Source organism: Streptomyces mirabilis, assembly GCF_018310535.1.
Taxonomy (GTDB): Bacteria; Actinomycetota; Actinomycetes; order Streptomycetales; family Streptomycetaceae; genus Streptomyces.
Genome location: NZ_CP074102.1, coordinates 4,237,407 through 4,294,361, shown reverse-complemented (window position 1 = coordinate 4,294,361; position 56,955 = coordinate 4,237,407). Strand labels below are relative to the sequence as shown.

The 56,955-nt window shown below is 69.0% G+C and carries 52 protein-coding genes, 1 tRNA gene and 1 pseudogene (2 of these 54 running past the window's edge); 26 read left to right on the top strand and 28 right to left on the bottom strand.

The genetic code is table 11. From position 1 onward, the window contains the following. From efeB to SMIR_RS18930, 4 genes are all read left to right on the top strand, one after another. A protein-coding gene (gene efeB, locus SMIR_RS18945) for an iron uptake transporter deferrochelatase/peroxidase subunit (RefSeq protein WP_212727186.1) crosses the window boundary here: on the top strand, nt 1-42 show its 3' portion. It extends 1,257 nt beyond the left edge of the window; the window shows 42 of its 1,299 coding nt (coding positions 1,258-1,299); its start codon lies beyond the left edge, outside the window; the stop codon is at nt 40-42. A 34-nt stretch (nt 43-76) separates the two neighbouring features. Next, nucleotides 77-1,012 carry a prephenate dehydratase gene (gene pheA, locus SMIR_RS18940; protein ID WP_168493471.1) on the top strand — a complete coding sequence of 312 codons (936 nt, stop codon included), beginning with the start codon at nt 77-79 and terminating at the stop codon, nt 1,010-1,012. Nucleotides 1,013-1,695: 683 nt separating this feature from the next. Beyond that, a complete protein-coding gene (gene serS, locus SMIR_RS18935) occupies nt 1,696-2,973 on the top strand; it encodes a serine--tRNA ligase (RefSeq protein WP_168493473.1) in 1,278 nt (425 codons plus the stop codon). Further along, nucleotides 2,970-3,875, top strand: a complete 906-nt coding sequence (locus SMIR_RS18930; RefSeq protein ID WP_168493475.1) for an HAD family hydrolase — start codon at nt 2,970-2,972, stop codon at nt 3,873-3,875. Before serS ends, SMIR_RS18930 begins: the two co-directional genes overlap by 4 nt. 109 nt (nt 3,876-3,984) lie before the next feature. Here the strand turns inward: SMIR_RS18930 and SMIR_RS18925 are convergent. The 6 genes from SMIR_RS18925 to SMIR_RS18900 form a co-directional block, all read right to left on the bottom strand. After that, nucleotides 3,985-4,069, bottom strand: a tRNA-Ser gene (locus tag SMIR_RS18925). A 263-nt stretch (nt 4,070-4,332) separates the two neighbouring features. Then, the gene (locus tag SMIR_RS18920) at nt 4,333-4,566 is read right to left on the bottom strand and encodes an SGM_3592 family protein (protein ID WP_168493477.1); all 234 of its coding nucleotides are present in this window, start codon (nt 4,564-4,566) and stop codon (nt 4,333-4,335) included. A gap of 185 nt (nt 4,567-4,751) precedes the next feature. Next, complete coding sequence (locus SMIR_RS18915) at nt 4,752-5,471, bottom strand: ABC transporter permease (RefSeq protein ID WP_054236936.1); 720 nt, start codon at nt 5,469-5,471, stop codon at nt 4,752-4,754. 9 nt (nt 5,472-5,480) lie between these two features. Next, nucleotides 5,481-6,392, bottom strand: a complete 912-nt coding sequence (locus tag SMIR_RS18910; protein WP_168493479.1) for an ABC transporter ATP-binding protein — start codon at nt 6,390-6,392, stop codon at nt 5,481-5,483. Further along, nucleotides 6,389-7,294: an ABC transporter permease subunit gene (locus SMIR_RS18905; RefSeq protein ID WP_168493481.1), complete on the bottom strand. Its 906-nt coding sequence runs from the start codon at nt 7,292-7,294 to the stop codon at nt 6,389-6,391. The genes SMIR_RS18910 and SMIR_RS18905 overlap by 4 nt, the downstream gene beginning before the upstream one ends. After that, nucleotides 7,284-8,267: an ABC transporter ATP-binding protein gene (locus SMIR_RS18900; protein ID WP_168501161.1), complete on the bottom strand. Its 984-nt coding sequence runs from the start codon at nt 8,265-8,267 to the stop codon at nt 7,284-7,286. The genes SMIR_RS18905 and SMIR_RS18900 overlap by 11 nt, the downstream gene beginning before the upstream one ends. Before the next feature lie 258 nt (nt 8,268-8,525). On the opposite strand from SMIR_RS18900, the gene SMIR_RS18895 reads away from it, so the two are divergent. The 6 genes and pseudogenes from SMIR_RS18895 (at nt 8,526) to SMIR_RS18875 (ending at nt 14,083) form a co-directional block, all read left to right on the top strand. After that, the gene (locus SMIR_RS18895; RefSeq protein ID WP_211118753.1) at nt 8,526-10,286 is read left to right on the top strand and encodes an SDR family oxidoreductase; all 1,761 of its coding nucleotides are present in this window, start codon (nt 8,526-8,528) and stop codon (nt 10,284-10,286) included. Between the two features lie 17 nt (nt 10,287-10,303). Next, nucleotides 10,304-10,426 (top strand): annotated as a pseudogene (locus SMIR_RS43565) (metal-dependent hydrolase); the annotation flags it as partial. A 27-nt stretch (nt 10,427-10,453) separates the two neighbouring features. Further along, nucleotides 10,454-11,398 (top strand): MerR family transcriptional regulator, encoded by a 945-nt coding sequence (locus SMIR_RS18890; protein ID WP_168493485.1) that lies wholly within the window; start codon nt 10,454-10,456, stop codon nt 11,396-11,398. A 134-nt stretch (nt 11,399-11,532) separates the two neighbouring features. Next, nucleotides 11,533-12,081 (top strand): RNA 2'-phosphotransferase, encoded by a 549-nt coding sequence (locus SMIR_RS18885; protein ID WP_168501162.1) that lies wholly within the window; start codon nt 11,533-11,535, stop codon nt 12,079-12,081. 88 nt (nt 12,082-12,169) lie between these two features. Next, nucleotides 12,170-13,081 (top strand): LLM class flavin-dependent oxidoreductase, encoded by a 912-nt coding sequence (locus SMIR_RS18880; protein ID WP_168493487.1) that lies wholly within the window; start codon nt 12,170-12,172, stop codon nt 13,079-13,081. Between the two features lie 114 nt (nt 13,082-13,195). Beyond that, nucleotides 13,196-14,083 (top strand): Cof-type HAD-IIB family hydrolase, encoded by an 888-nt coding sequence (locus tag SMIR_RS18875; RefSeq protein ID WP_211118754.1) that lies wholly within the window; start codon nt 13,196-13,198, stop codon nt 14,081-14,083. A gap of 219 nt (nt 14,084-14,302) precedes the next feature. Here SMIR_RS18875 and SMIR_RS18870 read toward each other — a convergent pair whose 3' ends face one another. The 5 genes from SMIR_RS18870 to hisC all read right to left on the bottom strand — a co-directional run bounded on the left by SMIR_RS18870 (nt 14,303) and on the right by hisC (nt 23,578). Then, nucleotides 14,303-15,985, bottom strand: a complete 1,683-nt coding sequence (locus SMIR_RS18870) for a GAF domain-containing sensor histidine kinase (protein WP_168493491.1) — start codon at nt 15,983-15,985, stop codon at nt 14,303-14,305. Between the two features lie 56 nt (nt 15,986-16,041). Next, entirely contained in the window at nt 16,042-19,548 is a 3,507-nt protein-coding gene (gene cydD / locus SMIR_RS18865; protein WP_212727185.1) for a thiol reductant ABC exporter subunit CydD, read from the bottom strand. Between the two features lie 98 nt (nt 19,549-19,646). Beyond that, a complete protein-coding gene (cydB, locus tag SMIR_RS18860) occupies nt 19,647-20,654 on the bottom strand; it encodes a cytochrome d ubiquinol oxidase subunit II (RefSeq protein ID WP_168493493.1) in 1,008 nt (335 codons plus the stop codon). A gap of 20 nt (nt 20,655-20,674) precedes the next feature. Next, nucleotides 20,675-22,192, bottom strand: a complete 1,518-nt coding sequence (locus SMIR_RS18855; RefSeq protein ID WP_095853723.1) for a cytochrome ubiquinol oxidase subunit I — start codon at nt 22,190-22,192, stop codon at nt 20,675-20,677. A gap of 309 nt (nt 22,193-22,501) precedes the next feature. Beyond that, complete coding sequence (gene hisC, locus SMIR_RS18850) at nt 22,502-23,578, bottom strand: histidinol-phosphate transaminase (protein ID WP_168493495.1); 1,077 nt, start codon at nt 23,576-23,578, stop codon at nt 22,502-22,504. Between the two features lie 488 nt (nt 23,579-24,066). On the opposite strand from hisC, the gene SMIR_RS18845 reads away from it, so the two are divergent. The 3 genes from SMIR_RS18845 to SMIR_RS18835 all read left to right on the top strand — a co-directional run bounded on the left by SMIR_RS18845 (nt 24,067) and on the right by SMIR_RS18835 (nt 27,560). Further along, nucleotides 24,067-25,179 (top strand): LacI family DNA-binding transcriptional regulator, encoded by a 1,113-nt coding sequence (locus tag SMIR_RS18845; RefSeq protein ID WP_101399022.1) that lies wholly within the window; start codon nt 24,067-24,069, stop codon nt 25,177-25,179. A 259-nt stretch (nt 25,180-25,438) separates the two neighbouring features. After that, entirely contained in the window at nt 25,439-26,509 is a 1,071-nt protein-coding gene (locus tag SMIR_RS18840; protein ID WP_168493497.1) for a metallophosphoesterase, read from the top strand. A 181-nt stretch (nt 26,510-26,690) separates the two neighbouring features. Then, nucleotides 26,691-27,560 carry a hypothetical protein gene (locus SMIR_RS18835; protein WP_168493499.1) on the top strand — a complete coding sequence of 290 codons (870 nt, stop codon included), beginning with the start codon at nt 26,691-26,693 and terminating at the stop codon, nt 27,558-27,560. 150 nt (nt 27,561-27,710) lie between these two features. Here SMIR_RS18835 and SMIR_RS18830 read toward each other — a convergent pair whose 3' ends face one another. After that, on the bottom strand, nt 27,711-29,162 hold the full coding sequence (locus SMIR_RS18830; protein ID WP_168493501.1) for a VWA domain-containing protein: 1,452 nt from the start codon (nt 29,160-29,162) through the stop codon (nt 27,711-27,713). A gap of 93 nt (nt 29,163-29,255) precedes the next feature. After that, the gene (gene thiC / locus SMIR_RS18825) at nt 29,256-31,067 is read right to left on the bottom strand and encodes a phosphomethylpyrimidine synthase ThiC (RefSeq protein WP_168493503.1); all 1,812 of its coding nucleotides are present in this window, start codon (nt 31,065-31,067) and stop codon (nt 29,256-29,258) included. 241 nt (nt 31,068-31,308) lie between these two features. Here thiC and SMIR_RS18820 point away from each other — a divergent pair, with 241 nt between their 5' ends. Continuing rightward, on the top strand, nt 31,309-32,871 hold the full coding sequence (locus tag SMIR_RS18820) for a YibE/F family protein (protein WP_168493505.1): 1,563 nt from the start codon (nt 31,309-31,311) through the stop codon (nt 32,869-32,871). Between the two features lie 60 nt (nt 32,872-32,931). On the opposite strand, the gene SMIR_RS18815 is transcribed toward SMIR_RS18820, so the two are convergent. The 4 genes from SMIR_RS18815 to SMIR_RS18800 all read right to left on the bottom strand — a co-directional run bounded on the left by SMIR_RS18815 (nt 32,932) and on the right by SMIR_RS18800 (nt 35,303). Then, nucleotides 32,932-33,369, bottom strand: coding sequence for an SsgA family sporulation/cell division regulator (locus SMIR_RS18815; RefSeq protein WP_067376783.1), 438 nt, complete (start codon nt 33,367-33,369; stop codon nt 32,932-32,934). Between the two features lie 100 nt (nt 33,370-33,469). Then, nucleotides 33,470-34,267, bottom strand: coding sequence for an IclR family transcriptional regulator (locus tag SMIR_RS18810; protein ID WP_282190392.1), 798 nt, complete (start codon nt 34,265-34,267; stop codon nt 33,470-33,472). 340 nt (nt 34,268-34,607) lie between these two features. After that, nucleotides 34,608-34,820 (bottom strand): DUF5326 family protein, encoded by a 213-nt coding sequence (locus tag SMIR_RS18805; RefSeq protein ID WP_101399033.1) that lies wholly within the window; start codon nt 34,818-34,820, stop codon nt 34,608-34,610. 165 nt (nt 34,821-34,985) lie between these two features. Beyond that, nucleotides 34,986-35,303: a cupin domain-containing protein gene (locus tag SMIR_RS18800; protein ID WP_054236468.1), complete on the bottom strand. Its 318-nt coding sequence runs from the start codon at nt 35,301-35,303 to the stop codon at nt 34,986-34,988. Between the two features lie 99 nt (nt 35,304-35,402). Here SMIR_RS18800 and SMIR_RS18795 point away from each other — a divergent pair, with 99 nt between their 5' ends. The 5 genes from SMIR_RS18795 (at nt 35,403) to SMIR_RS18775 (ending at nt 39,180) form a co-directional block, all read left to right on the top strand. Further along, a complete protein-coding gene (locus SMIR_RS18795) occupies nt 35,403-35,783 on the top strand; it encodes a phage holin family protein (RefSeq protein ID WP_054236467.1) in 381 nt (126 codons plus the stop codon). Between the two features lie 9 nt (nt 35,784-35,792). Then, nucleotides 35,793-36,284 (top strand): low molecular weight protein-tyrosine-phosphatase, encoded by a 492-nt coding sequence (locus SMIR_RS18790; RefSeq protein WP_168493509.1) that lies wholly within the window; start codon nt 35,793-35,795, stop codon nt 36,282-36,284. Further along, nucleotides 36,281-37,426, top strand: a complete 1,146-nt coding sequence (locus SMIR_RS18785) for a cystathionine gamma-lyase (RefSeq protein WP_168493511.1) — start codon at nt 36,281-36,283, stop codon at nt 37,424-37,426. Before SMIR_RS18790 ends, SMIR_RS18785 begins: the two co-directional genes overlap by 4 nt. A gap of 249 nt (nt 37,427-37,675) precedes the next feature. Further along, the gene (locus tag SMIR_RS18780) at nt 37,676-38,581 is read left to right on the top strand and encodes a LysR family transcriptional regulator (RefSeq protein ID WP_168493513.1); all 906 of its coding nucleotides are present in this window, start codon (nt 37,676-37,678) and stop codon (nt 38,579-38,581) included. 116 nt (nt 38,582-38,697) lie between these two features. Beyond that, the gene (locus SMIR_RS18775; protein ID WP_054236463.1) at nt 38,698-39,180 is read left to right on the top strand and encodes an NUDIX domain-containing protein; all 483 of its coding nucleotides are present in this window, start codon (nt 38,698-38,700) and stop codon (nt 39,178-39,180) included. Between the two features lie 46 nt (nt 39,181-39,226). Here SMIR_RS18775 and SMIR_RS18770 read toward each other — a convergent pair whose 3' ends face one another. Both SMIR_RS18770 and SMIR_RS18765 read right to left on the bottom strand, forming a co-directional pair. Further along, nucleotides 39,227-41,050 (bottom strand): globin domain-containing protein, encoded by a 1,824-nt coding sequence (locus SMIR_RS18770; RefSeq protein WP_422664446.1) that lies wholly within the window; start codon nt 41,048-41,050, stop codon nt 39,227-39,229. A gap of 397 nt (nt 41,051-41,447) precedes the next feature. Further along, nucleotides 41,448-42,080: an HAD family hydrolase gene (locus SMIR_RS18765; protein ID WP_168493517.1), complete on the bottom strand. Its 633-nt coding sequence runs from the start codon at nt 42,078-42,080 to the stop codon at nt 41,448-41,450. A 178-nt stretch (nt 42,081-42,258) separates the two neighbouring features. On the opposite strand from SMIR_RS18765, the gene SMIR_RS18760 reads away from it, so the two are divergent. Next, a complete protein-coding gene (locus tag SMIR_RS18760) occupies nt 42,259-43,125 on the top strand; it encodes a GNAT family N-acetyltransferase (RefSeq protein WP_168493519.1) in 867 nt (288 codons plus the stop codon). A 109-nt stretch (nt 43,126-43,234) separates the two neighbouring features. On the opposite strand, the gene SMIR_RS18755 is transcribed toward SMIR_RS18760, so the two are convergent. After that, complete coding sequence (locus SMIR_RS18755) at nt 43,235-43,657, bottom strand: GlcG/HbpS family heme-binding protein (RefSeq protein ID WP_168493521.1); 423 nt, start codon at nt 43,655-43,657, stop codon at nt 43,235-43,237. A 95-nt stretch (nt 43,658-43,752) separates the two neighbouring features. Continuing rightward, the gene (locus SMIR_RS18750; RefSeq protein ID WP_168493523.1) at nt 43,753-44,961 is read right to left on the bottom strand and encodes an MFS transporter; all 1,209 of its coding nucleotides are present in this window, start codon (nt 44,959-44,961) and stop codon (nt 43,753-43,755) included. Between the two features lie 141 nt (nt 44,962-45,102). Here SMIR_RS18750 and SMIR_RS18745 point away from each other — a divergent pair, with 141 nt between their 5' ends. Then, on the top strand, nt 45,103-45,561 hold the full coding sequence (locus SMIR_RS18745; protein WP_168493525.1) for a MarR family winged helix-turn-helix transcriptional regulator: 459 nt from the start codon (nt 45,103-45,105) through the stop codon (nt 45,559-45,561). Nucleotides 45,562-45,631: 70 nt separating this feature from the next. After that, nucleotides 45,632-46,084: a GNAT family N-acetyltransferase gene (locus tag SMIR_RS18740; protein ID WP_168493527.1), complete on the top strand. Its 453-nt coding sequence runs from the start codon at nt 45,632-45,634 to the stop codon at nt 46,082-46,084. A gap of 61 nt (nt 46,085-46,145) precedes the next feature. Here the strand turns inward: SMIR_RS18740 and SMIR_RS18735 are convergent, their stop codons facing one another. Then, nucleotides 46,146-47,531, bottom strand: a complete 1,386-nt coding sequence (locus tag SMIR_RS18735) for a serine hydrolase domain-containing protein (protein ID WP_168493529.1) — start codon at nt 47,529-47,531, stop codon at nt 46,146-46,148. 91 nt (nt 47,532-47,622) lie between these two features. Beyond that, the gene (gene dnaB / locus SMIR_RS18730; protein WP_054236456.1) at nt 47,623-49,098 is read right to left on the bottom strand and encodes a replicative DNA helicase; all 1,476 of its coding nucleotides are present in this window, start codon (nt 49,096-49,098) and stop codon (nt 47,623-47,625) included. A gap of 459 nt (nt 49,099-49,557) precedes the next feature. Between dnaB and SMIR_RS18725 the strand changes: the two genes are divergently transcribed. Beyond that, nucleotides 49,558-50,895, top strand: a complete 1,338-nt coding sequence (locus tag SMIR_RS18725; RefSeq protein WP_212727184.1) for an MATE family efflux transporter — start codon at nt 49,558-49,560, stop codon at nt 50,893-50,895. 226 nt (nt 50,896-51,121) lie between these two features. Here the strand turns inward: SMIR_RS18725 and rplI are convergent, their stop codons facing one another. The 4 genes from rplI to rpsF all read right to left on the bottom strand — a co-directional run bounded on the left by rplI (nt 51,122) and on the right by rpsF (nt 52,848). After that, nucleotides 51,122-51,568, bottom strand: coding sequence for a 50S ribosomal protein L9 (rplI, locus tag SMIR_RS18720; RefSeq protein ID WP_054236454.1), 447 nt, complete (start codon nt 51,566-51,568; stop codon nt 51,122-51,124). Nucleotides 51,569-51,586: 18 nt separating this feature from the next. Next, nucleotides 51,587-51,823, bottom strand: coding sequence for a 30S ribosomal protein S18 (rpsR, locus tag SMIR_RS18715; RefSeq protein ID WP_003949403.1), 237 nt, complete (start codon nt 51,821-51,823; stop codon nt 51,587-51,589). Nucleotides 51,824-51,880: 57 nt separating this feature from the next. After that, nucleotides 51,881-52,480, bottom strand: a complete 600-nt coding sequence (locus SMIR_RS18710) for a single-stranded DNA-binding protein (protein WP_097225374.1) — start codon at nt 52,478-52,480, stop codon at nt 51,881-51,883. A gap of 77 nt (nt 52,481-52,557) precedes the next feature. After that, entirely contained in the window at nt 52,558-52,848 is a 291-nt protein-coding gene (rpsF, locus tag SMIR_RS18705) for a 30S ribosomal protein S6 (RefSeq protein ID WP_004950685.1), read from the bottom strand. 312 nt (nt 52,849-53,160) lie between these two features. On the opposite strand from rpsF, the gene SMIR_RS18700 reads away from it, so the two are divergent. From SMIR_RS18700 to SMIR_RS18690, 3 genes are all read left to right on the top strand, one after another. Further along, entirely contained in the window at nt 53,161-53,472 is a 312-nt protein-coding gene (locus SMIR_RS18700; RefSeq protein ID WP_054236452.1) for a hypothetical protein, read from the top strand. 236 nt (nt 53,473-53,708) lie between these two features. Then, nucleotides 53,709-54,830: a peptidoglycan bridge formation glycyltransferase FemX gene (gene femX, locus SMIR_RS18695; RefSeq protein ID WP_054236451.1), complete on the top strand. Its 1,122-nt coding sequence runs from the start codon at nt 53,709-53,711 to the stop codon at nt 54,828-54,830. A 169-nt stretch (nt 54,831-54,999) separates the two neighbouring features. Next, entirely contained in the window at nt 55,000-56,031 is a 1,032-nt protein-coding gene (locus SMIR_RS18690) for an alanine racemase (protein ID WP_075031480.1), read from the top strand. A 119-nt stretch (nt 56,032-56,150) separates the two neighbouring features. On the opposite strand, the gene SMIR_RS18685 is transcribed toward SMIR_RS18690, so the two are convergent. Next, nucleotides 56,151-56,955 carry the 3' portion of a glycosyltransferase family 87 protein gene (locus SMIR_RS18685; RefSeq protein ID WP_168493533.1) on the bottom strand. The gene runs 707 nt beyond the window's last position, so only the last 805 of its 1,512 coding nucleotides appear in the window; its start codon lies off the right edge, out of view — the gene reads right to left on this strand; the stop codon is at nt 56,151-56,153.

The window sequence follows — 56,955 nt, the reverse complement described above, 5'->3', positions numbered from 1 at the left end:
GCGGAGGGGGAATACGTGGGTCAGCGGCTGCTGGAAGGGTGATCCGTGCGGGACGGGGCCCATTAGGGTGACGGGTATGTCGGCGACGCGCTACACCTATCTCGGCCCCGAGGGAACGTTCACCGAGGCCGCCCTCCGCACGCTCCCGGAAGCCGCGACACGGGAGCTGGTACCCATGGTGTCCGTGCCGGCCGCGCTCGACGCGGTGCGCGCGAGCGAGGCCGCGGGCGCGCTCGTCCCGATCGAGAACTCGGTCGAGGGCGGTGTCACCGCCACCCTCGACGAGCTCGCCAAGGGCGAGCCGCTGATGATCTACCGCGAGGTCGTCCTGCCGATCGCCTTCGCCCTGCTGGTCAGGCCCGGCACGGCACTGAAGGACATCAAGACGGTCACCGGCCACCCGGTCGCCCAGCCGCAGGTACGCAACTGGCTCGGCACCCACCTGCCGAACACCGTGTGGGAGTCGGCGGCCTCGAACGCGGACGGTGCCCGGCTGGTCCAGGAGGGCCGGTACGACGCGGCCTTCGCGGGCGAGTTCGCGGCGGCGACCTACGGGCTCGAGCCGCTGGTCACCGAGATCCACGACGCGGCGAACGCCGAGACCCGCTTCGTGCTGGTCGGCCGTCCGGCCCGGCCCGCGGCCCCGACCGGCGCCGACAAGACGTCCGTGGTCATCTGGCTCGGCGACGACCACCCGGGTGCGCTGCTCGAACTGCTCCAGGAGTTCGCCGTGCGCGGCGTCAACCTGATGCGGATCGAATCACGGCCGACCGGCCAGGGCATCGGCAACTACTGCTTCTCCGTGGACGCCGAGGGCCACATCACCGACCGCCGTGTGGGCGAGGCACTGATGGGCCTCAAGCGGATCAGCCCCCAGGTGCGCTTCCTCGGGTCCTATCCGCGGGCCGGGGTCGCCCTGGAGGACGTACGGACGCTGCGTCCCGGGACGTCGGACGGTGCGTTCTCGGCGGCGTCGGACTGGCTGGCGCGCTGCCAGGACGGACGGTTCTAGGCCGGATCCAGGCCGGATCCAGGCCGGATCGAGGCCGGATCCAGGCCTGTTCGGGTTCCCGCGCCGACGGCTCGTCGGCGCGGCCTTTTCCACTGTCCTGCTCCGCATTCCACCAGTCCTACCTGCCGATTTTCGTCATCCACAGATGTTATCCACAGGTGCGCTTCTCGACCTGGGGACAAGTCGACAACGAAGCATTACATCGTCGACAAATCGGCCTACAGGGGCCAAGTTCGTCCACAGCCCCGCACGTCACCCCTCGTCCACTCTTTTCCCTTGATCAATCCTTTGGAGCGAAGCATTTCCACTCGAACGTGGGTGTACGGATGGTTTGACCCGGGAATTCTTCGTCCCGCATGCGGCTTTCGGAACGATCACCTCCGAAGTCCACAGATCTTCCGCACAGCCTGTGGATAACTCTGTGAGCCGTGTGGATCCCTGTGGACAACCCCTTCTCAAGTCCCGCTCTCCACAAGGGGATCCAGTCAACCCCATGACTACCGTCTGCCCCGTTTCAGGGAGTACCGTCCCTTTTATTGACGCGAACCGGCGCTCACACGCGCCCACGGGCACTCACTGATGATCAAGGAATTTCGGTCCGGCATTTCACTCATGACGTCACAGAAGTGACGGAGCGGAATATCGAGTCGATGGCCGGAAGCGCGCACCGGTAGCCTTGAGGGGTGATTGACCTTCGCCTGCTCCGTGAGGACCCCGACCGTGTTCGCGCCTCCCAGCGCGCCCGTGGAGAGGACGTCGCCCTCGTCGACTCCCTCCTCTCTGCCGACGAGCGGCGCAGGTCTTCCGGCGTCCGCTTCGACGAGCTCCGATCCGAGCAGAAGGCGCTCGGCAAGCTGATCCCCAAGGCGTCCGGCGACGAGAAGGCCGAGCTGCTGAAGAAGGCCGGGGAGCTCGCCGCCGCCGTCAAGACCGCCGACGCCGAACAGCACGAGGCGGACGAGGAGACCAAGCGTCTGCTCCTCCAGCTCGGCAACCTGGTTCACCCGAACGTCCCGGTCGGCGGCGAGGAGGACTTCGTCGTCCTGGAGACGCACGGCACGATCCGCGACTTCGGCGCCGAGGGCTTCGAGCCCAAGGACCACCTGGAGCTCGGCGAGGCGCTCGGCGCCATCGACGTCGAGCGGGGCGCCAAGGTCTCCGGCTCGCGCTTCTACTACCTGACGGGTGTCGGCGCGCTCCTGGAGCTCGCCCTCGTCAACGCGGCGATCGCGCAGGCCACCGAGGCCGGCTTCACCCCGATGCTGACCCCGGCCCTGGTCCGCCCGCGCGCCATGGAGGGCACCGGCTTCCTCGGCCAGGCCGCGGAGAACGTGTACCACCTGGAGAAGGACGACTACTACCTGGTCGGCACCTCCGAGGTCCCCCTCGCGGCGTACCACATGGACGAGATCCTCGACGCCGACCAGCTGCCGCTGCGCTACGCCGGATTCTCGCCGTGCTTCCGCCGCGAGGCCGGCACGTACGGCAAGGACACCCGTGGCATCTTCCGTGTGCACCAGTTCGACAAGGTCGAGATGTTCTCGTACGTCGACCCCGAGGACGCGGAGAACGAGCACAAGCGGCTCCTGGACTGGGAGAAGCAGTGGCTGACCGGCCTCGAGCTGCCCTTCCAGGTCATCGACGTGGCCTCGGGCGACCTCGGTGCCTCCGCGTCCCGCAAGTTCGACTGCGAGGCGTGGATCCCGACCCAGGGCAAGTACCGCGAGCTGACCTCGGCCTCGAACTGTGACGGCTTCCAGGCGCGCCGCCTGTCCGTGCGCATGCGCGACGGCAAGAAGGTCCAGCCGCTCGCCACGCTGAACGGCACGCTGTGTGCCGTCCCGCGCACGATCGTGGCGATCCTGGAGAACCACCAGCTGGCCGACGGCTCCGTGCGGGTGCCCGAGGTGCTGCGTCCGTACCTGGGCGGACGTGAGGTTCTGGAGCCGATCTCCAAGTGACCGCCGCCGCCGGGTCGACCGGTCCGACCGGAACCACTGGTCCGACCGGAACCACTGGTCCGACCGGAACCACTGGTCCGGTCGGATCCACGGGTCCGACCGGATCGTTCCCCTACAAGCTCGTAGCGACCGATCTCGACGGCACGCTGCTGCGTTCCGACGAGACGATCTCGGAGCGCACGCGTGAGGCACTCGCCGCGGTGACCGCGGCGGGCGCCGCGCACATCGTCGTCACCGGGCGCGCGGTGCCCTGGACCCGGCACATCCTCGACGACCTCGGCTACGAGGGTCTCGCGGTGTGCGGCCAGGGTGCGCAGGTGTACGACGCGGGGGAGCATCGGCTGCTCACCTCGGTGACGCTGGACCGGCAGCTGGCCGGGCTCGCGCTCGCCAAGATCGAGGCGGAGGTCGGCCCGCTGCTGCTGGCCGCGAGCCGCGACGGGCTCGACGGCGAGGTACTGGTCGGCCCCGGCTACCGCAGGCAGGACGGCTCGCTCCCGGTCGTCCCGATCAGGGACGCGACGGACCTCTGGTCGGCCCCTCTGAACAAGGTCTACGTGCAGCACCCCACGCTCTCCGACGACGAACTGGCTGCGGTGGCGGCCAGGGTCGCCGGCGGCCTGGTCGGCGTCACCATGGCGGGCGCGGGGATAGTGGAACTCCTCCCCCTCGGCCTCTCCAAGGCCACGGGGCTGTCCCTCGCCGCCCGTCGCCTCGGTGTGAAGGCCGCGAACACGATCGCCTTCGGTGACATGCCCAACGACATCCCGATGTTCGCCTGGGCGGCCCACAGCGTGGCCATGGCGAATGCCCACGACGAGCTCAAGACCGTCGCGGACGAGGTGACGTCCTCGAACGAGGAGGACGGCATCGCGGTGGTGCTGGAGCGGTTGCTGGACTAGCGGGTGCGGACACAGCCCGCAGCGCCGGATGCCGGCAGTGCCGGATGCCCGCGGCGTCGGATGCCCTGTGAGCACCCCAACCCTGCCAGGTCCCGGTGACAACGTCTCGCGGAGGATGCGCGGATCGAACGCGCGCGGGGTTGACCCCGACCACGGCTTAGCAAGCCGGTGCCTTACCTCTCGGCCAATCCTCCGGGTGGGCGGCCCGCGCGGCGTACGCGCGCTCGAAGCGGCCGCCCCGGGCAGCCCCCCGTGCGGGCGGGCTCCAACGGAGAGGCAACTACTCCGGAGCCTGCCGCGGGCTGCCCTGTAGGGAGCTCGACGGACTGCTACTCATGGGCATCGTCGCGCTCCTCTCCCAGAACGTGGCGCCGGCTCGATGCGGCGGCGTGGACATAACTACTGTGCCCGTACGCCGACTTGGGCGCCACTGAATAAAGCCGCCCCTCAAAGGGGGTTACCGGCGGCGCCACCTGCGCCGACGTGCCTTGCTGAAGAACCACCCCGCGGGCGGCTCGTCGGAGCGCCAGGGCTGCGGGTCGGGTCCCCCCTCGCGCCAGCGGGCGGCGAGCATACGGGCGCGGGCGGACGGTTCGGTCGTCTCAGCCGACCGTATGAAGCTCTCGTCCAGTACGAGGCCGTCCCAGACGTCCTCGCTCTCCCTCTGTTCCTCGCCTTGCGGTTCCGCCATCCCCGTTCCTCCTAGCCGCGCGTCCCCTCCGCCCAGTGTGCCGGGACAGAGGTGAAGCCACTGTCAAGAAAAATGGTGAAGCCACTCTCAAAGAAAGGCCTTCGAAGAAAAGCCTTCAAAGAAAAAAGGGGGCGCCACGCGCGCGTACGTGGCGACAACCGGCACGCGCGCGTGGAACCCCCGGCTCACTCCTCGCCGGCCAGCGTCAGCGACCGCAGTCGCTGCCCGGCGTACCAGGTGGCGAGCACGGTCACCACGACCAGGAGCACCGTCGCGGTGGGCAGGCCCACGTCCGAGGTGACGAGGTCGCCGCCGGTGACCTTGTGGCCCACGGCGAGCGCCCACTGCTGGACGCTGAGCGTGCGCGCGCCGGACACCAGCGACCCGAACAGGGCCTCCCAGACCAGCGCGTAGACGAGCCCGAAGACCACCGCGTGCCGGGTGACCGTCCCCAGCAGCAGGAACAGCGCGGCGTACGCGATCGAGGCGACCAGCGCCGCCACGGTGTAGGCGACGGCGACCTGCTGGCCGTTGCCGTTGAGGATCATGCCGGCGATGAACGTCGGCAGGGCGGAGAACGCCATGGTGACGGCGATCGCGACGATCAGTTTGGTGAAGATGATCGTCGGCCGCTTCAGGGGCTTGGCGAGCAGATACACCACCGAGCCGTCGTCGATCTCGGGGCCGATCGCGCCGGTGCCGGCGATGACGCCGATGATCGGCACCATCGTGGCGAGCGCGAACCCGCCGAGCAGGTCCGATGCCACCTGGTCGTCGGCTCCGGCGAAGCTGCGTACGGCCGCGGAGATCACGATGAGCAGAACGGGCAGCGCACAGAGGATGAGGGCCCGGCGGCGGCCGAGCAGGGCTCGATAGGTGAGCCGGGCGACTGTGGGGTCGTACATCTTGGCCTCCTACGCCGCGACGAGATACGAGAAGACGGACTCGAGGGACTCGTCGGACGGCGAGACCGTGAGCAGCCGGATGCCGTGCTCGCGCGCGACGCGCGGCAGCAGCGCCGTGAATCTGCCGAAGTCGACCGCCTGGATGCGCAAAGCGCCCTCGGCCAGGTCCACTTCGATGCCTGACGTCGACGGGTCGGCGATCAGCGCGGCGGCCAGCGCCCGGTCGTCGCTGGAGCGCACCAGGTAGCGGTGCGGTCGGTCGGTCATCAGGCGGCGGATGCGGCGGAAGTCGCCGCTGGCCGCGTGCCGTCCGGCGACGATCACCTCGATGTGGGCGGCGAGCTGTTCGACCTCTTCGAGGATGTGGGACGAGAACAGCACCGTGCGGCCCTCGTCGCCCATGCGGCGCAGCAGGTCCATGAGCTGCATGCGCTGGCGCGGGTCCATGCCGTTGAAGGGCTCGTCGAGCAGCAACAGGGACGGGTCGTGGACGAGGGCGGAGGCCATCTTCACGCGCTGCCGCATGCCCTTGGAGTAGGTCGAGATCTTGCGGTCCTGCGCGTATTCCATCTCGACCGTGGCGAGCGCCCGCTGGGCGGCCTTCGCTCCGAGGCCGTGCAATTCGGCGTTGGCGACGACGAATTCCTGGCCCGTGAGGAAGTCGTACATCGCCTCGCGCTCCGGGACGATGCCGATGTGCTTGTAGATCTGTTCGTTGCGCCAGACCGGCCTGCCGTCGAGGGTGACGGTGCCGGTGGAGGGGGCGAGGAAGCCGCCCATCATGTTGATGAGGGTGGACTTCCCGGCGCCGTTCGGGCCGAGCAGGCCGGTGACGCCGGGGCCGATCGTCATCGTGATGTCGTTGACCGCCACCACGTTTCCGAACCAGCGCGAGACGTGGTCGATGTTGAGCGTGGTCACAGCCCGACCTTTCGGTAGCGGCGCATCAGGAGGCCGTAGGAGCCCGCGATGAGCCCCAGGACGACGACGAGGTAGACGACTCCCTGCCCGGACGAGGGGCCCTCCCCTCCGGGGAAGGCGGAGGTGGCGCCGAGGAAGGCCGTCTGCACCCCGTCGATGAGCGTGATGGGAGAGAAGAGGCCGATCCAGGGCACGGCCGAGGAGCTGGACTGCTCGAAGGCGATGGCCTGGACGGTCGACACGGCTCCGTAGGAGATGGTCAGCGCCGCGATGACGGCCGCGATGCCGAAGCCGCGGCGCGGGGTGATCGACGAGATGACCAGGCCGATCCCGGCGAAGAGCAGCGACAGCAGTGCCACGGAGACCAGCCCTTGTCCGAAGCCCTTCGTCTGGTCGGCGAAGTCGAGCTTCGCCAGAAGCGCCCCTACGTAGAGCACGATCAGCGGCGCGGTCGTCAGGATGAACAGCGCCGAGGCCAGCGCCGCGTACTTGGCGCGTACGTAGTCGGCGGTCTCGATGGGGCGTGAGAAGTACAGCGGCACGGTCTTGAAGCGCAGGTCGCGCGAGACGGACTGCGGTCCCTGGGAGGCGACGTACAGACCGATGACGGCCTGCATGATGACCGCGTAGCGCGTGTAGTCGACCGGTAGAGCCTTCGCCTTGGTGGCGACCGCGACGGCCACCATGATGAGTGCGGGGACGCACATCACCACGAAGAGCAGCATCGGCAGCACCTTGGACTTGACCGAGCGGCCCAGGCCGTAGGAGCCGCGCAGGGACTGCGAGTACAGCGAGCGACGGGCGTAGGCGCGGCCCAGGCGCGGGCCGTCGTAGTGGCGGTAGCCGATGTCGTGGATCCGGGTCTGCTCACCACGCGGGGTGAGGGACTGCTCAACTGCCATGGCCCACTGCCTCCTTCCGTACGCCCTGCACGTCCGTCCCGTCCGTCTGTTCCTCGCGGAAGACCTCCGCGATGTGGTGCCGGCGCTGTTCCATCCGGATCAGGCCGAGGCCGAGGTCGGCGACGACGTCGCGGACGAGGTCGTAGGTCTCCTCGCCCTCGGCGGTCAGCAGCAGGATGTGGCCGGCGCCCGGCAGCCCGCTGCCGTCGTGGGTCTCGACCCCGCGCGCGTGGAGCGCCTCGCGGACCGCGTTGGTACCGTCCGGGTGCTCATCGGTGTCGGTGACCTCGATGGCGAGGGTCGTGGTGGTCTGGGTGAAGTCCGTGGTGGAGCTGGACCGCAGCAGCTTGCCGCCGTCGACGACCACGACGTGGTCGCAGGTGCGCTCCAGCTCGCCCAGCAGGTGCGAGGTGACCAGGACCGAGATCCCGAAGTCGGTGTGGATACGGCGGATCAGGCCGAGCATCTCGTCGCGGCCGACCGGGTCGAGGCCGTTGGTCGGCTCGTCGAGGAAGACCAGCTGGGGGTCGTGGACGAGGGCCTGCGCGAGCTTGACGCGCTGCTTCATGCCCGTCGAGTAGCCACCGATGGGGCGGTAGCGCTCCTCGTACAGTCCGACGTGGCGCAGGGTGTCCGCGGTGCGCTCGCGGGCCGCGGCCGGCGGGAGCCCGGACATACGCGCCATGTGGACGACGAACTCGGTGGCCGAGACGTCGGGGGGCAGGCAGTCGTGCTCGGGCATGTACCCGACCCGCTCGCGGATGGCGCCACCTTGGGTGGCGACATCGAGTCCGAGCACTTGGGCGCGGCCCTCGGTGGCGGGGGAGAGACCCAGCAGGATCTTGATCAGTGTGGACTTGCCGGCTCCGTTGGCTCCGACGAGTCCGGTCACACCGGGTCCGACGTCCACGGAGAGCCGGTCAAGAGCGGTCACCCGGGGGTACCGCTTGCTCAGGCTTTCGGTCGCGATCACAGTCACGTTGTCGAAGGTAGTGGTGCACGCCACAGCGGTCGTCAACCCACGGAGCTGTATCCGCGTCCGACTCCAGTCGTACGGGCCCGTAGGGGTCCCCCTGAAGTCGAACAACCGGCGGGGGTTTGTCCACATCGGACCGGTTGTCCACAGTGGCCACGCAGGCCTATTGACGCAGCCTCTAACAACTGTCACATTCGCCAGTGTCAAGTTACGGACACGTACCGTGCGGCGCTGGGCGAAGGAGAAGTGACTCTCGTGACTCTCGAAGGCGCGCGCGAGCGCCGGGTGCGGACGGGTGGGATCGAACTGTGCGTCGCCGAGCTGGGCGATCCGGCGGGGCCCACGGTGATCCTCGTGCACGGCTATCCGGACTCGAAGGAGGTGTGGTCCGAGGTCGCGACCCGCCTGGCCGAGCGTTTCCACGTGGTGCTGTACGACGTCCGTGGCCACGGCGGCTCGACCGCCCCGCGGCCACTGCGGGGCGGGTTCACACTGGTGAAGCTGACGGACGACTTCCTGGCCGTCGTCGACGCGGTGAGCCCCGACCGCCCGGTACACCTGGTGGGGCACGACTGGGGTTCGGTGCAGTCCTGGGAGTTCGTCACGGTCGCGCGCACCCAGGGCCGGATCGCCTCCTTCACCTCCATGTCCGGGCCGTCCCTCGACCACTTCGGCCACTGGATCAAGCGGCGCGTGCGGCGGCCCACCCCGCGCAGGGTCGGCCAGCTCCTCGGCCAGGGCGCCAGGTCCTGGTACGTGTACCTGCTGCACACGCCCGTGCTGCCGGAGCTCGCCTGGCGCGGCCCCCTCGGCAGGCAGTGGCCGAAGATCCTGCGGCGGGTCGAGAAGGTGCCCGCGGGCGACTATCCGACCTCCTCGTTGCCGACGGACGCGGCACACGGCGCGTGGCTGTACCGCGACAATGTGCGGGCCCGGCTGAGCAGGCCACGCCCGGACGCCTACGCGCACGCGCCCGTGCAGCTCGTCACGCCCCTGGGGGACGGGTTCCTCTCCGAGCGGCTCTACGACGACCTGGAGGAGTGGGCCCCGCAGCTGGTGCGTCGCACCCTCCCGGACAAGCACTGGATCCCGCGTACACGGCCCGACCAACTGGCGTCCTGGATCACGGACTTCGTGCATGTCAACGAGGACGGTGTGCCGGTGCGGGACACCATCGCCACGGGCAGGTACGCCGACCGGTTCGGCGGGCAGCTCGTGCTGGTCACCGGCGCGGGCAGCGGCATCGGGCGGGCCACCGCCTTGGCGTTCGCCGAGGCCGGCGCGCGTGTGGTGGCCGTCGACCGGGACGCGGAGGGCGCGGCCCGCACGGCGGAGATGTCCCGGCTGATCGGATCCCCCGAAGCGTGGGCCGAGACGGCCGACGTCTCCGACGAGCAGGCCATGGAGAAGCTCGCCGAAAGGGTCGCGGGCGAGTACGGCGTGGTGGACGTGCTGGTGAACAACGCCGGGATCGGACTGTCCGGGTCCTTCTTCGACACGACGCCGGAGGACTGGAAGAAGGTCCTCGACGTCAACCTGTGGGGCGTGATCCACGGCTGCCGGCTCTTCGGCAGGCAGATGGCCGAGCGTGGGCAGGGCGGCCACATCGTCAACACAGCGTCGGCGGCGGCGTACCTGCCCTCGAAGGCGCTGCCCGCCTACAGCACCTCGAAGGCGGCCGTGCTGATGCTCAGCGAGTGCCTGCGCGCGGAACTGGCCGGGCAGGGCATCGGCGTCTCGGCGATCTGCCCGGGTTTCGTCAACACGAACATCACCTCGACCGCGCACTTCGCCGGGGTGGACGCGAGTGAGGAGAAACGCCGCCAGAAGAAGTCGGCGCGGTTGTACGGACTGCGCAACTACCCGCCGGAGAAGGTGGCCGACGCGATCCTGCGCGCGGTCGTCCGCAACCAGGCGGTCGTGCCCGTCACCCCCGAGGCGCGCGGCGCCCGCCTGATGTCCCGGCTGGCACCGAGGGCGCTGCGCGCGATCGCGCGGATGGAGCCACCACTGTGAGGTTCGTGACGGGCCGCAACAGGGCTGTACACAAAGGCCTGTTGCCCACCGGGGAGGAGCTCGGCACGGCCATGTCCCGTTGTCCGCGGCGGTCGTACCATCCCTCGCAGGAGGGCTCGCCGCGCGGGGCCGTCGCGTAGTACCCAGGAGGTCGGGAGGCAGGCAGCGTGAACGACGAGCCGGTCCGGGTCGCGTACCGCATCGAGGATCTGGCGCACCACAGCGGCGCCACGGTCCGGACGATCCGCGCCTACCAGGACCGCGGGCTGCTCCCCCGCCCCGAGCGGCGCGGTCGCGCCAACGTGTACGCGGACGCGCATCTGGCCCGGCTGCGGCAGATCGCCGACCTCCTGGACCGCGGCTACACCCTGGCCTCCATCAAGGAACTCCTGGAGGCCTGGGACGCGGGCCGGGGGCTGGGCGGGATCCTCGGGCTGGTCGCGGAGGTCGACGGACCGTGGACCGACGAGGAGGCCGTGCGCATGTCGCGGGCCGAGCTGGACGAGCGGTTCGGTGGCAGTCCGGACGAGGCGGCGGTGGCGGAGGCGGTGGAGCTCGGAGTGCTGGAGCGCGTCCCCGGAGACGGCGAGGTGTATCTGGTCCCGAGTCCCCAAGAGCTCGCCGTGGCGGTGGAGTTGTACGCAGCCGGCGTACCGCTGTCCGCGATCTCTGGCCATCTAAGGGAGTTGAGGGGCAAGGTCGAGCACATCGCCGCGCGTTTCCTGGAGTTCACGACCGAGCACGTCTTCACGCGCTATCTCGGTGAGCATCCGCCGAGCGACGCGGAAGCGGCCGAGGCGGCCTCCCTCGTACGCCGTCTGCGACCGCTCGCGCAGCAGACGGTGGACGCGGAACTGGCGCGCGCCATGCGGCTGTTCGCGACCCGGCACCTGCGCGAGCGTCTTGGGGCGGGGCGGTCCGAGGAGCCTACGGACGAGACGCGTTCCGTTCAGCTCCCCGTCGCCACAATGCGGGCCATGGAGAACCTGGTTGGTGGCGAGCAGGTGGCGGCCTTCGTCACGGCTGCCGTCGAACGGGAGGTCCAGGCCAGGACCTTGGACCATCTCACCTCAAATTACAACAATCACAGCATTGTTGATGAAATCCCTTGAATCGTCTGCGCGTTGTCCACAGATTCGTCAATTCACCTGTGGATAACCGGACTTGCTTGTGGATCAAACCTCCGAACCAAAATCAAATGCGTGATCCGCCTCTCGCCAGGCACGCTGGCAGGATGAACGAACCGATGGATGAAAGACGCACCGTGAAGGTGTCGAAGTACCTCTCGAAGCATCTGCGGCATCAGCCCGAGCGGATCGGGCTCACGCTCGGCGAGGGAGGCTGGGTCGAGATCGACACGCTGATCGCGGCAGCGGCGGCGCACGGCTTCCGGATCACCCGCGAGGAGCTGGACCATGTGGTGGCCACGAACGACAAGCGGCGCTTCGCCGTGGAGGGCACCCGCATCCGTGCCAGCCAGGGCCACTCGGTCGAGGTCGACCTCGGACTGCCCCCGGCGACTCCGCCGGAGTACCTCTACCACGGGACCGTGGCCCGCAATCTGGACGCGATCCGGGCCGAGGGGCTGCGGCCCATGAACCGGCACGACGTGCATCTCTCGCCCGACCGCGAGACCGCGACCCGCGTCGGCGCCCGCCGCGGCCGGCCCGTCGTGCTCGGCGTGGACGCCGCCGCCATGCACCGCGACGGCCATGTCCTCCGGGTCAGCGCGAACGGGGTGTGGCTCACCGAGGCCGTGCCGCCGAAGTACCTGCGCTTCCCCGGCCCGCACTGATCGTCCGCCGACCGGCCGGTCAAGGGGCCCCGGTGGAGCGATCACGCGGTGGCCACGACCACCCCGCGGCTCCGCTTACGCTCGATGCATGAGTCTGCGTCTGAGCACTGTGATCCTGCCGTACCTCCGCTGGCACGAGGGCGGGCGTGCCGCCTGGCAGCGTGCGGAGCAGCTCGGCTTCCACACCGCGTTCACTTACGACCACCTGTCGTGGCGGACCTTCCGGGACGGCCCCTGGTTCGGTGCCGTGCCCACGCTCACCGCCGCGGCCGCCGCCACCGACCGACTCCGCCTGGGCACGCTCGTGACCTCGCCGAACTTCCGGCACCCGGTGACCCTCGCCAAGGAACTGATCTCCCTCGACGACATCTCGAACGGCCGGATCACCCTGGGCATCGGCGCGGGCGGCAACGGATTCGACGCCACGACGCTTCTGAAGAACGGCCAGGAGCCCTGGACCCCGCGCGAGCGCGCCGACCGCTTCGGCGAGTTCGTACCGCTGCTCGACCGCCTCCTCACCGAGGACACGGTCTCCCACGACGGCGACTTCTACTCGGCACACGAGGCGCGCAACATCCCGGGCTGTGTCCAGCGGCCCCGACTGCCCTTCGCGGTGGCCGCCACCGGCCCGCGCGGCATGAGGCTCGCCGCCCGCCACGGTCAGGCCTGGGTGACGACCGGCGACCCCAAGCTGTACGAAACGGGCACCCCTGAACAGTCGGTTCAGGCCATTCGCGGACAGGTGGAGAAGCTCGCCGCCGCCTGCGCCACGGTCGGCCGTGACGTGTCCGAACTCGACAAGGTCCTGCTCACCGGCTTCACTCCGGACCGTGGCCGTCCGCTGGAGTCCCTCGACGCGTTCGTCGACTTCGCGGGCCGGCACGCGGAGCTGGGCTTCACCGACATCGTGATCCACTGGCCCATCCCCGACTCGGACTTCGCCGCGGACGAGAAGGTCTTCGAGCGCATCGCCATGGAGGCCCCGGCACAGCTGGCCTGACGGCCGGCGCCACGGCGGGTGGCGACAGCGCGGGTGGCGACAGCGGGGTGTAACGGTACTGGTGAGGGCGGTAACCACTCACATGTGCGGGCTCCCGCACGGCCGTGCGGGCATATGCGCGAGAATGGCCCGGTGACCTCAGCGACCCGACAGCCAGAGACCCCGGCAGCCGCCCTTCCGCCGCGCCTGATCGCCACGGACCTCGACGGCACCCTCCTGCGCGACGACAAGTCCGTATCCGAGCGCACGGTCGCCGCCCTCGCCGCCGCCGAGGAGGCCGGCATCGAGGTCTTCTTCGTGACCGGCCGCCCGGCCCGCTGGATGGACGTCGTCAGCGACCACGTCCACGGCCACGGCCTGGCGATCTGCGGCAACGGCGCTGCCGTGGTCGACCTGCACGGCGGCCCCGGCGCCCACCGGTTCGTCAAGGTCCGGGAGCTGGCGCGGGAGAACGCGCTCGACGCCGTACGACTGCTGCGGGATGCCGCGCCGGGCACCGTGTTCGCCATCGAGCAGACGTACGGCTTCTACCAGGAGCCCGCGTACCCCAAGCTGCACATGGAGATCCCCGACACTCTCGCGCCCGCCGAGCAGCTGCTTGCCCCGGACGCCCCCGGCGGCGGCGAACCGGTGCTCAAGATCCTCGCCTTCCACCACGAGCTCGACCCCGACGCCTTCCTCACCGTGGCCCGTCGTGCCGTCGGCGACCGCGCCACCATCACCCGCTCCAGCCCCAGCGCCCTGCTGGAGATCAGCGGCCCCGGCGTCTCCAAGGCCAGCACGCTCGAACTGTGCTGCGCCGAGCGCGGTATCACCCCCGAGGAGGTCGTCGCCTTCGGAGACATGCCGAACGACGTCGAGATGCTGACCTGGGCGGGCACGTCGTACGCGATGGGCAACGCGCACCCCGCCGTGATCGCCGCGGCCTCCGGTCGCACGGTCGCCAACAACGAGGACGGGGTGGCGGTCGTCATCGAGAAGATCCTCGCCGAGCGGCTGTAGGAGCGGCTGGGCAGGACCGGCGGTCCCACAGGGGGCCCAGAGCTCCAAACCGGTCCCGCGCCCGGCGTTCCGAACCGGTTCCTTGCCCAGCGTTCCGAACCGGTTCCTTGCCCGGCGTTCCGAACCGGTTCCTTGCCCGGCGTTCCGAACCGGTTCCTTGCCCAGCGTTCCGAACCGGTTCGTTGCCCGGCGTTCCGAACCGGTCCCGCGCCCGGCGTTCTAAACCGGTTCCGCATGCGGAGCGTGCGGCGCCTGCCACACCACCGTCGTACCGCCGCAGTCGGCTCCGGGCCCCGGTCCGTACCAGCTGTCGCCGCCGAGCGACTCGGCGCGCCGCCCGAGGTTCCGCAGGCCGCTGCGCCGGCCGCCCTCGGGGATACCGACGCCGTTGTCCGTGACGGTCAGCCGGACACCCTGCCGGCCGCCCGGCAGGATGACGGTCGCGTCGACGACGACGTCGATGCGGGAGGCCCCGGCATGCCGGAAGGCGTTGGAGAGGGCCTCGCGCAGGGCCGCGATGAGGTTCTTGCCCGTGAGTTCACCGACCGCCGTGTCGACGGGCCCGACAAGTCGGTGCGTGGGCCTGAAGCCGAGCGGCACGGCGGCCATGTTGATCTCCCGCAGCACCCGCGTGCGCAGCCCGGACGGCACTTCGGCAGGTCCCTGTTGGAGCGCGAAGACGGCGGTGCGGATCTCCTGGATGGTGACGTCGAGTTCGTCGACCGCCTTTTCGATGCCCTCCCGCACCTCGGGCACGACCGAGTTCCGCTGAGCGCTCTCCAACATCATCCCGGTGGCGAACAGCCGCTGGACGACGAGGTCGTGCAGGTCACGGGCGATCCGGTCACGGTCCTCGTAGACCGCGAGCCGCTCCCGGTCGCGCTGTGCCTCGGCCATCATCAGCGCGAGCGCGGCCTGCGAGGCGAAGTGCGTGGCGAGGGTGCGCTCGGTCTCGGTGAAAGGACGCCCGCCCCGTTCCCGGGGAGTGACGAGGGCTCCCAGGAGACGGCCGCCGCACTGCAGGGGAAGCATCATCGTCGGCCCGTACTCGCGGGCGAAGTCGGTGACCATGCGTGGGTCGGTGGCCGCGTCGTCGAGGAACACGGCCTCTCCGTCGAGGAGTTCGGCGACCAATTCGCTCTCCGGCGGGACGACGGCTCCCAGCACCTTGGACGGGCGGTCCTTGGCGACCGCGCTGATCTCCAGACCGCCCTCCGCGGCGGGCAGCAGCACGACCCCGGCCACCGATCCGGAGAGCGTGCGGGCCTGTTCCGCGACGACCTGGAGGGCGTCCTCGGCGTCGTCGGCCGACAGGAGTGCCCGGGTCACGGCCACCGAGCCGTCGATCCACCGTTCGCGCTGCTGGGCGGCCTCGTACAGCCGGGCGTTGCCGATCGCGATACCTGCCTCCGCGGCCAGCACGCGGACCACGTTGAGGTCGTCGTCGGTGAACGGGCCGCCGCCGCGTTTCTCGGCCAGGTAGAGATTCCCGAAGATCTCCCCCTGTACCCGGATCGGAACCCCCAGGAAACTGCGCATCGCCGGATGGTGCTCGGGGAATCCGCACGCGCGCACGTCCTCGTCCAGCCGCGCGAGCCGTACCGGCGCCGGGTCGTGGATGAGCGCCCCGAGCAGCCCCTTGTGTCCGTCGGGCAGCTGCCCGATCCGCCGGGCGGTCTCCTCGCCGACGCCGTGGAAGACGAAGTCCGCGAGTCCCTCACCGTTTTCTGCCACGACCCCGATGGCGGCGTAGCGCGCGTCCGCCAGCTCGGCCGCCTTCTCGCAGATCCGGTCCAGCGTCGAGTGCAGCTCCAGCCCCGACCCGATCGACCGCACCGCCTCCAGCAGCCGCGGCACGTCCGGGCCGCCGTCCGGACGGGGGGAGGCGGGCACCACTGACATGCCTCGAGAGTAATGAGTACCCTTTGGGCCGGAAAGTCGGGATGTTACCCGGGGCGCTAGCGCGCCGCCGCGCCGGCCAGCAGATCCCCCGCCGCCTCCCGCTCCAGCATCTCCCGCAACGGCCCCTCCACCACCGACAGCTCCGCGTACGCACCCCGCTGCGCCACCTGTCCCGCCGCCAGCACGATCACCTCGTCCACCGCCGCGAGACCGGCCAGCCGATGCGTGATCAGCAGCGTCGTACGGCCCACGGTCGCCGCCAGCAGATCCGCGGTGAGCGTGTCCGCCGTCGGCAGGTCGAGGTGTTCCGCGGGCTCGTCGAGAACGAGCACGGGGAAGTCGGCCAGCAGCGCGCGAGCGAGCGCCAGCCGCTGGCGCTGACCACCGGAGAGCCGCGCACCGTACTCGCCGATCAGCGTGTCGAGCCCGTCGGGCAGTCCGTCCGTCCACTCCAGGAGCCGGGCCCGCGCGAGCGCGTCGCGCAGCTCGGCCTCGGTGGCGTTCTTCCGGGCCAGCAGGAGGTTCTCGCGCACAGTGCTGTCGAAGAGGTGCGCGTCCTGGGCGCAGAGCCCGACCAGTCGGCGTACGTCGTCCCCGTCCATCCCGTACGCGTCCGTGCCGCCCAGCGTGTACGTCCCCGCCTCCGCGTCCAGGAACCGCAGCAGCACCTGTGCGAGCGTGGTCTTGCCGGAGCCGGAGGGGCCGACGACGGCAACCCTGCGGCCCTGTTCGAGGGTCAGCTCGAGGCCGGCGAGCGCGTCCCGGTCCCGTCCGGCATGGCGCGCCCGGAGTCCCTGTACGCGCAGTGGGAACGGCGACGCGGGCGCCGGCTGCGGGAGCTCCGGTTCGCGTACGGGATCGGGGGCGTCCAGCACCTCGTACACACGCTCCGCGCTCCTGCGCACCCGCTGTCGGTACTGGACGGCGAGCGGAAGCCCCAGGACGGCCTCGAACGCGGCCAGCGGGGTGAGGACGACCACGGCCATCGCCACGCCGCTCAGTCGCCCGTCGGCGACGGCCTGGGCGCCCACGAGGGCGGTCGCCACGACGGTCAGTCCGGTCGCCAGCGCAGTGAGCCCGTCGCCGAGCGCGGTCGCGGTGGCGGCCCGGGAGGCGATGCGGGTCAGCACGGTGTCGGCCCGTCGCGCCTCGGCCGTACGGGTGGGCAGCGCGCCCGCGACCGTCAGCTCGGCCGTGCCGGTGAGAAGGTCGGTCACCCGGGTCGCCAGGGCGCCGCGGGCGGGGGACAGCCGGTGCTCCGCGCGGCGCGCCACGGTGCCGGTCAGGATCGGGACACCGACCCCGGCCGCCAGCAACCCGGCGGCGAGGGCGGCTCCGGCCTCGGGAAGCAGCCAGGCGGTGAAGCCGACGGAGGCGGCGGACACGAGGAGCGCCGCCCCGGCGGGCAGCAGCCACCTCAGCCAGTAGTCCTGCAGGGCGTCCACGTCGGCCACGAGACGCGACAGCAGATCGCCCCGGCGGGCCGTCCGCAGTCCGGCGGGGGCCAGGCGCTCAAGGCGCCGATAGACGGCGACCCGGGTGTCGGCCAGCATCCGCAGCACCGCGTCGTGCGATACGAGTCGCTCCGCGTACCGGAAGACGGCCCGGCCGATCCCGAACGCCCGCGTGGCGGTCACGGCCAGCATCAGATACATCACCGGCGGCTGCTGCGACGCCCGCGAGATCAGCCACCCGGAGGTGGCCATCAGCCCGACGGCGCTTCCGAGGGCGAGACTCCCGAGGAGAAGGGCGAGAGCGAAACGACCGCTCCAGGGGCCGGCCATCGCGCGGACCCGGGCGAGCATGCCTCCGCGCCGCGTAGGGGCCGCGTGGGCCTCTTCCGTAGCGGCCGCGGGCACGCCGCCCTCAGGCTCGACCGGCCGGAGCTCCTTCGTGCCCTCGTCGTGGACGGAACCGGTCGCGACGACCGACGCCGCGGCCTCGAGCCGCACCACCCGGTCGGCCACCTCCAGCAGCGCGGGCCGGTGCACCACCAGCAGCACCGTCCGGCCGACGGCGAGCCTGCGCACCGCAGCCACGACCTCCGCCTCCGTCGCCCCGTCCAGCGAGGCCGTCGGCTCGTCGAGGAGCAGCACGGGCCGGTCCGCGAGAAACGCCCGGGCCAGCGCGAGACGTTGGCGCTGCCCGGCGGAGAGTCCGCTGCCGTCCTCGCCGAGAACCGTCCCGACGCCTTCGGGCAGGGCGTCCACGAACTCAAGCGCCCCCGCTTCGGCCAGCGCCCGGCGCACCGCCGCGTCGTCGGCATCGGGCCGGGCGAGCCGTACGTTGTCGGCGATCGAGCCGGCGTAGAGATGCGGCCGCTGAGGCACCCACGCCACCCGGGACCGCCATTCCTCCACATCGGCCTCGGCGAGATCGACTCCCCCGATCCGTACCCGCCCCGCGCCGGGCTCCACGAACCCCAGCAGCACGTTCAGCAGCGTCGACTTGCCCACACCGCTCGGTCCGACGAGGGCCACCGTCTCCCCGGGCCCGACCACGAAGGAGACTTCGGAAGCCGCGTCCCCGGAGCGCCCCGGATACCGGACCGTCACTCCCTCGAAGCTGATCTCCCCCTCCGGCGCGACGAGAGAGCCGGTGGCCGGCACCGGGGTCTCCAGCACCGAGAAAATCTCCTCCGCCGCCGCGAGCCCCTCGGCGGCGGCGTGGTACTGCGCCCCCACCTGTCGCAGCGGCAGATATGCCTCGGGAGCGAGGACGAGGATGACGAGCCCGACGTACAGATCCATGTCGCCGTGGACGAGCCGCATCCCGATGGTCACCGCGACCAGGGCGACCGAGATCGTGGCGAGCAGCTCCAGTGCGAAGGACGACAGGAAGGCGATCCGCAGCGTCCGCATGGTCGCCTGGCGATACTCGCCGGTGATCCGCCGGATCGACTCGGCCTGCGCCTTGGCCCGCCCGAAGATCTTGAGCGTGGGCAGACCGGCGACCACATCCAGGAAGTGCCCCGAGAGCCGGGACAGCAGTCGCCACTGACGGTCCATCTGGGACCGGGTCGCCCAGCCGATCAGCGCCATGAAGACAGGGATGAGCGGCAGGGTGACGACAATGATCGCCGCCGACACCCAGTCCTCGGTGACGATCCGCGCGAGCACGGCCACGGGCACCACGATCGCGAGTCCCAACTGGGGGAGGTAGCGCGAGAAGTAGTCGTCGAGCGCGTCCACTCCCCGCGTGGCGAGGGCGACCAGTGACCCGGTCCGCTGCCCGCTCAGCCACCCGGGGCCGAGCGCGGCGGCCCGCTCCAGCAACCGTCCACGCAACTCCGACTTGACCGCCGCGCTCGCCCGGTGTGCGGCGAGTTCGGTGAGCCAGGAGACAACCGCCCGCCCGATGGCAACCGCGACCAGCAGGACCAGGGGCGTCCGGAGTTCGGAAGCCGAGTGACCGTGCTGGAAAGCACCGACGACCACTTCGGCGATGAGCATCGCTTGGGCAATGACCAGCGCCGCCCCGGCCGCACCCAGCCCCACGACCGCCATGAGGAAGAAGCGAGTGGCACGGGCGTACCGCAGCAGGCGCGGATCGATTGGTTTCACGTGAAACACACCCTTGGCTCATCCGGCATGTTTCACGTGAAACATGCCCTTGGGTAGGACTTGATCGATGAGGTCGCATTCAGCCCATAAGGCCGGACTCAGTGCGCAACATCCGCGGCGATGTGATGCGTACCGATCCTCTTGCGGAACACCCAGTACGTCCAAGACTGGTAGAGCAGGACCATCGGTGTGGCGATTCCCGCGCACCAGGTCATGATCCTCAGGGTGTACGGAGACGACGAGGCGTTGGCGACCGTCAGGCTCCAGTCCGCATTGAGCGAGGACGGCATGACGTTCGGGAAGAGCGTCAGGAAGAGCATCGCGACGGCCGCCACGATGGTGAGCCCCGACAGCGCGAACGCCCAGCCCTCGCGCCCCGTCTGGGCCACCGCGATCGCGGCGACGAGGGCGACCACGGCCACGATCAACGCGACCAGGGACTTCGCGTCACCATTGTCGGCCTGAGTCCAGATCAGGAAGACGAGTGCCACCACGGCGGCCACCAGCCCGACCCCGAGCGAGAGCTTGCGCGCCCGCTCCCGGATGTCCCCGACGGTCTTGAGCCCCACGAACACGGTCCCGTGGAAGGTGAACAGCGTCAGCGTGACCAGACCGCCCAGGAGCGCGTACGGGTTGAGCAGGTCACCGAAGTTGCCCACGTACTCGAAGTTCTTGTCGATCTTCACTCCGTGCACGATGTTGCCGAAGGCCACCCCCCACATGAACGCGGGGACGAGCGAGGTCCAGAAGATCGCCGTCTCCCAGTTGCGCTGCCAGTTCTCCTCGGGCCTCTTCACCCGGTACTCGAAGGCGACTCCGCGCACGATCAGGCAGACCAGGATGAGCAGCAGCGGCAGATAGAAGCCGGAGAAGAGCGTGGCGTACCACTCCGGGAAGGCGGCGAAGGTCGCGCCGCCCGCCGAGAGCAGCCACACCTCGTTGCCGTCCCAGACGGGTCCGATGGTGTTGATGAGGACCCGCTTCTCGGTGCGGTCGCGGGCCAGCAGCTTGGTGAGGACGCCGACCCCGAAGTCGAAGCCCTCCAGGAAGAAGTAGCCGGTCCACAGGACCGCGATGATGACGAACCAGACGTCGTGGAGTTCCATGACTCAGCAGCTCCCTGGGCCTAGTAGGAGAAGGCCATCGGCTTGTCGGCGTCATGGGGGTCGCCGCCGATCTTGGTGGGCGGGTTGAGGTCGGCCTCGGTGAGCTCCGGCGGACCCTGCTTCACGTACTTGAGCATCAGCTTCACCTCGATGACGGCGAGGATCGCGTAGATGAGGGTGAACACGATCAGCGAGGTCAGCACCTCCCCCTGGGAGACCCCGGGCGAGACCGCGTCCCTGGTCCTCAACAGGCCGTACACCACCCAGGGCTGACGCCCCGTCTCGGTGAAGATCCAGCCCCAGGAGATGCCGATGAGCGGGAAGATCAACGTCCACTGGGACAGCCGCCACCACCAGATGCCGAGCTTCGGCGTCAGCTCCATGTTCTTGGTGAGCATGAGCTTCGGGACGTCCTCGTCCCCGGTGCGGTGTTCCGGCGCCAGCCAGAACTTCCGCCTGGTCAGCCAGAGGCCGGCGGTGCACAGGGCCATCGAGACCCCGCCGAAGCCGATCATCCAGCGGTACGCCCAGTAGGCGGTGGGGATGTTGGGCCGGTAGTCACCGGGCCCGAACTTCTCCTGTTCGGACTTGTTGATGTCGTTGATGCCAGGAATCTTGGCGTTGAAGTCGTTCTTGGCGAGGAAGGAGAGTATCCCGGGGATCTCGATGGCGACGGTGTTGTGGCCCTTGGCGACATCGCCGTACGCGAAGAGCGAGAAGGGCGCGGGTTGCTGCGAGTCCCACAGGGCTTCGGCGGCCGACATCTTCATCGGCTGCTGCTCGTACATCACCTTGCCCAGGGTGTCGGCGCTGACGACGGTGAGGAGCGTGCCGACCAGAGCGGTGACCAGGCCGAGCCGCAGCGACATCCGCATGGTGCGGACGTGCCGCTTCTTGCGCAGGTGGAAGACGGCGATGCCGGTCATGAAGGCGCCGCCGACCAGGATGGACGCGCTGATCACATGCCAGAAGTTGACGAGCGCCGTCTCCTGGAAGAGCACCTTGGGGAAGTCGGTCAGCTCGGCACGCATCGTGCCGTCCGCCTTCTTCACCAGCCGGTAGCCGACCGGATGCTGCATGAAGGAGTTGGCCGCCATGATGAAGTACGCCGACAGGATCGTGCCGATGGAGACCACCCAGATACAGGCGAGGTGCACCTTCTTCGGCAGCTTGTCCCAGCCGAAGATCCACAGCCCGATGAAGGTGGACTCGAAGAAGAAGGCGATCAGGGCCTCGAAGGCCAGCGGGGCACCGAACACGTCACCGACGAAGCGCGAGTAGTCGGACCAGTTCATGCCGAACTGGAACTCCTGCACGATGCCGGTCACGACACCCATGGCGATGTTGATCAGGAACAGCTTTCCCCAGAACTTGGTCGCCCTGAGGTAGTGCTCCTTGCCCGTCCGCACCCAGGCGGTCTCCAGAATCGCCGTGAGAGCGGCGAGCGAGATCGTCAGAGGGACGAAGAGGAAGTGGTAGACGGTGGTGATGCCGAACTGCCACCGAGCCAGAGTCTCCGGTGCCAAAGCCAGTTCCACGTCGTCAGTCTCCTTACGCCGCCGTGGTTACAGCGGCAGTTTGCCCCTTTTGTTACATGCATCACGGGACAATCGGGACACGCTTGTGAACGCGTTCACATTCACAAGCAATTATGACGCACCGGCTTTCGACCTTCGAAGGGGGGTCCCCCTTTACGTCAACCCTTCGGAAGGTCTCGAACACACCAAGGCGTCCTCCGGACCGACGACGGCCCCGGTGCTCCGGCGCCCTGAGACACCGGAGCACCGGGGCCGTGAGACACCGGAGCACCGGGGACCGTGAGGCAGTGAAGCCCCCGGAGTGTGACGTCAGATCTCCTTGTGGAACCCGTCGGCCGCCTTCAGAAAGATGTCGTTCGCCTCGGTCTCGCCGATCGTCACGCGCACCCCTTCCCCGGCGAAGGGCCGCACGACGACCCCGGCCTGCTCGCAGTGGGCGGCGAAGTCGAGCGTGCGCTCCCCCAGCCTGAGCCACACGAAGTTGGCCTGCGTCTCGGGCACCGTCCAGCCCTGACCGCGCAACGCCTCGACCACGCGGTTGCGCTCGCACACCAGAGCGCCGACCCGGCCGAGCAGCTCGTCCTCGGCACGCAACGAGGCGACCGCCGCGTCCTGCGCGAGCTGGCTCACCCCGAAGGGCACCGCCGTCTTGCGCAGCGCCGCGGCCACCGGCTCGTGCGCGATCGCGAAACCGACCCTCAGGCCCGCGAGCCCGTACGCCTTGGAGAACGTGCGCAGCACACAGACGTTGGGCCGGTCACGGTAGATCGAAACGCCGTCCGGCACCTCGACATCCCGGATGAACTCGCGGTACGCCTCGTCCAGGACCACCAGGACATCTGCGGGGACCCGGTCGAGGAACCGCTCCAGCTCGGCCCGGCGCACCACGGTGCCGGTCGGGTTGTTCGGGTTGCAGACGAAAATCAGCCGCGTCCTGTCGGTGATCGCGTCGGCCATGGCGTCCAGGTCGTGCACCTCGTCCGAGGTCAGCGGCACCCGTACCGAGGTCGCCCCGCTGATCTGCGTGATGATCGGGTACGCCTCGAAGGACCGCCAGGCGTAGATGACCTCGTCGCCGGGTCCGCTGGTCGCCTGCAGCAGCTGCTGGGCCACCCCGACCGAGCCGGTGCCGGTCGCCAGGTGCGAGAGGGGGACCCCGAAGCGGTCCGACAGCTCGCTCATCAGACCCGTGCACGCCATGTCCGGGTAGCGGTTGAACGTACCGCTCGCGGCGATCACGCTCTCCATCACTCCGGGCAGCGGCGGATAGGGGTTCTCGTTGGAGGACAGCTTGTACGCCACCGCGCCGGCCGCGGCAGGCTTGCCCGGCTTGTAGGTGGGGATACCCTCCAGCTCGGCACGCAGCTTGGGGCTCGTCTCGCTCACCGCAGTCCTCCTCGTGACCACCGCTGGCTCATGACCACCATCGGCTACCAATGCTTCTCACCTTATGAGGATTCGGCGCCGCTGCGAATGGGCCGGGGACAACCACGCGACGCCCCTGGCGCAGGTCGACGACCCGTCGCGTACGCCCTGGTGATCATCGTCATACTCCCCGGCGACCGTCGCCGCGCGGACTCTGTGGTCATCCTCGTACGAAGGCGTACGAATGGGGGGCGCGTTGCCTTCAGAGCTGTGCGCTGGTGGCTCACGCCGTAGCGCGCATCACCCGTGCAGGTGAGTTGAGACCTCTTCGAAACATGACCCACTTGGCAGGCCCATGCGCGCCGAGGCGTCACGTGGTGCCATTGGATCGTTTAACTGACTTGGTTTCAAAGGCAGTAGAGCATTTTTGATCATGCAGAAACGTGCCTGTCAACGCGTGCATATGCGTCCGCACTACCCCACCGCATGAGCCCTACTATCGGCTCGCCATGACAGCAGCAGGGAAGCACCAGGTGAGCCGGGCGGAGACTACCCGCCGAGGCGGTCGACCGGGCCGGGCGGGAATCAGAGACGTCGCCGCGGCCGCAGGCGTCTCCATCACAACCGTCTCCGACGCCCTCAACGGCAAGGGCCGGCTCCCGGACGCCACCCGACGCCACGTCCGTGAAGTCGCCGACCGGCTGGGCTATCGCCCGTCGGCCGCCGCCCGCACCCTCCGTACCGGCAAGTCCGGCCTCATCGGCCTGACCGTGACCACCTACGGGGATGAACCTTTCACCTTCACCGAATTCGCCTACTTCGCCGAGATGGCCAGAGCCGCCACCTCCGCCGCACTCGCCCGCGGCTACGCCCTGGTCATCCTCCCCGCCACCTCACGCCACGACGTCTGGTCCAACGTCGCCCTCGACGGAACCGTCGTCATCGACCCCTCCGACCAGGACCCCGTGGTCAGCGAACTCGTCCGGCAGGGCTTACCCGTCGTCTCCGACGGCCGCCCCGCCGGCACCCTGCCCGTCACTGCCTGGGTCGACAACGACCACGAAGCCGCCGTCCTGGGCATCCTCGACCACCTCGCCGACGCCGGTGCCCGCCGCATCGGCCTCCTCACCGGCACCTCCACCGACACCTATACCCACCTCTCCACCACCGCGTATCTGCACTGGTGCGAGCGGGTCGGACAGGATCCGGTGTACGAGGCCTACCCGGCCCACGACCCGTGTGCGGGCGCAGTCGCCGCGGACCGGCTGCTCGCCCGGCCCGACCGCCCGGACGCGGTCTACGGCCTCTTCGACCCCAACGGCACCGATCTGCTGGCCGCGGCCCGGCGCTACGGACTGCGCGTCCCGGACGACCTGCTGCTGGTCTGCTGCAGCGAGTCCACCGTCTATGCCAGCACCGAGCCGCCCATCACCACCCTCTCGCTCAAACCCCGCCGCATCGGGACCGCCGTCGTCCAGCTCCTCATCGACGCCATCGAGGGAGCAGAAACCGACAAACCCGTCGAACAGGTCATACCGACGGAGTTGATCGTGCGGACCTCCTCCGAGCGGCGTCCACCCCGTACGACGGTCAGCCCGCCCCGGTCACCCGAGAAGGGGTAGTCCGGGTCGGCCGGGGAGGAGTGGCCCGGCGTACGCTGAGGTTGACGTCCGGCATGTCTGTGGCGGGGCATCCACCAGGGAAAGCCCCGCCCAATTCGGGCGAAAACCGTGGTGAACAGGGCTCCTGCTCCGATTCACCACCCCTGGGTCATCACATGGCGCGATCCGCATTCCTATGATGGGCCCACGACACCGCGGGCCGCTGCGACCAGGCAGTCCGATCCGGTGCAGATGCGGCGCGATGGTGGTGGAGGGGTCGATGACTCAGGGGGCCGGTCAGGGACCCGAGGCGGTGCGTACGGAGACGTTGCGCGACTTCCGGGTGCCGGCGTACATCCACGAGACCGGTCCGTACCCGCCGAGCGCAGCTCCCGGCGAGGCGGCCGGAGTCGGCGAGGAGCCCGAGGGCTACACGCCCACCCGGCGCGACCTGCCCGTCATCAACCGGGGCGACACGGTGCAGGTCGTCATGGACCCCGCCGCCGTGGCGGCCCCCCAGCCCGCCGACGGGCCGGGTCCGCTGTACGTCGTCGGCGACGTACACGGCTACCTCGACCAGCTGGTCGCCGCGCTCCAGGAGCAGGGCCTCCTCGACGCCGCGGGCAACTGGTCCGCCGGGACCTCGCGCCTGTGGTTCCTCGGCGACTTCACCGACCGGGGCCCCGACGGCATCGGCGTGATCGACCTCGTGATGCGACTGTCCGCCGAGGCGGCCGCGGCCGGTGGCTACTGCAAGGCGCTCATGGGCAACCACGAGCTGCTGCTGCTCGGCGCCAAGCGGTTCGGCGACACCCCCGTCAACTCCGGCGCGGGCACCGCCACCTTCCAGGCCGCCTGGCTGCTCAACGGCGGCCAGAAGACCGACATGGACCGCCTCCAGGACCACCACCTGCAGTGGATGGCCCGCCTGGACGCCATGGAGCAGGTCGACGGGCACCTCCTCGTGCACTCCGACACCACCGCCTACCTCGACTACGGCGACTCGATCGAGGCCGTCAACGACACCATCCGCGAAACCCTCACGCGCAACGACGCGGACGAATGCTGGGACCTCTTCCGGAAGTTCACCAGACGCTTCGCCTTCCGCGACGACGGGGGCGCCGAGGCGGCGCTGTCCCTGCTGGACACCTACGGCGGCACCCGCGTCGTCCATGGCCACAGCCCCATCCCGTACCTCCTGGGCGAGGTCGGCTCGGAGGAGGGCGAGGACGCCGCGGGCCCCGTGGTCGAGGGACCACATCTTTACGCCGACGGACTGGCCATCGCGATGGACGGCGGAGTGACCATGGCCGGAAAACTGCTGGTCCAGCAACTGCCCCTGGATAGCTGAGGGTTCTTCGGGCAGGCGTCCCCCACGGAGGACAGCGCTGGCCAGGGGGCAATTTCTGGAAACCCCCTGTCACGGCGTGCCGTCACCGCTCTACCATCGGCTTATCCGTAGCAGGCTCCCCTCCGTTTCTGCCCGACGGCTCGTCAGCGTGCGAGCCACCAGCCCTACGGAGCATCGGGGGATGCACATGAACAGCGTTCCGCAGCACCTGCTGAGCGAGGACCGCCAGGAATACGAGCGGATCCTCGATGAGGCGCTGCGCTCCGCCCCACACCGCCCGGAACTCGCCGCTGTCGGCCAGCGGCTCAACGCCGAACAACTGCGCACCATGGCCCTCAACGCCACCGCACTCATCACGGCGGCCGCGGCGACCGAGTACGCGCACTACGTGAAGGTCCGCGAGGAACTGCGCCGCCCGGCGCCGTCCACCCCAATCGTGAACGAAGGAGCCGGCTCCGCGGAGCCCGGCGCGACCGCGATGGGGCTCGCCGCCACCATGGGCGAGGTCACCGAGACCGCCGGAGCCGGCGCCATTGCCGTCGTCGCGGTGCTCGCCCCCGTCCTCGCCGGAACAGCCGCGGCGATCTTCCTGCTCGTGGGGTTCATCCTGAAGCTCCTCACCCCCGAGCTGGCGTTCGCCCAGACCCTCCTGACCACCGGGTGGGTCTTCGGCGCGGTCACGGCGGGCGCGATCCTGGTCGCCGCGGTCGGGCTGCTGCTGACCGCTCTGCGCAACAGCTCGTCCTCGCTCCAGGCCGGAGCGCCCGGCGAGCTCGACACGGAGGTGGCCCGGGCCAGGGAAACCTGGCGCGAGGCCCTGCTGGAGCGCGGCATCATGCCGTTCCTCCGGGAGGCCCTCGCCGATCCGGGCACGGCGGCACTGACCCGTCCGTCACCGACGCCGACCACCGGCCGCATGCCGCACCTCGGCTACAACCGGCCGGGGTTCAGCAGCCCCGATGGCGGCCCCGCGGCGGGTCCGCGCCCGAGCTTCACCAGCCCGGACTTCACCAGCCCGGACTTCGGGGGGCCCGAGCACCAGCCGGAGTGACACCCGGCGGGCCGACACCGGGGTGACGGGAACGAGGGCCTGCGCCGATACGGCGCGGGCCCTTTTACCGCTGCCCGCCCCTTCACCTGCGCCCGCCCCGTTCGCCCCTCTCGTCCCTCTCGTCCCTCTCGTACAGTCCCGCGCGCCCCGTCAGATGATGCCGAGCCCCCGGGCCGCCGTCATCCAGGCCGGGAACTGGGAAAGCAGCCGGTCGTACAGCTCCGGGTCCGGTAGGCCGCTGATGTCGTCCACCGCGAAGAACCCCACGTTGTCGACGCGCCGACCGGGCAGCGTGTCGAACCGCTCCAGCACGCCGTAGTTCGACCGCCCCAGGCCCACGAACTGCCAGAAGATCGGCTCCTCCACCGCGCCCCTCAGCTCCTGCTCGATCTCCTTGTTCCGATAGACACCTCCGTCGGAGAAGAACAACACCAGCGTGGGATCGACAGCCGGGTGCTCTCGTACATACGCACGTACCTCGGCGATCGCCTTCTGCTCCTCGTTCTGGATACCGACCGACCGCATATCCACCTGTCCCGGCAGCAGGCCCTTCCGCGGCTTCTTGCTCCGCCGGAACAGGCTCAGCTCACCGACCCGGACATGGAGCTCCAGCCACTCGGGCAGCTCGCCCAGAGTCAGGTCCGGCAGCCGGGCGGCATGGGAGGCGAACGTCCACGCCTGCATCACCCCGTCGTCGTCCAGCTGCGCCGCCACCGCGGCCATCCGCTCCACCACGTCGGCCACGACGCCCTTCGAGTACAGGAACGACATGGAACCGGAGGCGTCGAGGATCAACACGACGCGTGCCGTGACCCCCTCCGCACCGTGCTTCCGCAGGCTGACCGCCACCTGCTCCTTGCGCAACGAGAGCCGCTTGCGCATGTCCACGGGCAATCGTTCCTCGCCCTTGCTGAGACGCGGGGAGGAGGCCGGGGACACCGGGGGCGCCGGCGGACCACCCGCAGCGGTGGAGGCAGCCGTCCGCGAGCCCGTCGGCGGGAGCGCGGGCGACACCGCCGCGGTGCCCCCGGGCGAGACCGCCGACTCCGGCCCGGACGCACCGGCCCCGTCGGACTCCACGCTGATACCGAAGTCGGTGGCGAGACCGGCCAGCCCGGACGCATACCCCTGTCCGACCGCCCGGAACTTCCACTGACCGCCCCGCAGATACAGCTCACCCCCGATGAATGCCGTCTCCGTCGTGGCATCCATCTCGAAGCGCGCGAACTCCTGCCGGGTCCCGGCATCGAGCAGCCGCAGCGTCAGTCCGGACAGCTCGCCGAAGGTGCCGCCGTCGGCCGAGGCACCCAGGACGACCCGCTCGATCTCCGGTTCCAGGGCACGCAGGTCCACCTCGACGGTGTCCGTCGTGGCAGCGCCGTCCCGCTGCTTCCCGAGATGCCGTACGGCGCCCGAGGCGTGCTGCGGCTGGTTGTAGAAGACGAAGTCCCCGTCGTCCCGCACGCGTCCGCCCGCGCCGAGCAGAAGCGCCGAGGCATCCGCGTCCGGTGCACCGGCCCCTCCTCTCCAGCCGAGCACGGCCCGCACCGCCCCGGCGGCGACGGGAAGGTTGGCGCCCTTGCTCATGGATGTCGATGTCATGCGCCCAGTCTGCCGAGAGAACCCGGCTCGGGAACCGTTCGTTGCGCCTGATTACGCCGCGAACGGCTCCCGGCACGACTGCGTGTGTGCGGCTCAGTCCGCGAGCGGCAGATAGACCCGGTTGCCCGCGGCGGCGAACTCCTTGGACTTCTGCGCCATGCCCTCCTCGATCTCGGCCTTCGTGCCTCCGTGCTCACGGCGGATGTCCTGCGAGATCTTCATGCTGCAGAACTTCGGGCCGCACATGGAGCAGAAGTGCGCCGTCTTGGCGGGTTCGGCCGGCAGGGTCTCGTCGTGGAACTCCCGTGCCGTGTCCGGGTCGAGAGCCAGGTTGAACTGGTCCTCCCACCGGAACTCGAAGCGGGCGTCGGACAGCGCGTCGTCCCATTCCTGCGCACCTGGGTGCCCCTTGGCGAGGTCGGCTGCGTGGGCGGCGATCTTGTAGGTGATGACGCCGGTCTTGACGTCGTCACGATTGGGCAGACCCAAGTGCTCCTTGGGCGTGACGTAACAGAGCATGGCCGTGCCCCACCAGGCGATCATCGCGGCACCGATGCCGGAGGTGATGTGGTCGTACGCCGGCGCGACGTCCGTCGTCAGCGGGCCGAGCGTATAGAACGGAGCTTCATCACAGATCTCCTGCTGAAGGTCGATGTTCTCCTTGATCTTGTGCATCGGGACATGTCCCGGGCCCTCGATCATCGTCTGTACATGAAAACGCTTCGCGATCGTGTTGAGTTCCCCGAGCGTCCTCAACTCCGCGAACTGAGCCGCGTCGTTGGCGTCCGCGATCGACCCGGGCCGCAGCCCGTCGCCGAGCGAGTACGTGACGTCGTACGCCGCGAGAATCTCGCAGAGTTCCTCGAAGTTCTCGTAGAGGAACGATTCCTTGTGGTGCGCGAGGCACCAGGCCGCCATGATCGAGCCGCCGCGCGAGACGATGCCGGTCTTGCGGTTCGCGGTGAGCGGCACGTACGGCAGCCGCACGCCCGCGTGGACCGTCATGTAGTCCACGCCCTGCTCGGCCTGCTCGATGACCGTGTCCTTGTAGATCTCCCAGGTCAGCTCCTCGGCGCGGCCGTCCACCTTCTCCAGAGCCTGGTAGAGCGGCACCGTGCCGATGGGGACGGGGGAGTTGCGCAGGACCCATTCCCGCGTGGTGTGGATATTGCGGCCGGTGGACAGGTCCATGACCGTGTCCGCGCCCCAGCGGGTCGCCCAGGTCATCTTCTCGACCTCCTCCTCGATGGAGGACGTGACGGCGGAGTTGCCGATGTTGGCGTTGACCTTCACCAGGAACCGCTTGCCGATGATCATCGGCTCGATCTCCGGGTGGTTGACGTTCGCGGGCAGCACCGCGCGACCGGCGGCGATCTCCTCGCGTACGACCTCGGGGTCGACGTTCTCGCGGACCGCCACGAACTCCATCTCGGGCGTGATCTCGCCACGACGGGCGTATGCGAGCTGCGTGACCGCCTCTCCGGGACGACCTCGACGCGGCTGGCGTGGCCGCCCCGGGAAGACCGCGTCGAGGTTGCGCAGGCCCCCGCGCGGCGAGGTGTGCTTGATTCCGTCGTCCTCGGGACGGACGGGACGGCCCGCATACTCCTCGGTGTCACCGCGGGCGATGATCCAGTTCTCGCGCAGCGGCGCGAGGCCCCTGCGTACGTCGGTGTCGACGATCGGATCGGTGTACGGGCCGGAGGTGTCGTACAGCGTGACGGACTGCCCGTTGGTGAGGTGCACTTGACGGACCGGCACCCGCAGATCGGGGCGCGAACCCCCGACGTATCCCTTGTGCCAGCCGATGGACTTCCCGGCCTCCCGCGACTGTTCGTCCTCGGGCGCGGCAGGCGCCTCGCCGATCTGGCTGGAGGCAGGCGTGCGTACGTCCTTGTTGGTCATGAGACCTACTCCCTACGCCGGCATTATCCGGTAACAGGTTCGGCGGTCGACGCAGCGGATTCCGTCTGCCGACGTCCCTTGTGAAACATCACTCGTTCCACGTGAAACATCGCTAAGACGGAGGTCAGCGCCCTCTCAGCCCGGTGCTCCGAGCTCCCGCGTGTGCAAAGGTGACTCCACGCTAGCGTCATATCTGGCGCGGTGAACAGAGGGCCATCGCCGTTCTTGCGATGATCGGTCGGTGACCACAACGCAGCAGCCCCCGTTCCCGCCGTCCGAGCCGCCGCGCCGACGCGGTCCCGGAGACGGCTATGGACCTGGTTCCGGAGACGGCCGCGTACGCGGGCCGGGCGGTGGCCCCGGTCCGAGGGGCGGGCACGGGCCGGGTGCGGGACACGGGCACGGCCCCGGGGACGGACACGGACATGGGTCTGGGGACGGGCCTGGGAATGGACATGGGCCGGGGAATGGGCACGGCCCTGGGGACGGGCACGGGTCTGGGCACTCGCACAGTCACAGCCATGGGCCCGCCACGCCCGTCTCCAAGCATCTGCGCAAGGTCATCGCGGCCATTCTGATCCCCTTCGCCGCCGCGGTCGTTGTGGGTCTCGCGGTGCTCTGGCCCGGTGGCGCCCCGTCCCACGAGCGCACCGGCGTCGGCTTCGACCGGCAGACCCAGCAGGCCACGGTCACCAAGGTCGACAAGGTCAGCTGCAAGTCCGTGAACGCGTCGGGGGAGACCCCGACCGGCGGCACATCCACCGCCGAGGGCTCCTCCGCGCAGCAACAGGCAACGGGCGACTGCAAAAAGGCGACGATCCGGATCGACACCGGCAAGGACAAAGGCCGTACGTTCACGGAGATCATCCAGCCCGACCAGTCACGGCAGTTGCACGAGGGCGAGAAGGTCGTGGCCGCGTACGAGCCCTCCGCGCCCAGGGACCTGCAGTACTCGGTCACCGATGTGAACCGGAAGTTCCCGATGGCGCTGCTCGCCGGGATCTTCGCGCTGGCCGTCGTGGTGGTGGGCCGGATGCGTGGTGTCATGGCGCTGGTCGCACTGGCCATCAGCTTCGTGATCCTGACCTTCTTCATCCTGCCCGCGGTCCTGCAGGGCTCGAATCCGCTGGTCGTGGCCGTGGTCGGGGCGAGCGCCATCATGCTGATCGCGCTCTACATGTGCCACGGCCTCTCGGCCCGTACATCGGTGGCGGTGCTCGGCACCCTGCTCTCCCTGGTGCTGATCGGCATCCTCGGCTCGGAGTTCATCGGCTGGGCGGCGCTGACCGGCAACACGGACGACAACACCGGTCTGATCCATGGCCTGTATCCGTCCATCGACATGAGCGGTCTGCTGCTCGCGGGCGTCATCATCGGTTCGCTCGGTGTGCTCGACGATGTGACGGTCACGCAGACCTCGGCGGTCTGGGAACTGCACGAGGCCAGCCCGACGATGGGCTGGCGCGATCTGTACCGCGCGGGCATCCGGATCGGCCGTGACCACATCGCATCGGTCGTCAACACACTCGTCCTGGCGTACGCGGGTGCCGCGCTGCCCCTGCTGCTGCTCTTCTCGATCGCGCAGAGCAGTGTGGGCACGGTCGCCAACAGCGAACTGGTCGCCGAAGAGATCGTGCGCACCCTGGTCGGCTCGATCGGCCTGGTCGCCTCGGTGCCGGTGACCACGCTGCTGGCCGCCCTGGTGGTCTCCGCGGACCGCCCGGCGGTCCCGGCCGCCGCCACGGAGCCTGTCGAGAGCAGGGCGCCCGCACGCGGCGGGAAGGGCCATCGCCGCAAGCGCTGAAGCCTCCCCACGCCCGCGTCACCGGTGAGGAAGCGCGGCCCACTTGGGGGGCTGGGGGCTTCAGCCCGCGCTCTGCTCCTCCGCCAGGATGCGGTCCAGCGCCTCGTCGAGATGGGCGTCGAAGTCCGCGAGGGAACGCTCCTGCCCCAGCGGCACCAGCTTGTCCGTGCGGTCGAGGAAGGCCACGAGCGGCGCCGCCCCGGACCGGAACAGCGCGTGGTCGCCACCCACCTGGAGCCGGATCAGCACCTCGCCGAACGCCTCCGGGTCGGCGGGCGCGATGTGCACATCCCCGTCACCGCACGGCCGTCCCACGCCGTCGATCAGCAACTCCCGCCCGAACGCCCAGGTCACGGGCGCGTCGCCGGGCAAGTGGAAGGTCAGCCGCACGGCGTAGGGATCACAGGTCTCGTATCGCAGCTCCACCGGAATGCGGAAAGAGAGCTCCTCCGAAACGAGGAAGCTCATCATGACCTCTGCCTGTACCGACTCGCGCATCGCCTACCCCGTCGTTTTGCCGTCGACCGGCCAGGAATCATCCCCCTGACTCTGCTGAAATATTGCTCAACGTACACAAGAGATCACAAGGAGTGAGTTTTCAGATACTGATAGAGATCGCGAGTGTCCCCAGTAGTCTGCCGATCTCGCCTTGCAATTGTCGCGCCGCGGGCAGCAGTCGATCGGCCTGGTGAAGTGGGAGAGAAAAGGCCATTGCGGCGGCAGTTGTGCCGACCGTGATGGGAAGGGCCGCACAGACCGTGCCCAGCGCGTACTCCTGGCGCTCGATGACGGGCTCCATCCGCCCCGTCCGCTCCAGCCGCCGCAGCAGACTGACGTTGTCACGCACCGTATAGGGAGTGATCGACTGCACGGGGTAGCGGTCGAGATGATCCCGGCGGGCCTTCTCGTCGAGCTGGGACAGCAGACACTGGCCGATCGCGTGGGCGTGTCCGGTCTCCCGGAAGTCCGCCCACTCCTCCACCGCCGGATTCCCTGGGGTGTCGGCGACGCACATGACCTCGATCTCGCCATCACGGTAGATCGCGTAGTACACGGGCGCACCGATCGAATCGCGCCACTGGGCGAGCGTCTCGCTCACCGTGCTGCGACGTTTCTGCTGTGCTCCGCTACTGCCCAATCGCTCGGCGGCCTCACCGAGGAAGAACAGCCCCTTGTCACGGCACAGATAGCCCTCGTGGACCAGGGTCCGCAGCAGGTGGTAGGCCGTCGGCAGCGCGAGCCCGGCCTCCCGGGCGAGCTGCTTCGCGGGTGCCCCGTGCTCGCGGGCGGCAACGGCCTCCAGCAGACGCATCGCTCGCTGCACGGAGCCGATCAGGGTCGTGGGATGCGGCTCCGGCGATACGGCTTCCAGGGGAGGAGTGCGCGCATCCGGCAGGGGGGTACGCGCCTCGGCGGGCGAGGTGCGCGGTTGGGTGGGCGGGAGACGTGTCCCCGCGGAAGCGCTGGACCGCTGGAGGGGTGGGGCGGGTGATTGTGCGGGTGCGGTGTCAACCGTGGCCAAGGGGCACTCCCGAAGCGCGAGGGGAACCGCCCGTGCGGGGGAACACGGGAGGGGGCTGTGCGCTGCCCGCGGGGGGCGGCCCCGCGTCGAATTCCGGACTGTAACCGCCCATCACCGCATGCAGACGGCCTCGCCGGAAAACTTCCCTCGGCCGAGGGAACCTTGAGTTCCCTTTCCCGACCTGCCCGTTACCCCTTGCTCACCCGGTTGTGTCTCACCAGTCGCTGCGCGACGACGAACTCGACATGAACTTCCGTACTACGTAGATCAATCCGCCGACGAGGGCGACGAAGACCAGGATCTTGAAAAGCAGGCCGATCAACACACTGAGCACGCTGACTATCACCGTGCCGAACACGACCAGAGCGATGACCGGCACCGCGATCCACTTCACCCACCACGGCATCCCGCTGAAGATCTCTCGCATCGCCCTTGTCCTTAGCCTCTCTACGCCCGTCGCCCCGAGTCCGGGACTCTGATTCCGGGTTCTGTGATGTCCTGCATTCGATGCTAGGGCCGCGAAGGGGCCGACGGGAGCCTCGCACCCCTTGTCCTCCCCTGACCGTTCCCCTAGGGAACCCTGAGGCCCCCGTCAGCTCTCGGGCGGAGAGAACACCACCAGAACCCGCAGGTCCTCGGTGATGTGGTGGAACTTGTGGGCGACCCCCGCGGGTACGTAGACGACGCTGCCGCGCGCGACCTGGGTGGTCTCCAGACCGACCGTGATCGAGGCGCGGCCGCTCACGACGAAGTACACCTCGTCCTGCTGGTGCGGCTTCTGCGGGTCGGGATCGCCCGCGTCGAGCGCGTACAGGCCGACCGACATGTTCCGTTCGCGCAGGAACTGCAGGTAAGCGCCGTCGTTGGCGGCGCGTTCCGCCTCCAGTTCGTCCAGCCGGAATGCCTTCATCGCCCTCGTCCGCTCCCGTGCTCCGAAAGCTGTGTCCACAGCCTTGCTCGCCAGTCGATCTCTTCTGCCACGTCTATCTCTTCTGCCACGATCAGACACATGAAGAATTTCGTAGTCAAGACGATCGCCAACGCGGGGGCCCTGGCCGTCGCGGTGTGGCTGCTCGACAAGATCACCCTGACAGGGACCAGCACCGGCAAGAAGGTCGGCACGCTGCTGGTGGTCGCCCTGGTCTTCGGTCTGGTGAACTTCCTGGTCAAGCCTGTCGTGAAGGTGCTGACCTTCCCGCTCTTCATTCTGACGCTCGGCCTGATCACCCTCGTGGTCAACGCCCTGATGCTGCTGCTCACCTCGTGGCTGGCCGGCAAGCTCGACCTCAGTTTCCATGTGGAGGGCTTCTGGACCGCCGTGGTGGGTGGCCTGATCATCTCGGTCGTGTCCTGGGCGCTCAATGTCGTGCTGCCCGACGGCGAGGACTGAGAGCGTCCGATGTCCTATCGCGTCTGTTTCGTCTGTACCGGCAACATCTGCCGCTCGCCGATGGCCGAGTCCGTCTTCCGTGCCCGCATAGAAGAGGCCGGACTCGACGGCTCGGTAGAGGTCGACAGCGCGGGCACGGGCGGCTGGCACGAGGGCGACGGTGCGGACTCGCGCACCGTCGCCGTCCTGGAGGCGGCCGGCTACGAGAGCGGCCATGCGGCCCGCCAGTTCCACGCCTCGTGGTTCGCCCGCCTCGACCTCGTGATCGCCCTCGACTCCGGCCACCTCAAGTCCCTGCGCCGGCTCGCGCCCACTCCCGAGGACGCGGCGAAGGTCCGGCTGCTGCGCTCGTACGACCCCGCGGCGGGCGACGACCGTGATGTCCCCGATCCGTATTACGGACCCATGGACGGCTTCGAGGAATGTCTTGAGATGGTGGAGGCGGCGAGCCCCGGACTGCTCGCCGCTGTACAGCAAGAACTGGAGGGACGGGCAGCATGACGTCAGGGGATTTCGTCACGGGAAGCGGCGACGGCACGCGAGCGGTACGGGCGGGGCTGCCCGACCCCGTCAAATACGAGCCGACGCTTCCGGGCCCGGTCTTCGCCGCGCACTTCCATCTGCCGGGCGATCCGACCGGCCCGTACACCTACGGTCGTGACGAGAACCCGACCTGGACGCTCCTGGAGCGCGCCATCGGCGAGTTGGAGGCGCCCGGGCAGGACGGTGTCACGACGCTCGCCTTCCCCTCCGGGATGGCCGCCATCTCGGCGGTGCTCTTCTCCCAGCTGAAGGCCGGAGACGTGGTGGTCCTGCCCGTCGACGGCTACCAGGTGTTGCCGCTGGTGCGCGAGCAGCTCACCGCGTACAGCATCGAGGTACGCACCGCCCCGACCGGCGGCGACGCCCAGCTAGAGGTGCTCGACGGCGCGAAGCTGCTGTGGATCGAGACCCCGTCGAACCCGGGGCTCGACGTCTGCGACGTACGGCGGCTCGTCGCGGCGGCCCACGCGCAGGGCACCCTCGTCGCGGTCGACAACACCCTGGCGACCCCGCTCGGGCAGCGCCCGCTGGAGCTGGGCGCCGACTTCTCGGTCGCCAGCGGCACCAAGATGCTCACCGGGCACGGCGACATCCTCCTCGGATACGTCACCGCGCTCGACACCGACCTGATGGCACCCGTGCGGCGCTGGCGGAAGATCGTCGGAGCGATCCCCGGGCCCATGGAGGCCTGGCTGGCCCATCGCTCCCTCGCCACGCTCCAGCTGCGCGCCGACCGGCAGAACGCCAACGCCCTGGTGATCGCCGAGGCGCTGCGCGGTCGGCCCGAGGTGACCGGGCTGCGATATCCGGGACTGCCCGACGATCCCTCGCACAAGATCGCCTCACAGCAGATGCGGCGCTTCGGATGCGTGGTGTCCTTCACGCTGCCCACCCGCGCGCGTGCCGACCGTTTCCTCGACGCGCTGCGTCTGGTGGACGACGCGACGAGTTTCGGCGGGGTGCGGTCCACCGCCGAGCGGCGCGGCCGGTGGGGCGGCGACGCGGTGCCGGAGGGCTTCATCCGTTTCTCGGCCGGCGCCGAGGACCCCGAGGACCTGGTGGCGGACGTACTGCGTGCGCTCGACGAGTCCGCGGAGTGACCCGTCCCTGAACGACCGGTGAGTATGCTGCGGCATACATCCAGGCTGTCGGCTCAGTACCTCGCTACGTACAACGGACGGTCCGAGCCTCCCCCCTCGTGGCTCGGACCGTCCCGGTTCCGTACGCGAAGAACCGCGCGAACAAGGCTAGTTGACTCTGTGTCAGTGTCCAATCACAGTAGCGACAGAGACCTATCGACTTATTTATAGTTGGGACTCGGTCGGGGGTGCTGGGAGGGGAGGGGCACCATGGATTTGGCCCTGCTGCGCACATTTCTGACCGTGCACCGGGCCGGTTCCTTCACTCGCGCCGCCGCGCTGCTCGGTCTCTCGCAACCTGCCGTCACCTCACAGATCCGCACGTTGGAGCGGCAGTTGGGGCGACCGCTCTTTCTTCGCCAGGCCCGCGGGGTGACCCCCACGACGATCGGTGACGAGCTCGCCCACAAGGCCGCGCCTCATCTCGACGCCCTGGTGGAGATCGCCGAGACCGGACTCGACGAGGACTCGTCACTGCGCACCCTGCATCTGGCCGGGCCACCCGAGTTCACAGCCGAGCGGGCGCTGCCCGCGCTCACGAAGCTGACGGGCGAGGACGGCCAGGGTTTCGCGCTGCGTGCCTCCTTCGGCAACGCCGAGGAGACACTGGAAGGGCTCGCCGCCGGACATCATGATCTGGCCATCACCACGGCCCGTCCCCGCGGCACCCTGCTCACCGCGACTCCGCTCTGCGACGAAGAGCACGTGCTGGTCGCCGCCCCGCGCTGGGCCGCCCGCATAGGTGCCGGAAAGCTCCGCCGAAAGGGCTCGCCGGCACTGGAGAACTTCCCCGTGGTCGAAGTGCACGAGTCGCTACCGCTCGTCGCCCGCTACTGGGCGTCCGTCTTCGACTCCCACCCGGCCGCTTCGGGCACCGTCGTCGTCCCCGATCTGCGCGCCGTGCTCGCCTGCGCCGCCACGGGCGCGGGCCTCGCGGTGCTGCCCCGGTACCTGTGCGCCCAAGCCCTGGAACGGGGTGACGTGGTCGCGCTTCTCGACCCGGCGGTGCCTCCGCTGCGTACGTACTTCCTGGTGGTCCGCACCGGCACGCTGGCCATGCCGCACATCGCACGAGCGCACGACTGGCTGCTCCACGCCGCTGCCGACTGGTCCTGATGTCCCCTGAGCCTTCCCGGGCTCCCTGAGCCTCCCAGGGGGCTTTCTGAGCCCTTCCTGAGTCCTTCGGGGCTCCGCGATGTTTCACGTGGAACCAGCCGGGCCACATTTCTCCCATGACCGTCCGACCCGTGGTCAAGCGCACCGCCCGCGCCATCCTGCTCGATGGCAACGACCTGATCTTGATCAAGCGCACCAAACCCGGCGTCGATCCCTACTGGCTCACACCGGGTGGAGGGGTCGAACCGGAAGACACGACTGTCGTCGACGCACTCCATCGTGAGGTGCACGAGGAACTCGGCGCCAAGATCACCGATGTGGTGCCCTGCTTCGTCGACACCGTCGAGCACATCGGTGATGACGGCGGCGCGACCGGCGTGAAAGTGCAGCACTTCTTCGTCTGCCGTCTGGAGTCCATGGATCCGTCGCAGCGGCACGGTCCCGAGGTGGACGAGCCCTGCGGCGAGTACGAGATCGTGCGGGTGCCGTTCACCCGGGTCGGCATCGCTTCCGTCCACCTCGTACCGCTGTCCCTGCGGCACTATCTCGACGGGAACATCGAGGGCGTACGGGCGATGCACGCACCGGACCTGGGCTGAGGCTCTTCGGGCCGGGGTCCTGGCCCCCTCTGTTGGGTGAGCCCGGTCAGTCCCCAGCCGCGACGAGTTCCTCGACCGAGTCGTGGCGTATGCGGTCCGACGGGATGCCCGCTTCCCTCAGAGCGTCCACCCCGCTGCGGATCATGCCGGGTGGCCCCGAGAGATAGGCGTCGTACTCGTTCCACGGCCCGTACTCGCGTACGGCGTCGGGCAGATGGAGATGCGCCTGCTGGTCGACGACCGGGCGCACGGCAAGCCATGGGTGACTCTGCTGCAGCCGCAGCATCGTGTCGATGTCGTACAGGTCGTGATCGGTTCGGGCACCGTAGAAGACCTCGACCGGCCGCCGCTCCCCATGCTCGGCGACGTCCTCGACCAGCGCCTTGATGGGCGCGATGCCGGTGCCGCCGCCGAGGCAGAGCAGTCCGTTGTCGGTGGTGTGGTCGACGGTCATCGATCCGGCCGGCGGGCCGAGCCGGATGATGTCGCCGGGACGGGCACGGTGCACCAGCGCGTTGGAAACCCAGCCCGCCGGAACCGCCTTCACATGGAACGACAGCAGTCCGTCCGACCGCGGCGCCGAAGCGAAGGAGTAGTGCCGCCATATGCGCGGCCACCACGGCGTCTCCAGGCTCGTGTACTGCCCGGCGAGGAAGGGGTACGGCTGGTCGGGGCGGACCGTGATGACAGCGATGTCCGGCGTCCTGAGGTCGTGCGCGACGACCTCCGCGTACCACCAGGCCGGGGCGCGCAGCTCGTCCGCGGCCGCCGCGTCGATCATCACCTGGGAGATCGTCGTGTACGCGCGCACCCAGGCCGCCTCGGTCTCGGAGTCCCAGATCGCCGAGGCAAACCGGCTGAGCGAGCCGATGAGGCACTCACCGACGGCCGGGTAGTGCTCGGGCCGGGTGCCGTACTTGCGGTGGCCACGGCCGAGGTTCTGCAGGTAGTCGACGAGAACCGGGGTGTTGTCGATGTGTTCGGCGGCGGTCAGCAGCGCCTTGAGCAGTCGGTCTCGCTGGGTGTCCATCGCCGCGGGGAACAGCGGCCGCAGTTCCGGGTGGCGCACGAAGAGCAGTGCGTAGAAGTAAGAAGTGACCTTGTCGGCGACGGGGCCGACCTCGGCCATGGTCCGGCGGATGAGCACGGCGTCCGGAGACGGCTGCGGAGTGGAAGCGGACCTCTGGGCGGGCATCCGCGGCTCAGGGCCGGACGGTCCCGACGCGGGCAGCGGGGGCGTCTGACGGAACGCGGGAGGCTCGGGCGACAGCGGCTTCTGAAAGGGCTCGGGAGGCTCGGGCAACCGCGGCCTGTCAAAGGGAGCGGGAGGTTCAGGCAACCGCGGCCTGTCGAAGGGCTCGGGAGGCTCGCGGAACCGCTGCTCCTGGACCGGGACCCGAGGCTCGGCAAGGCGCTGCTCCTGGGCAGGTACACGCGGCTGCGGGCCGGGGCCGGACTGCTCACGCCCGGGATCCGTCCACTCCCGTCCGAACACGGACTGCTCCGGGCCGGCATCGGACTGCGCAGCGCCGTGGTCGGGCCCGGCCGGACCTGACAACGGCCGAGCGGATGCGTGGGCGGGCTCCGGCTCGGGGCGTGGGGCCTCAGTGGGCGCGGCCTGCTGGGAAGTCGCCTCCCCCTCCACGGCGGAGGATATTCGTTCCTGCTCTGTCGTTCCCCGACCCGCGGCGGGTCGGCCGACCGGGCGCATCGCTGCCAGACGGCGGCCGTCGGCGGGCTCTCTCTCCCCACCGGACGGCAGTGGTTCCTTGCGCGGTGTGAACCAGCCGCCCCCGCCATTGCCTCCGGAAGTGCCGTTGTCGGCCGACGTGGTGGTCGGAGCGTCCATGGTGTGCCTCGCCTCGAACATCTTTCGGTCGGTCTGCGCACTTCCGCGGTCGGAAGATGCCTACTTTCCCCCGTAGACGACTTGCTTTCCTGCCCCGTTCAGTCCCCACCGGCCAATGCGGCCACATTCAACCCGGATTGCCGCTCTGTACGGACAAGTAGGGCGAGAATGTGACATTGACCGCACCGCTCTCACCGCAGCATCCCACTCCGAGTCAACGCCCGGCCGCATAACGGAAAATACGGGTCTTCGATCTCTCCGTCCCGTTACGCTGCATTGGCCTGCGTTCGTGCCCCACGAGACGTGCGTACATCACGACGGACGCGAACCGGAGTCGACCATACCGGCAGCTGCCCCGCACACAAGTACCCCCTTCCTTCCGCCCGAAGGAGCGACGGCCCACTCTCAACTTCCGTAATTACAAGGCGCGTCGGACCAATTCATAGGCATCCCACAGGTCCCGACCCATGTAGGAGTGCGTGGCAAGGCCCGTCAGATGCCGATCCGCATTGACCGCGACGGATACCGGCACCGTCTCGAACAGGTCCTTGTCGGACAGCGAGTCGCCATAGGCGACGCAATCGGCCCGCATCACCCCGAACTCTTCACAGAGCCGGTCCGCGATCTGCACCTTCGCCGCGGCACTGAGAATGCCCGCGAGATCAACGGGCTCGCTGAACGGCAGAGCGGGAAACCGCGAACCGTATGCCGCATGCGCACCCCACGCCGTCAGTCGCTCGACGAAGAACGAGGGCGAGAGGGAGACGACGGCGCAGTAGTCGCCGTTGTCCCTGATCTCCGCCCAGACTTCCTCGATGCCGGACAGCCACGGCGCGCCCTCGAAGGCCGCCGCCACATGTTCCTCCCTGAGATCCACCCACAAGGCGTGCACCTGTGTGGCGTACTCCGGCGGACCGATCCGTCCTGCCGAGATCGCTTGGTCAAGCGCAACGGTCTCGGCCTCCAGACCGATCTGCCGTGAGATCTCCTGGGGCGCGGAACTCCCGTACAGCAGCGTTCCATCAAGGTCGAAGAGATGAAGGCGTGGCATGGAAGCCGAGGTTAGCGGTCCGGGCACTCTTCGCCGTTTCACGTGAAACATCTGTCCGCGTGCTGTGGGAAACGCCGCTGTCCCCATGCCACACCTGGGGCATGACATGGCCAAAAGCGCATAGGTCCCTGGGCAAACAGGTGGACGTCAGGGGTGTATGTCAGACAGCCTGACCTGCGTGTCGACACCTTCCCACGCCGTTCTGCCCATCCGCCGACTGACGCTTCGCGATCTCACCGCCTGCGCCGACTTGTCAGAGAACCGGGGGTGGCCCCGTGAGGAACACAAGTGGGGTCTGCTCCTCACCGCCGGGACGGGCTACGGCATCGACGACCCCGACGGCGGTCTTGTCACCGCCTGCGTCGTGACCGAGTACGGAACGCCGGCGAAGCTCGAACTGGGAGCGATCGGAATGGTGCTGGTCGCCGAGCGGCATGCCCGCCAGGGTGTCGGCCGACACCTGATGCGGCACGTCGTGGCAGAGATGGGCACCACCCCGCTGACCCTGCACGCGACTCCTTACGGCAGACCGCTCTACGAGGAGCTGGGCTTCAAGGTCACGGGTTGCGCCGAGATGGTCCGTGGACACTTCGTCGCTGGCGGGCCGGACCCGAAGGTGGCCACGCGCCCGGCCACCGCCGAGGACCTCACCACGATTCTTCGGCTCGACGCGGAAGTCTTCGGCTCCGACCGCACCCATGTGATCACGCGGCTGCCCGCCTTCTCCGACCAGCTGCGCGTCGCCGTGGAGAACGGCCGGATCATCGGCTACGCGGCGGCCTGGCCCAACATGGACACCCATGTGGTGGGTCCGCTGATCGCCCGTGACACCGAGACGGCGAAGGCACTCATCACTTCGCTCGCCGCCCACACCGACCGCACGTTGCGCACCGACATCGACGTACGGCACGAAGAGCTGCTGTCCTGGGCGAAGGAACACGGCCTGGAGCCCACTAGCTTCAACGCGGTGATGACGTACGGGATCTCGGAGTTGCCCGGGGACTGGACGCGACGCTTCGCTCCGCTCACGGTGGCAGCGGGCTGAGGGCCGCCGGGGTGCAGTCGCGTCCATCGCGCAGAGAGTCGCTCACCTCGTAGAGAAGCGCCGGTCCTCGATGTCTGTGGGGGACCGGCGCTTCTCTACGAGGGTGCGGTCAGACGAGCGCCTCCACCGCCGCCGTGGCGAAGTCGTGATCCTGGTCGGGCGCTCCGCCACCGACCCCGATCGCGCCGATCAGACGACCGTCGCGACGGACCGGAACACCGCCCGCGATGAACAGGAGCGGACGGTCGAGCGCGGTGGGCAGGGTGTGGAAAAGGCCGCCGGGCTGGACCGCGTCGACCAGTTCCCTGGTGGCGGAGTCCAGCTGGAGGGCCGTGTAGGCCTTGCGCGTGCTGGTCTCGCCGGAAATCAGTACGGCGCGGTCGTCACGCCGGAAGGCGAGCAGATGGCCGCCCGCGTCGAGGACGGTGACGCTGACCGTGACCCCGGCGGCCTCGGCGGCGCGACGGGCCGCAGAGACGAGGACCTCGGCGTCCTGGATGGTCAGCGGAGCAACGGCGACGGTGGTGGTCATGAGGGACTTTCTCCTTGAGGTGCTGTTCGGCCGTGGCCGATCAGGGGGCTGGGCTCAGCCGTGAGGGGCCGGCTGCTACTCGGTGGCTCAGTGGCTCAGTGGTGGACGGCGGTCCGCTGCTCGATGGGCGCGCTCGTGTCCGCTACGGTGCCGGCGGTATCGGCTCGGCGCTCCAGGGCTGCCGAGACGACGGCGAGGACCAGGGCCCCCGCGGCGAGCACCGCACCGACCCAGTTGGGGGCGGTGTAACCGAGGCCGGCTGCGATGACGAGGCCACCGAGCCAGGCCGAGAGGGCGTTGCCGAGGTTGAAGGCACCGATGTTCACGGCCGAGGCCAGGGTGGGGGCACCGTGCGCCTGGTCGAGGACGCGCTTCTGCAGCGGCGGCACAGTCGCGAACCCGAGGGCGCCGATCAGCGCGATCGTGAGGGCCGCCAGGATCTTGTTGTGCGCGGTCACGGTGAACAGGGCGAGCACGATGGCGAGGCCGCCCAGGGACACGTACAGCATCGGCATCAGGGCGCGGTCGGCGAACCTGCCGCCGATGAGGTTTCCGCCGACCATGCCGAGGCCGAAGAGGACCAGCAGCCAGGTGACGGAGGTGTCGGCGAAGCCGGCGACGTGGGTCATCATCGGCGCGATGTAGGTGATGGCCGCGAAGACGCCTCCGAAGCCGAGCACGGTCATCGCCATGGCGAGCAGGACCTGGACGTTCTTGAAGGCGGCGAGCTCGTGGCGGAGATGTACGCCCTCAGGCTTCGGCATCTCGGGGACCAGCTTGGCGATACCGAGCAGACCGATCACTCCGAGCGCGGCGACTCCGGCGAAGGTGACCCGCCAGCCCGCGGACTGCCCGATCAACGTGCCCAGGGGGACACCGACCACATTGGCGATGGTGAGACCGCTGAACATCATGGCGATCGCCCCTGCCTTCTTCTCCGGCGCGACAAGCTCGGCGGCGACGACCGATCCGATACCGAAGAAGGCGCCGTGGGCAAGAGAGGCGACGACTCGGCCCGCCAGCATCAGCCCGAAGCCCGGGGCGACGGCGGAGAGCAGGTTGCCGACGACGAACAGCCCCATCAGCAACATCAGCATCCGCTTGCGGGACACCTTCGTGCCGAGCGCGGTCATGATCGGGGCGCCGATCACCACGCCGAGGGCGTAGCCGGTCACCAGCAGGCCGGCCATGGGGATGGAGACACCGAAGTCACCGGCGACCTCGGGCAGCACACCCATGATCACGAACTCGGTGGTTCCGATTCCGAAGGCCCCGATCGCGAGGGCCAGAAGCGCGAGAGGCATGGTGGGGACACCTTCCCAAACGATTGCAGGAGCGCTTTGCGTGCGTTCACAATAGTTGCACACGCGGGCTATACGCAAGAGCGGACTATTGCGCTCGTGCTCTACCCTGGTGTCAGCTGCTCCGGGACGGAGGAACACGCCATGACAGCCACGGACCCCGCGCTCACCGCCCTTGCTCAGGGGTGGTGCGCCCTCTCCCTACTGCACGGGAGGATCGAGGCCCACATCGAGCGCGCCCTGCAGACCAAGCACGACCTCAGCGTGCGGGAGTACTCCCTGCTCGACGTGCTCAGCCGACAGCACGACGGCGAGGGTGGTCACTTGCAGATGAAACAGGTCGCGGACGCGGTCGTGCTCAGTCAGAGCGCCACCACACGGCTCGTCACCCGGCTCGAGGACCGTGGTCTGCTCGCCCGCTATCTGTGCCCGACCGACCGCCGCGGCATCTACACGAATGTCAGCGAGGCCGGCCTCAAGCTCCTCGAAGAGGCGCGGCCCACCAATGACAGCGCCCTGCGCGAGGCGCTCGACGAAGCGGCCAAGTCCCCCGAACTGGCCCCACTGGTCCGTGTAGTGGAATCGGCGAGCGTGTCCGCCTAGGCAGGGGACGACCTCCCGTCCCCCGCCGGGCACCCGCACAGTCCGCGCAGGGCCTGGATACGCTGTGGCCATGGGAGATCTTGAGATTCGACCGGCAGCTTCGGACGATGTCCCCGCCATCGTCGCGATGCTCGCCGATGATCCGCTCGGCGCCCAGCGGGAGTCACCCGACGACCTGACCCCCTACCTGGCCGCGCTCGAGCGGCTGAGCGCCGACCCGAATCAGCACCTGGTGGTCGCGGTGCGTGAGGGACGCGTCGTCGGCACCCTGCAGCTCACGGTCATACCCGGGCTGTCCCGCAAGGGCTCGACCCGCTCCCTCATCGAGGGCGTGCGCATCCACTCCGACGAGCGCGGCAGCGGCCTCGGCTCCCGGTTCATCGAGTGGGCGATCGAAGAATCCCGGCGCCAGGGATGCCAGTTGGTCGAACTGACCTCCGACGCCACCCGCACTGACGCCCACCGCTTCTACGAGCGGCTCGGCTTCACGGCCTCACACGTGGGCTTCAAGCTGGCGCTCTGAGCCACCTGTGTGCTCCAAGGGGCTGTTTCACGTGAAACAGCCCCCCGCAGCAGGACAGCGGCTACTGAATCCCTCGCCAGCCCTCGGGGTCCACTCCTCCCGGCACAGGAGCGCCCTCGTCGTACGGCTGACGCGTGAAGACGAACGACCCGAGGTCGAGGTGACTCAGGGACCCGTCCGGGCGCCGTACGGCCCGTAGCGGCTCCCCCCTGTAGTAGCCGTCGAGCCCCGTCCAGGTCCCGTCACCGTTCGCCCGGAAGCGCGACCCGCGGCCACCCCCGGCCAGCGGGCCCATCTCGACCATGCCGTCGGCCCTCAGACGCAACGCGCACGCCTGGGTACCCCAGTACCAGGGGCCGGCCAACTCCAGGACGGACTGATCGACTTCGGCGGCCGGACGCCATGGCTCGGGAATCCGCGGCTCAGCCTCGGCGACAATTCGTACGAGATCGGTGGCCACGGTCAGCGCCCGCGGACCGGAGGTGCAGTTGGCCAGCACCACCGCCGCCACGTCGTCCTCCACACCGATCGCGAGCGCCGCAAGGAAGCCGGGCAGAGACCCTGAGTGGCCCACCAGGATCCGGCCCGACCGATGCAGCACCTGCAGTCCCAGCCCGTAGGAGTCTCCCGAGGCGAGCTGATCGGCTTCCAAGGGGGCCGCGGGCATACGCATCTCCCGCAGGGACTCCGCGCTGAGCACCGCCGCGTGCCCCGTGGCCAGGAAGACGGCGAAGCGGGCCAAATCCCCCGTGGTGGACCACAGTTGCCCGGCCGGAGCCATTCGGCCGAGGTCCTCGGCGGGCTCCGGCATCATGACGTCCGCCCACGGATGCACGGCCCAGCCACCCGCGTGGGGTGCCTGCGGCTGCCCACTCGTGCGGTGCAGGCCGAGCGGGTCGAGCACCTCGCGCCGCAGGGCCTCTTCCCAGGGGACTCCCCGCATTTCCTCGATCAGTGCGCCCAGCAGGGTGTAGCCGGGGTTCGAATAGTGGTGCAGCCGCCCGGCCGGATGCAGGAAGGGCTGCTCACCGAGCACGTCGGAGAGCTCGGGACGCAGCGAACCAGGTGTGCGTTCCCACCAGGGGCCGGGCGTCTCGGCCGCCAGCCCGCCGGTGTGCGTGAGGAGCTGGGCGATGGTGGCCTCCCCCGCACCGGTGCCCGGCAGATGCTTCTCCAGCGGGTCGCCCAGGTCGAGCAGTCCCTCGTCGCGCAGCCGCAGCACCAGCACGGCCGTGAAGGTCTTGGTGATCGAACCGATCCGGTACTGCACGTTCTCGTCCGGTCCGTGCCCGTCCACCGAAGTGCGCGACCCGTGCCACACCGGCTCCCCGCCCCGGACGACCGCCGCGACCAGCGACGGCGCCCGCCCCTCGGCCTGAGCGGCGGCGATGCGGTGCAACAGAGCCCGGCGCGTGCCGGGAAGGAGCTTTTCCTGAGGTGTCGTCATGCCCTCAGTCCACCCGGCCGGGCACCGCACGTCGAGTGCATTTCCCCGAAGACCGGGCGCATGTCTTCCGCACCGCGCCCAGGAGGGCGGATCAGGTCTGTGCCATGTCCACGAAGCGCGAGTAGTGGCCCTGGAAGGCCACGGTGATCGTGGCCGTCGGGCCGTTACGGTGCTTGCCGACGATGATGTCCGCCTCGCCCGCGCGCGGTGACTCCTTCTCGTAGGCATCCTCACGGTGCAGCAGGATCACCATGTCCGCGTCCTGCTCGATCGATCCGGATTCACGCAGGTCGGAGACCATGGGCTTCTTGTCCGTGCGCTGTTCGGGACCACGGTTGAGCTGCGAGAGCGCGATCACCGGCAGCTCCAGCTCCTTGGCCAGCAGCTTCAGGTTTCGCGACATGTCGGAGACCTCCTGCTGCCGGCTCTCGGACCGCTTGCCGCCCGACTGCATCAGTTGGAGATAGTCGATGACGACGAGCTTCAGATCAGCGCGCTGCTTGAGGCGCCGGCACTTGGCGCGGATCTCCATCATGGACAGGTTCGGGGAGTCGTCGATGTAGAGCGGCGCGGCCGAGACGTCGGGCATCCGGCGCGCGAGCCGCGTCCAGTCCTCGTCGGTCATCGTGCCGGATCGCATGTGGTGCAGGGCCACGCGGGCCTCGGCCGACAGCAGACGCATCGCGATCTCGTTGCGCCCCATTTCGAGCGAGAAGATCACGCTGGGCATGTTGTGCTTGATCGAACAGGCCCGTGCGAAGTCCAGCGCCAGCGTCGACTTACCCATGGCGGGACGAGCCGCGATGATGATCATCTGGCCCGGGTGCAGACCGTTCGTGAGGGAGTCGAGGTCGGTGAAGCCGGTCGGTACACCGGTCATCTCGCCCGACCGTGAACCGATCGCCTCGATCTCGTCGAGCGCGCCCTCCATGATGTCGCCGAGCGGCAGGTAGTCCTCGGTGGTGCGCTGCTCGGTGACCGCGTAGATCTCGGCCTGGGCGGTATTGACGATCTCGTCCACGTCGCCGTCGGCCGCGTATCCCATCTGTGTGATGCGCGTGCCGGCCTCGACCAGGCGGCGCAGGACCGCGCGCTCATGGACGATCTCCGCGTAGTACTCGGCATTCGCCGCCGTGGGGACCGTCTGGACGAGGGTGTGCAGATACGAGGCACCACCGACCTTGGTGATCTCACCTCGCTTGGTGAGCTCGGCTGCGACCGTGATCGGGTCGGCCGGCTCGCCCTTCGCGTACAGATCGAGGATCGCGGTGTAGATGGTCTCGTGCGCGGGCCGGTAGAAGTCGTGGCCCTTGATGACCTCGACGACGTCGGCGATGGCGTCCTTGGACAGGAGCATGCCACCGAGAACGGACTGCTCGGCGTCGAGGTCCTGGGGAGGTACGCGCTCGAAGGACGAACCTCCGCCTTCCCACGGCCCGTTGTCCCGGTCGCGGTCGTGCTGTTCGTCGCGGCCCCGGCCACCCTCGCGGCCTCGGCGGGAAGCGGGCAGACGATCACTGGGACCGCTGTCGGCCCACGGGTCGTCCAAGGGCTCGGAAATACTCACCGAGCCACCTCCTCCCGTCCGCCGAGCGGACCTAACCGTGCCCTTCATTTCTACGGCACGGCACTGACAACTAAGAAGCCCAACTCCGGTTCTGACACGTCGGTTTTGCGAGGTTTCCGAGGGCAGAGAAGAGAGCGGGCGCCGCACCACGTTAGGCCCGCGGGCACCGTCAGCCAATCTGGTTATCCACAGGCCATGTGGACGACGGCCCGGATGCTGTGGAGAACTCCACAAAACCTGTGCACGACCCGGTGGACAGGCCTGTGAACAAGCCCTCAACCACTCGAAAGAAACCGCTCTGACCTGCTCGTTTACCATCCACCGGCTGTGCAGAAGAAAAACTTTCCCGGTAGGACCAAGATCGCTGCAAACGGTACACGGCGACACGCCCGACGAGAGCTCGGGTAATGGTCACTATCACTTTGCATCTCTTACCTGTGGAAGATTAGATTGGTGCCCATGACACAGGCTCCCCCGGCACCCGAGGCCGCCCGACGCCGACACGACCGAGAGATCGTCGCGCTGGCCGTTCCGGCCTTCGGCGCACTCGTCGCCGAGCCTCTTTTCGTGATGGCCGACAGCGCCATCGTCGGACACCTCGGCACCGCGCAGCTGGCGGGCCTCGGTGTCGCTTCCGCCCTTCTCACGACCGCCGTCAGCGTTTTCGTCTTCCTCGCGTACGCCACCACCGCCGCCGTCGCCCGACGGGTCGGCGCCGGTGATCTGCGGGCCGCGATACGCCAGGGCATGGACGGCATCTGGCTCGCGCTGCTGCTCGGCGCGGTCGTGATAGCGGCCGTCCTGCCCACGGCACCCGCTCTTGTGGAACTCTTCGGTGCCTCGCACACCGCGGCCCCGTACGCGACGACCTATCTGCGCATCTCCTCGCTCGGCATCCCCGCGATGCTCATCGTGCTCGCGTCCACCGGGGTCCTGCGCGGACTGCAGGACACGAAGACCCCCCTCTATGTCGCCGTCGGGGGCTTCGTCGCCAACGCCGTGCTCAACGCGGGCCTCGTCTACGGCGCCGGACTGGGTATCGCCGGCTCCGCCTGGGGGACCGTCATCGCCCAGTTCGGTATGGCGGCGGTGTATCTCTTCGTCGTCGTCCGCGGAGCCCGAAAGCACGGGGCCTCGCTACGCCCGGACGCCGCCGGGATACGGGCCTGCGCTCAGGCCGGTGCGCCCCTGCTCGTGCGCACTCTGTCGCTGAGGACGATCCTCATGATCGCCACGGCTGTCGCCGCACGGCTCGGGGACGCCGATATGGCCGCACATCAGATCATCCTGTCCCTGTGGAGTCTGCTCGCCTTCGCGCTCGACGCGATCGCCATCGCCGGACAGGCCATCATCGGACGCTATCTCGGTGCGAACGACGCTCAGGGTGCTCGCGAGGCCTGCCGCCGCATGGTCCAGTGGGGCATCGCTTCCGGCGTCGTCCTCGGCCTGCTGGTGATCGCCGCCCGCCCGATCTTCCTTCCCTTGTTCACCAGCGACTCGGCCGTCCAGAGCACGGCGCTTCCCGCCCTGGTTCTGGTGGCCGTCTCACAACCGATCAGCGGGGTCGTCTTCGTCCTGGACGGAGTCCTGATGGGCGCGGGAGACGGCCCCTACCTGGCATGGGCCATGCTGCTCACCCTGGCGCTCTTCACTCCCGTGGCGCTGCTGGTGCCCACGCTCGGCGGCGGGCTCACCGCGCTCTGGGGAGCGATGACGCTGATGACGACGGTGCGGATGCTGACCCTGTGGCTGCGCTCCCGCTCGGGACGCTGGATCGTCACGGGCGCAACGCGTTGAACCAGTACGCCGGCCGTTTCACGTGAAACGGCCGGTACGGCCGGCCAACCTGACCTGCCCTGCCCCTCGCCCTGGCCGTCGCCCCCGCCCCCGTCCTCGCCCTCAGACCTGTTTCACGTGAAACCCCCGTTTCACGTGAAACATAGGACAGCTCGCCCCTGCCGAACGAAGAAGGGCCGTACCCCAGCGGGTACGGCCCTTCTCTCAGCTATGCCGAGCGCAGCGGTCAGGCCGCGACGACCTCGATGTTGACCTTGGCGGCAACCTCGGGGTGCAGACGCACGGACGTCTCGTGGGCGCCCAGGGTCTTGATCGGCGAGCCCAGCTCGATACGGCGCTTGTCGACCTCGGGGCCACCGGAAGCCTTGATCGCCGAAGCGATGTCGGCCGGGGTGACGGAACCGAAGAGACGACCGGCGTCGCCGGAGCGGACGGCCAGACGGACCTTCACGCCTTCGAGGCGGGCCTTGATCTCGTTGGCCTGCTCGATGGTCGCGATCTCGTGGATCTTGCGAGCACGACGAATCTGCTCGACGTCCTTCTCGCCGCCCTTGGTCCAGCGGATCGCAAAGTTCCGCGGGATCAGGTAGTTGCGAGCGTAACCGTCCTTGACGTCGACGACGTCGCCCGCGGCACCGAGGCCGGAGACCTCGTGGGTGAGGATGATCTTCATTAGTCGGTCACCCTTCCCTTATCGCGCGGTGGAGGTGTAGGGCAGCAGCGCCATCTCACGGCTGTTCTTCACGGCCGTGGCGACGTCACGCTGGTGCTGCGTGCAGTTGCCGGTCACGCGGCGGGCACGGATCTTGCCGCGGTCGGAAATGAACTTCCGCAGCATGTTCGTGTCCTTGTAGTCCACGTACGTGACCTTGTCCTTGCAGAAAGCGCAGACCTTCTTCTTCGGCTTGCGCACAGGCGGCTTCGCCATGGTGTATCTCCTGTGTGATCAAGAAGTGGGGGTACGGCCCACCCTCGGCCCGGGGGCCTAGAAGGGGGGCTCGTCCGAGTAGCCGCCGCCAGAGCCGCCGGAGCCGCCGGAGTTTCCACCCCAGCCGCCACCGCCGCCGCCCTGATTGCCACCGGCAGGAGCGCTGGTCGCCCAGGGGTCCTCCGCGGGAGCTCCGCCGCCGCCCTGCTGGCCGCCACCGGAGCCTCCGCCCCAGCCGCCGCCCTGCTGGCCGCCGCCACCGCCACCGCCGTAACCGCCCTGGCCACCGCGACCGGTGGTCTTGGTGACCTTGGCCGTGGCGTTCTTCAGGCTGGCGCCGACTTCCTCGACGTCCAGCTCGTAGACCGTGCGCTTGACGCCCTCACGGTCCTCGTAGGACCGCTGCTTCAGTCGGCCCTGCACGATGACGCGCATGCCTCGCTGGAGCGACTCGGCGACGTTCTCCGCCGCCTGACGCCAGACCGAGCAGGTCAGGAACAGGCTCTCGCCGTCCTTCCACTCATTGGTCTGACGGTCGAAGGTGCGGGGGGTGGACGCGACACGGAACTTCGCGACCGCCGCACCGGAAGGGGTGAAGCGCAGCTCGGGGTCGTCGACAAGATTGCCGACGACCGTGATGACGGTCTCGCCTGCCATGGGGGAACCTCTCGGCGGGTTTGCTGCTGGCTGCTAGTGCTGCTACTCGATGCCCGAGATCAGCTGAGCTGCAGAGCTCAGTGGGTCTCGGGACGGAGGACCTTGGTCCGGAGGACCGACTCGTTCAGGTTCATCTGGCGGTCGAGCTCCTTGACGACCGCAGGCTCGGCCTGCAGGTCGATGACCGAGTAGATGCCCTCGGGCTTCTTCTTGATCTCGTACGCGAGACGACGACGGCCCCAGGTGTCGACCTTCTCGACCTTTCCGTTGCCCTCACGGACGACGGAGAGGAAGTTCTCGATCAGCGGGGAGACAGCGCGCTCCTCGAGATCGGGGTCGAGGATGACCATCACCTCGTAGTGACGCATGTGGAACCCACCTCCTTTGGACTCAACGGCCACGGCGGTTCCGTGGCAGGAGGGTTGTGATGCGTTCGCAACGGTATCCGCCGCCACTGACAACGCCACGGACAAGAAGAGTCCGTCGATGTACCGAGTGATCGGTGAACCGACGGGGAATCCTTGTCGTGACCTGGCCATGGTCTGGGCAGACACCGGTGCAGAGGGTACAGAGTACCTGCACACCCGCTTCCGGTTGAAATCCGGCCGGGGTCACCGTCAATCTGTACACATCGGGTGTGTATGGCGCTACGATGCGCCGCCTTCCGCAGGAGGTGCCCTATGGCACAGACGCGACCCACCGTTGCCGGCTCTCTGTTCGCGACGGACCACAAGCCCCACCCCCTCCAAGACACGCTGCTCGCGGTGACTCTGGTGCTCGGAGTCACCGCTCTCATCACGGCAGCCTTCAACAGCCTGCATCTCATCAGCTCGTGGGCAGGTCTGATCGGGATCATCACCGGCGCCTCCGGGCAGTTCATCTCGGAGACGACCCGGGAACGCTTCGGCCTGATCCTGGGTCTCGGTGCCTCGGCCGTCGGCTTCTTCCTCGGCATGGCGCACGGCGGCCTCTTCGGCGGCATCATCGGCTGAGGCACCCGGACCCGTTCCGCGGGCCGGGGCAGCCGCACAACCTCGTCCGGGCGGCCGGAGATACCACCTCGCGCCGAAACAGCCGGACACATCACCCCAGAACGTCCTGACCACGCTTCGGTCGGGACGTAGGTTCAGTGCGGCCAGTCGGGGCGCTCCCAGGGCGCAGTAGGCTTCGGCGCGAGAGCCGGAGCCCCTGTACCCATGGGGACACACCAGCCCGAGGAGCGCCCCGAATGAGCCTGACCCTGAGGACCATCAGCCGAGAGCAGCATCTGGCCTACATCCAGAGCCTGCCCGCGGCGAGCCACATGCAGGTTCCGGCATGGGCCGACGTCAAGGCGGAGTGGCGCTCCGAGAGCCTCGGCTGGTTCGACGAGCGGACCGGCGGGATGGTGGGCGCCGGGCTGGTGCTGTACCGCCAGCTGCCCAAGATCAAGCGCTACCTCGCCTACCTCCCCGAGGGCCCGGTCATCAACTGGTACGCGCCGAACCTCGACGAGTGGCTCCAGCCGATGCTCGCGCACCTCAAGCAGCAGGGCGCCTTCTCCGTGAAGATGGGCCCGCCGGTGATCATCCGGCGCTGGGAGGCCACGTCCATCAAGGGCGGCATCCAGAACCCGGACGTGAAGCGCCTGCGCGACATCGAGGCGGACTTCATCGAGCCGCGCGCCTTCGAGGTCGCCGACAAGCTGCGCCGCATGGGCTGGCAGCAGGGTGAGGACGGAGGCGCCGGCTTCGGCGACGTGCAGCCCCGCTACGTCTTCCAGGTGCCGCTGGCCAACCGCTCCCTGGAAGAGGTCCACAAGAACTTCAACCAGCTGTGGCGGCGCAACATCAAGAAGGCCGAGAAGGAGGGCGTCGAGGTCGTCCAGGGCGGCTACCACGACCTCGAGGAGTGGCAGCGGCTGTACGAGATCACGGCGATCCGCGACCACTTCCGGCCGCGCCCGCTGTCGTACTTCCAGCGCATGTGGTCGGCCCTCAACACCGAGGACCCCAACCGGATGCGGCTCTACTTCGCCCGGCGCGGCGGCGTGAACCTGTCCGCGGCCACGATGCTGGTCGTCGGCGGGCACGTCTGGTACTCGTACGGCGCATCGGACAACATCGGGCGTGAGTTCCGGCCCTCGAACGCGATGCAGTGGCGGATGCTGCGCGACTCGTACGCCCTGGGTGCGACCGTCTACGACCTGCGCGGCATCTCCGACTCTCTGGACGAGACGGACCACCTCTTCGGTCTGATCCAGTTCAAGGTGGGCACGGGCGGGCAGGCCGCCGAGTACCTCGGCGAGTGGGACTTCCCGCTCAACAAGCTGCTCCACAAGGCACTCGACATCTACATGTCGCGACGCTGAGCCAGTACATGCCGCGACACTGAGCCTGTACACGTCGCGCCGTTGAGCCAGTCCGGAGCGCATGCCGAGCCCCCATCCGGCCCGGCGTCGCCCCGTCGGTCCAGCGGATCCGCCACAATTTCCCTACCTCTGATTCACCGCAGCCACGAGAAAGGTTCCGGGACCGGCCATGGCGCTCACGCTCTACGTCGACACCGCGCGCTGGCGGGCACACCACAAGCAGGTGTCCGAGCAGTTTCCGGGGCTCGTCCCCGTCTGCAAGGGCAACGGCTACGGCTTTGGCCACGAGCGGCTCGCCGACGAGGCCACCCGCCTCGGCTCGGACATCCTGGCCGTCGGCACCACGTACGAGGCCGCCCGGATCAAGGACTGGTTCGGCGGCGATCTGCTGGTCCTGACGCCGTTCAGGCGGGGCGAGGAGCCCGTACCGCTGCCCGACCGTGTCATCCGCTCGGTGTCGTCCATCGACGGCGTGTACGGCCTCGTGGGCGCCCGTGTCGTCATCGAGGTGATGTCCTCGATGAAGCGGCACGGTGTCAGCGAGCAGGATCTACCGCATCTGCACTCCGCCATAGAGAACGTCCGGCTGGAGGGCTTCGCCATCCACCTGCCGCTGGACCGCACCGACGGATCGGACGCCGTCGAGGAGGTCATCGGCTGGATGGACCGTCTGCGCGCGGCCCGTCTGCCGCTGCACACGATGTTCGTCAGCCACCTCAAGGCCGATGAGCTCGCGCGGCTGCAGCAGCAGTTCCCGCAGACCCGCTTCCGCGCCCGTATCGGCACCCGGCTGTGGCTGGGGGACCACGAGGCGACCGAGTACCGCGGAGCCGTCCTGGACGTCACCCGCGTCTCCAAGGGCGACCGCTTCGGCTACCGGCAGCAGAAGACGGCCTCCGACGGCTGGCTGGTCGTCGTGGCGGGCGGTACGTCGCACGGAGTGGGCCTGGAGGCCCCGAAGGCTCTGCACGGCGTCATGCCGCGCGCCAAGGGCGTCGCCCGAGCCGGCCTGGCGACGGTCAACCGGAACCTTTCTCCGTTCGTCTGGGCCGGCAAGCAGCGCTGGTTCGCCGAGCCGCCGCACATGCAGGTGTCCATCCTCTTCGTACCGTCGGACGCCACGGAGCCTCAGGTCGGCGACGAGCTGGTGGCCCATCTGCGGCACACCACCACGCAGTTCGACCGCATCGTGGAACGCTGACCCCGGGACACGAGCACCTGCCCGCGCTCCTGCCCCTGGGGGCACAACGCGAAAGGCCGTACACACACCGTGTACGGCCTTTCGCGTTGCCCGTCGGAGCCGGGCCGAGCCTCGTTCGCTCAGAGCGAACTGTCCTCCGGGGCCGGCCCCCCGCCGTTGCCGCCCCATTCCACCTGAGGCCCCTCGAAGTGGGCCGCGTGCCGCGGTGGATGGGCCGCCGCGCCGAGCACGAAGACGTCCTCCGCGCCGTCCAGAACGCCTCCCGAGGGATCGTCCTCGCCCGCCCTGCGCACGACGTCCCGCTCCGGCATGAGGATGTCGCGTACGACCACGGCGCACAGGTACAGCGTGCCCACGAGGTGGGCGGCGATCGCGAACTGATACCCGTGGGAGGAGAGGCCCTTGTGGGCGTCCCCGCTGGTCGTGTACGCGAGGTACATCCAGATCCCCAGGAAGTACGCGACCTCGCACGCCTGCCAGATCAGGAAGTCCCGCCACTTCGGCCGGGCCAGCGCGGCCAGGGGGATCAGCCACAGCACGTACTGGGGCGAGTAGACCTTGTTGGTGAGGATGAAGGCCGCGACGATCAGGAAGGCCAGCTGGGCGAAGCGGGGGCGGCGCGGGGCGGTGAGCGCGAGCGTGGCCATGGCCACGCAGACGAGCAGCATCATGACCAGCGCCCACGCGTTCGCCGTCTGGTAGCTGATCGGGATCTTCCACCAGGTGGAGATGAACAGGAAGACCGAACCGAAGTCGATCCCCCTGGTCTGGCTGAAGCTGTAGAACTTCGCCCAGCCTTCCGGCGCGAGGTACATCACGGGAAGGTTCACCACGAGCCAGGCTCCGACCGCGCCCATGAGCGCGTTCCCGAACTCCCGCCACTTGCCCGCCCGCCAGCACAGCACGAGCAGCGGTCCCATGAGC

Coding starts and splice junctions, on each gene's coding strand:
- SMIR_RS18830 (WP_168493501.1), bottom strand. CDS start 29,162: ATGACATCGACATCCATGAGCAAGGGCGCCAACCTTCCCGTCGCCGCC.
- SMIR_RS18725 (WP_212727184.1), top strand. CDS start 49,558: ATGACACAGGCTCCCCCGGCACCCGAGGCCGCCCGACGCCGACACGAC.
- rpsR (WP_003949403.1), bottom strand. CDS start 51,823: ATGGCGAAGCCGCCTGTGCGCAAGCCGAAGAAGAAGGTCTGCGCTTTC.
- SMIR_RS18835 (WP_168493499.1), top strand. CDS start 26,691: ATGCACATGAACAGCGTTCCGCAGCACCTGCTGAGCGAGGACCGCCAG.
- SMIR_RS18770 (WP_422664446.1), bottom strand. CDS start 41,050: ATGTTCGAGGCGAGGCACACCATGGACGCTCCGACCACCACGTCGGCC.
- SMIR_RS18700 (WP_054236452.1), top strand. CDS start 53,161: ATGGCACAGACGCGACCCACCGTTGCCGGCTCTCTGTTCGCGACGGAC.
- SMIR_RS18840 (WP_168493497.1), top strand. CDS start 25,439: ATGACTCAGGGGGCCGGTCAGGGACCCGAGGCGGTGCGTACGGAGACG.
- femX (WP_054236451.1), top strand. CDS start 53,709: ATGAGCCTGACCCTGAGGACCATCAGCCGAGAGCAGCATCTGGCCTAC.
- SMIR_RS18905 (WP_168493481.1), bottom strand. CDS start 7,294: ATGGCAGTTGAGCAGTCCCTCACCCCGCGTGGTGAGCAGACCCGGATC.
- SMIR_RS18875 (WP_211118754.1), top strand. CDS start 13,196: ATGCGCGAGAATGGCCCGGTGACCTCAGCGACCCGACAGCCAGAGACC.
- SMIR_RS18870 (WP_168493491.1), bottom strand. CDS start 15,985: ATGTCAGTGGTGCCCGCCTCCCCCCGTCCGGACGGCGGCCCGGACGTG.
- SMIR_RS18800 (WP_054236468.1), bottom strand. CDS start 35,303: ATGAAGGCATTCCGGCTGGACGAACTGGAGGCGGAACGCGCCGCCAAC.
- SMIR_RS18775 (WP_054236463.1), top strand. CDS start 38,698: ATGACCGTCCGACCCGTGGTCAAGCGCACCGCCCGCGCCATCCTGCTC.
- SMIR_RS18915 (WP_054236936.1), bottom strand. CDS start 5,471: ATGTACGACCCCACAGTCGCCCGGCTCACCTATCGAGCCCTGCTCGGC.
- SMIR_RS18740 (WP_168493527.1), top strand. CDS start 45,632: ATGGGAGATCTTGAGATTCGACCGGCAGCTTCGGACGATGTCCCCGCC.
- SMIR_RS18780 (WP_168493513.1), top strand. CDS start 37,676: ATGGATTTGGCCCTGCTGCGCACATTTCTGACCGTGCACCGGGCCGGT.
- rplI (WP_054236454.1), bottom strand. CDS start 51,568: ATGAAGATCATCCTCACCCACGAGGTCTCCGGCCTCGGTGCCGCGGGC.
- pheA (WP_168493471.1), top strand. CDS start 77: ATGTCGGCGACGCGCTACACCTATCTCGGCCCCGAGGGAACGTTCACC.
- SMIR_RS18755 (WP_168493521.1), bottom strand. CDS start 43,657: ATGACCACCACCGTCGCCGTTGCTCCGCTGACCATCCAGGACGCCGAG.
- SMIR_RS18765 (WP_168493517.1), bottom strand. CDS start 42,080: ATGCCACGCCTTCATCTCTTCGACCTTGATGGAACGCTGCTGTACGGG.
- SMIR_RS18805 (WP_101399033.1), bottom strand. CDS start 34,820: ATGCGAGAGATCTTCAGCGGGATGCCGTGGTGGGTGAAGTGGATCGCG.
- rpsF (WP_004950685.1), bottom strand. CDS start 52,848: ATGCGTCACTACGAGGTGATGGTCATCCTCGACCCCGATCTCGAGGAG.
- SMIR_RS18710 (WP_097225374.1), bottom strand. CDS start 52,480: ATGGCAGGCGAGACCGTCATCACGGTCGTCGGCAATCTTGTCGACGAC.
- SMIR_RS18880 (WP_168493487.1), top strand. CDS start 12,170: ATGAGTCTGCGTCTGAGCACTGTGATCCTGCCGTACCTCCGCTGGCAC.
- SMIR_RS18690 (WP_075031480.1), top strand. CDS start 55,000: ATGGCGCTCACGCTCTACGTCGACACCGCGCGCTGGCGGGCACACCAC.
- SMIR_RS18845 (WP_101399022.1), top strand. CDS start 24,067: ATGACAGCAGCAGGGAAGCACCAGGTGAGCCGGGCGGAGACTACCCGC.
- SMIR_RS18885 (WP_168501162.1), top strand. CDS start 11,533: ATGGATGAAAGACGCACCGTGAAGGTGTCGAAGTACCTCTCGAAGCAT.
- cydB (WP_168493493.1), bottom strand. CDS start 20,654: ATGGAACTCCACGACGTCTGGTTCGTCATCATCGCGGTCCTGTGGACC.
- SMIR_RS18750 (WP_168493523.1), bottom strand. CDS start 44,961: ATGCCTCTCGCGCTTCTGGCCCTCGCGATCGGGGCCTTCGGAATCGGA.
- SMIR_RS18920 (WP_168493477.1), bottom strand. CDS start 4,566: ATGGCGGAACCGCAAGGCGAGGAACAGAGGGAGAGCGAGGACGTCTGG.
- thiC (WP_168493503.1), bottom strand. CDS start 31,067: ATGACCAACAAGGACGTACGCACGCCTGCCTCCAGCCAGATCGGCGAG.
- SMIR_RS18735 (WP_168493529.1), bottom strand. CDS start 47,531: ATGACGACACCTCAGGAAAAGCTCCTTCCCGGCACGCGCCGGGCTCTG.
- SMIR_RS18745 (WP_168493525.1), top strand. CDS start 45,103: ATGACAGCCACGGACCCCGCGCTCACCGCCCTTGCTCAGGGGTGGTGC.
- SMIR_RS18815 (WP_067376783.1), bottom strand. CDS start 33,369: ATGCGCGAGTCGGTACAGGCAGAGGTCATGATGAGCTTCCTCGTTTCG.
- SMIR_RS18785 (WP_168493511.1), top strand. CDS start 36,281: ATGACGTCAGGGGATTTCGTCACGGGAAGCGGCGACGGCACGCGAGCG.
- SMIR_RS18795 (WP_054236467.1), top strand. CDS start 35,403: ATGAAGAATTTCGTAGTCAAGACGATCGCCAACGCGGGGGCCCTGGCC.
- SMIR_RS18790 (WP_168493509.1), top strand. CDS start 35,793: ATGTCCTATCGCGTCTGTTTCGTCTGTACCGGCAACATCTGCCGCTCG.